Annotated in this window: 48 protein-coding genes (2 of these 48 only partly in view); 27 read left to right on the forward strand and 21 right to left on the reverse strand. The window is 72.2% G+C overall.

What is annotated here, in order from left to right; genetic code table 11:
• On the reverse strand, positions 1–695 hold the 5' portion of the coding sequence (locus tag BXA03_RS21955) for a ketopantoate reductase family protein (RefSeq protein ID WP_076511314.1). 235 nt of this gene lie to the left of the window's left edge; the window shows 695 of its 930 coding nt (coding positions 1–695); its start codon is at positions 693–695; its stop codon lies off the left edge, out of view.
• A 103-nt stretch (positions 696–798) separates the two neighbouring features.
• Between BXA03_RS21955 and BXA03_RS21960 the strand changes: the two genes are divergently transcribed.
• Positions 799–1,716 carry a LysR family transcriptional regulator gene (locus tag BXA03_RS21960; protein WP_076511315.1) on the forward strand — a complete coding sequence of 306 codons (918 nt, stop codon included), beginning with the start codon at positions 799–801 and terminating at the stop codon, positions 1,714–1,716.
• 73 nt (positions 1,717–1,789) lie between these two features.
• On the opposite strand, the gene BXA03_RS21965 is transcribed toward BXA03_RS21960, so the two are convergent.
• Entirely contained in the window at positions 1,790–3,442 is a 1,653-nt protein-coding gene (locus BXA03_RS21965) for an FAD-dependent oxidoreductase (protein ID WP_076511316.1), read from the reverse strand.
• A complete protein-coding gene (locus BXA03_RS21970; RefSeq protein WP_076511317.1) occupies positions 3,439–4,428 on the reverse strand; it encodes a tripartite tricarboxylate transporter substrate binding protein in 990 nt (329 codons plus the stop codon). The genes BXA03_RS21965 and BXA03_RS21970 overlap by 4 nt, the downstream gene beginning before the upstream one ends.
• 196 nt (positions 4,429–4,624) lie before the next feature.
• Between BXA03_RS21970 and BXA03_RS21975 the strand changes: the two genes are divergently transcribed.
• A complete protein-coding gene (locus tag BXA03_RS21975) occupies positions 4,625–5,527 on the forward strand; it encodes a LysR family transcriptional regulator (protein ID WP_076511318.1) in 903 nt (300 codons plus the stop codon).
• Positions 5,528–5,628: 101 nt separating this feature from the next.
• Positions 5,629–8,433 (forward strand): hybrid sensor histidine kinase/response regulator, encoded by a 2,805-nt coding sequence (locus BXA03_RS21980; RefSeq protein ID WP_076511319.1) that lies wholly within the window; start codon positions 5,629–5,631, stop codon positions 8,431–8,433.
• A gap of 36 nt (positions 8,434–8,469) precedes the next feature.
• Here BXA03_RS21980 and BXA03_RS21985 read toward each other — a convergent pair whose 3' ends face one another.
• Entirely contained in the window at positions 8,470–10,005 is a 1,536-nt protein-coding gene (locus BXA03_RS21985; protein ID WP_083716247.1) for an iron-containing redox enzyme family protein, read from the reverse strand.
• 261 nt (positions 10,006–10,266) lie between these two features.
• On the opposite strand from BXA03_RS21985, the gene BXA03_RS21990 reads away from it, so the two are divergent.
• The 4 genes from BXA03_RS21990 to BXA03_RS22005 all read left to right on the forward strand — a co-directional run bounded on the left by BXA03_RS21990 (position 10,267) and on the right by BXA03_RS22005 (position 15,112).
• Positions 10,267–11,496: a CynX/NimT family MFS transporter gene (locus tag BXA03_RS21990; RefSeq protein WP_076511320.1), complete on the forward strand. Its 1,230-nt coding sequence runs from the start codon at positions 10,267–10,269 to the stop codon at positions 11,494–11,496.
• A 35-nt stretch (positions 11,497–11,531) separates the two neighbouring features.
• Positions 11,532–13,778: an ATP-dependent DNA helicase gene (locus tag BXA03_RS21995; protein WP_076511321.1), complete on the forward strand. Its 2,247-nt coding sequence runs from the start codon at positions 11,532–11,534 to the stop codon at positions 13,776–13,778.
• A gap of 310 nt (positions 13,779–14,088) precedes the next feature.
• On the forward strand, positions 14,089–14,649 hold the full coding sequence (locus BXA03_RS22000; RefSeq protein ID WP_234983796.1) for a septal ring lytic transglycosylase RlpA family protein: 561 nt from the start codon (positions 14,089–14,091) through the stop codon (positions 14,647–14,649).
• Between the two features lie 22 nt (positions 14,650–14,671).
• On the forward strand, positions 14,672–15,112 hold the full coding sequence (locus BXA03_RS22005) for a hypothetical protein (protein ID WP_076511323.1): 441 nt from the start codon (positions 14,672–14,674) through the stop codon (positions 15,110–15,112).
• Between the two features lie 70 nt (positions 15,113–15,182).
• Here BXA03_RS22005 and BXA03_RS22010 read toward each other — a convergent pair whose 3' ends face one another.
• The 14 genes from BXA03_RS22010 to bchF all read right to left on the reverse strand — a co-directional run bounded on the left by BXA03_RS22010 (position 15,183) and on the right by bchF (position 31,965).
• A complete protein-coding gene (locus tag BXA03_RS22010) occupies positions 15,183–15,542 on the reverse strand; it encodes an RNA recognition motif domain-containing protein (RefSeq protein WP_076511324.1) in 360 nt (119 codons plus the stop codon).
• Positions 15,543–15,630: 88 nt separating this feature from the next.
• Entirely contained in the window at positions 15,631–17,724 is a 2,094-nt protein-coding gene (locus BXA03_RS22015) for a hybrid sensor histidine kinase/response regulator (protein WP_076511325.1), read from the reverse strand.
• Between the two features lie 103 nt (positions 17,725–17,827).
• On the reverse strand, positions 17,828–18,586 hold the full coding sequence (gene puhE, locus BXA03_RS22020; protein WP_076511326.1) for a putative photosynthetic complex assembly protein PuhE: 759 nt from the start codon (positions 18,584–18,586) through the stop codon (positions 17,828–17,830).
• A 28-nt stretch (positions 18,587–18,614) separates the two neighbouring features.
• A complete protein-coding gene (gene acsF / locus BXA03_RS22025; protein WP_076511327.1) occupies positions 18,615–19,685 on the reverse strand; it encodes a magnesium-protoporphyrin IX monomethyl ester (oxidative) cyclase in 1,071 nt (356 codons plus the stop codon).
• A 12-nt stretch (positions 19,686–19,697) separates the two neighbouring features.
• Positions 19,698–20,093 carry a photosynthetic complex assembly protein PuhC gene (gene puhC / locus BXA03_RS22030; protein WP_234983797.1) on the reverse strand — a complete coding sequence of 132 codons (396 nt, stop codon included), beginning with the start codon at positions 20,091–20,093 and terminating at the stop codon, positions 19,698–19,700.
• 32 nt (positions 20,094–20,125) lie between these two features.
• Positions 20,126–20,875 (reverse strand): photosynthetic complex putative assembly protein PuhB, encoded by a 750-nt coding sequence (puhB, locus tag BXA03_RS22035; RefSeq protein ID WP_076511329.1) that lies wholly within the window; start codon positions 20,873–20,875, stop codon positions 20,126–20,128.
• Positions 20,872–21,627, reverse strand: coding sequence for a photosynthetic reaction center subunit H (gene puhA, locus BXA03_RS22040; protein ID WP_076511330.1), 756 nt, complete (start codon positions 21,625–21,627; stop codon positions 20,872–20,874). Before puhA ends, puhB begins: the two co-directional genes overlap by 4 nt.
• Positions 21,628–21,638: 11 nt before the next feature.
• The gene (locus BXA03_RS22045; RefSeq protein ID WP_076511331.1) at positions 21,639–23,105 is read right to left on the reverse strand and encodes a BCD family MFS transporter; all 1,467 of its coding nucleotides are present in this window, start codon (positions 23,103–23,105) and stop codon (positions 21,639–21,641) included.
• An 8-nt stretch (positions 23,106–23,113) separates the two neighbouring features.
• On the reverse strand, positions 23,114–23,887 hold the full coding sequence (gene bchM, locus BXA03_RS22050) for a magnesium protoporphyrin IX methyltransferase (protein ID WP_083716248.1): 774 nt from the start codon (positions 23,885–23,887) through the stop codon (positions 23,114–23,116).
• Positions 23,888–23,889: 2 nt separating this feature from the next.
• Positions 23,890–24,801, reverse strand: a complete 912-nt coding sequence (gene bchL, locus BXA03_RS22055) for a ferredoxin:protochlorophyllide reductase (ATP-dependent) iron-sulfur ATP-binding protein (RefSeq protein WP_076511332.1) — start codon at positions 24,799–24,801, stop codon at positions 23,890–23,892.
• The gene (locus BXA03_RS22060; protein ID WP_076511333.1) at positions 24,798–28,637 is read right to left on the reverse strand and encodes a magnesium chelatase subunit H; all 3,840 of its coding nucleotides are present in this window, start codon (positions 28,635–28,637) and stop codon (positions 24,798–24,800) included. The genes bchL and BXA03_RS22060 overlap by 4 nt, the downstream gene beginning before the upstream one ends.
• On the reverse strand, positions 28,612–30,162 hold the full coding sequence (gene bchB, locus BXA03_RS22065; RefSeq protein ID WP_076511334.1) for a ferredoxin:protochlorophyllide reductase (ATP-dependent) subunit B: 1,551 nt from the start codon (positions 30,160–30,162) through the stop codon (positions 28,612–28,614). The genes BXA03_RS22060 and bchB overlap by 26 nt, the downstream gene beginning before the upstream one ends.
• Before the next feature lie 13 nt (positions 30,163–30,175).
• Positions 30,176–31,456 carry a ferredoxin:protochlorophyllide reductase (ATP-dependent) subunit N gene (locus BXA03_RS22070; protein WP_076511335.1) on the reverse strand — a complete coding sequence of 427 codons (1,281 nt, stop codon included), beginning with the start codon at positions 31,454–31,456 and terminating at the stop codon, positions 30,176–30,178.
• Positions 31,453–31,965 (reverse strand): 2-vinyl bacteriochlorophyllide hydratase, encoded by a 513-nt coding sequence (gene bchF, locus BXA03_RS22075; protein ID WP_076511336.1) that lies wholly within the window; start codon positions 31,963–31,965, stop codon positions 31,453–31,455. The genes BXA03_RS22070 and bchF overlap by 4 nt, the downstream gene beginning before the upstream one ends.
• 504 nt (positions 31,966–32,469) lie before the next feature.
• Here bchF and BXA03_RS22080 point away from each other — a divergent pair.
• The 10 genes from BXA03_RS22080 (at position 32,470) to BXA03_RS22125 (ending at position 43,009) form a co-directional block, all read left to right on the forward strand.
• Complete coding sequence (locus BXA03_RS22080) at positions 32,470–33,225, forward strand: cobalamin B12-binding domain-containing protein (protein WP_076511337.1); 756 nt, start codon at positions 32,470–32,472, stop codon at positions 33,223–33,225.
• Positions 33,226–33,291: 66 nt separating this feature from the next.
• Positions 33,292–34,743, forward strand: coding sequence for a transcriptional regulator PpsR (gene ppsR / locus BXA03_RS22085; RefSeq protein ID WP_234983798.1), 1,452 nt, complete (start codon positions 33,292–33,294; stop codon positions 34,741–34,743).
• A gap of 74 nt (positions 34,744–34,817) precedes the next feature.
• Positions 34,818–35,693 carry a chlorophyll synthase ChlG gene (chlG, locus tag BXA03_RS22090; protein ID WP_076511406.1) on the forward strand — a complete coding sequence of 292 codons (876 nt, stop codon included), beginning with the start codon at positions 34,818–34,820 and terminating at the stop codon, positions 35,691–35,693.
• Positions 35,694–37,037, forward strand: a complete 1,344-nt coding sequence (locus BXA03_RS22095) for a BCD family MFS transporter (RefSeq protein WP_076511339.1) — start codon at positions 35,694–35,696, stop codon at positions 37,035–37,037.
• Positions 37,034–38,233 (forward strand): geranylgeranyl diphosphate reductase, encoded by a 1,200-nt coding sequence (locus BXA03_RS22100; protein WP_076511340.1) that lies wholly within the window; start codon positions 37,034–37,036, stop codon positions 38,231–38,233. Before BXA03_RS22095 ends, BXA03_RS22100 begins: the two co-directional genes overlap by 4 nt.
• A 79-nt stretch (positions 38,234–38,312) precedes the next feature.
• A complete protein-coding gene (locus tag BXA03_RS22105) occupies positions 38,313–38,603 on the forward strand; it encodes a hypothetical protein (RefSeq protein ID WP_076511341.1) in 291 nt (96 codons plus the stop codon).
• Positions 38,600–38,905: a high-potential iron-sulfur protein gene (locus BXA03_RS22110; RefSeq protein WP_076511342.1), complete on the forward strand. Its 306-nt coding sequence runs from the start codon at positions 38,600–38,602 to the stop codon at positions 38,903–38,905. Before BXA03_RS22105 ends, BXA03_RS22110 begins: the two co-directional genes overlap by 4 nt.
• 18 nt (positions 38,906–38,923) lie before the next feature.
• Entirely contained in the window at positions 38,924–40,240 is a 1,317-nt protein-coding gene (locus BXA03_RS22115) for a DUF3422 family protein (protein ID WP_076511343.1), read from the forward strand.
• 19 nt (positions 40,241–40,259) lie between these two features.
• Complete coding sequence (gene bchI / locus BXA03_RS22120) at positions 40,260–41,258, forward strand: magnesium chelatase ATPase subunit I (RefSeq protein ID WP_076511407.1); 999 nt, start codon at positions 40,260–40,262, stop codon at positions 41,256–41,258.
• Positions 41,255–43,009, forward strand: a complete 1,755-nt coding sequence (locus tag BXA03_RS22125; protein ID WP_200803419.1) for a magnesium chelatase subunit D — start codon at positions 41,255–41,257, stop codon at positions 43,007–43,009. The genes bchI and BXA03_RS22125 overlap by 4 nt, the downstream gene beginning before the upstream one ends.
• Here the strand turns inward: BXA03_RS22125 and bchO are convergent.
• A complete protein-coding gene (gene bchO, locus BXA03_RS22130) occupies positions 42,993–43,844 on the reverse strand; it encodes an alpha/beta fold hydrolase BchO (RefSeq protein WP_159444740.1) in 852 nt (283 codons plus the stop codon). The genes BXA03_RS22125 and bchO overlap by 17 nt on opposite strands.
• A 66-nt stretch (positions 43,845–43,910) precedes the next feature.
• Between bchO and BXA03_RS22135 the strand changes: the two genes are divergently transcribed.
• The 5 genes from BXA03_RS22135 to BXA03_RS22150 are packed head-to-tail and all read left to right on the forward strand — an operon-like array spanning position 43,911 to position 48,941.
• Positions 43,911–45,479 carry a phytoene desaturase gene (locus tag BXA03_RS22135; RefSeq protein WP_076511345.1) on the forward strand — a complete coding sequence of 523 codons (1,569 nt, stop codon included), beginning with the start codon at positions 43,911–43,913 and terminating at the stop codon, positions 45,477–45,479.
• On the forward strand, positions 45,451–46,527 hold the full coding sequence (locus tag BXA03_RS22140) for a phytoene/squalene synthase family protein (RefSeq protein WP_076511346.1): 1,077 nt from the start codon (positions 45,451–45,453) through the stop codon (positions 46,525–46,527). Before BXA03_RS22135 ends, BXA03_RS22140 begins: the two co-directional genes overlap by 29 nt.
• Positions 46,524–47,822: a glutamyl-tRNA reductase gene (hemA, locus tag BXA03_RS22145; protein ID WP_076511347.1), complete on the forward strand. Its 1,299-nt coding sequence runs from the start codon at positions 46,524–46,526 to the stop codon at positions 47,820–47,822. The genes BXA03_RS22140 and hemA overlap by 4 nt, the downstream gene beginning before the upstream one ends.
• A gap of 8 nt (positions 47,823–47,830) precedes the next feature.
• Positions 47,831–47,965, forward strand: a complete 135-nt coding sequence (locus BXA03_RS27450; RefSeq protein ID WP_255377215.1) for a hypothetical protein — start codon at positions 47,831–47,833, stop codon at positions 47,963–47,965.
• A 1-nt stretch (position 47,966) separates the two neighbouring features.
• Entirely contained in the window at positions 47,967–48,941 is a 975-nt protein-coding gene (locus BXA03_RS22150; protein ID WP_076511348.1) for an NAD(P)H-binding protein, read from the forward strand.
• 66 nt (positions 48,942–49,007) lie between these two features.
• Here the strand turns inward: BXA03_RS22150 and BXA03_RS22155 are convergent, their stop codons facing one another.
• On the reverse strand, positions 49,008–49,925 hold the full coding sequence (locus BXA03_RS22155) for a hypothetical protein (RefSeq protein WP_076511349.1): 918 nt from the start codon (positions 49,923–49,925) through the stop codon (positions 49,008–49,010).
• A complete protein-coding gene (gene crtD, locus BXA03_RS22160) occupies positions 49,922–51,541 on the reverse strand; it encodes a 1-hydroxycarotenoid 3,4-desaturase CrtD (protein WP_083716250.1) in 1,620 nt (539 codons plus the stop codon). The genes BXA03_RS22155 and crtD overlap by 4 nt, the downstream gene beginning before the upstream one ends.
• A 106-nt stretch (positions 51,542–51,647) precedes the next feature.
• Here crtD and BXA03_RS22165 point away from each other — a divergent pair, with 106 nt between their 5' ends.
• From BXA03_RS22165 to bchY, 5 genes are all read left to right on the forward strand, one after another.
• Complete coding sequence (locus BXA03_RS22165) at positions 51,648–52,535, forward strand: polyprenyl synthetase family protein (protein WP_076511351.1); 888 nt, start codon at positions 51,648–51,650, stop codon at positions 52,533–52,535.
• Positions 52,532–53,737: a methyltransferase gene (locus tag BXA03_RS22170; protein ID WP_076511352.1), complete on the forward strand. Its 1,206-nt coding sequence runs from the start codon at positions 52,532–52,534 to the stop codon at positions 53,735–53,737. Before BXA03_RS22165 ends, BXA03_RS22170 begins: the two co-directional genes overlap by 4 nt.
• Positions 53,738–53,812: 75 nt before the next feature.
• Complete coding sequence (bchC, locus tag BXA03_RS22175) at positions 53,813–54,763, forward strand: chlorophyll synthesis pathway protein BchC (protein ID WP_076511353.1); 951 nt, start codon at positions 53,813–53,815, stop codon at positions 54,761–54,763.
• Entirely contained in the window at positions 54,763–55,779 is a 1,017-nt protein-coding gene (locus BXA03_RS22180; RefSeq protein ID WP_076511354.1) for a chlorophyllide a reductase iron protein subunit X, read from the forward strand. Before bchC ends, BXA03_RS22180 begins: the two co-directional genes overlap by 1 nt.
• Position 55,780: 1 nt before the next feature.
• Positions 55,781–56,482: the 5' end (the start) of a chlorophyllide a reductase subunit Y gene (gene bchY, locus BXA03_RS22185; protein ID WP_083716253.1), read on the forward strand. 789 nt of this gene lie beyond the right edge of the window; 702 of the gene's 1,491 nt are visible here — the first part of the coding sequence; its start codon is at positions 55,781–55,783; its stop codon lies beyond the right edge, outside the window.

Consider the following 56,482-nt stretch of genomic DNA (forward strand, 5'->3'; position numbering starts at 1 on the left):
CCGCTGGCGCGGGCCACGTCCATGGCCTCCTGCACCGCGGCGAGGGCGGTGGCCTCGATCTCGGGGATGGCGTAGAGCGGGCCGTAGCCCAGGCCGGTGATGCCGCTCACGGCGCCCGTGGCGACGTTGATGAGCAGCTTGTCCCAGATCGTTCCCATGATCGTGGTGCTCACGGTGGTGCGCAGGCCGGCGGCCTCGAAGGTGTCGGCGATGCGGCGCACGCGCGGGCTGTCGCTGCCGTCCAGTTCGCCGATCAGCGTCTCCTTGCCGGCCACGCCGGCCTGCACCTGGCCGGGCGCCAGCATGACGCCGCCCACGTAGGTCTTGCCGGCGATCACGCGCTCGCGGCCCACGGCCTCGGCCAGGATGTCTTCGTGGCCCAGGCCGTTCTGCAGCGACAGCACCAGCGTCTGCGGCCCGATGAGCGGCGTCGCGGCGGCGATGGCGGCCTGCGTGTGGAAGGACTTGACCAGCACGATCACCAGATCGACGGGGCCGAGTGCGCGGCAGTCCCTCTCGGCCTGCACGGCCACGCGGCGTTCGCCCTCCGGGCCGCGCAGCCGCAAGCCATGGGTGCGGATGGCCTCGACATGGGCCGCGTTGCGGTTGATGAGCACCACGTCGTTGCCGGCCGTGGCCAGCGTGCCGCCGATGGCGCAGCCGAGTGCGCCGGCGCCGAGAACTGCGATCTTCAAAAGAAAGTCTCCTGGAACTGACCGGCATTCTTCGGCGCCACCTCCATTCAGTAAATCGCATGGGTCAAATACACTCCATGTCGTTTTCACATGGAGGTGCCCGATGAGCGAGCTTCAACTGCTGGACGGCCGGCAGCTGCAGCTGATCGACCTGCTCTACGCCACCGGCAGCGTCACCCGGGCGGCCGACCAGCTGGGGCAGAGCCAGCCCACGGTGAGCCTGTGGCTGGCCCGTCTGCGCGAGCAACTGGGCGATCCGCTCTTCGTGCGCACGGCCCAGGGCATGCTGCCCACGCCGCGCACCGAGGCGCTGATCGGCACCGTGCGCAGCGCGCTGGCGGGCCTGCGCAGCATCGCCGAGGCGCCCGCGCCCTTCGACCCCGCCACCATGCAGCGGCGCTTTCGCATCTTCATGACCGACGCCAGCCACATCACGCTGCTGCCGCGGCTGTTCTCGCATGTGCGGGCGCTGGCGCCGGGCATCGCGCTGGAGGCAGCGGCCCTCCATGCGGGCATGGCGGCCGAGCTGGAATCGGGCGCGGCCGACCTGGCACTGGGCTTCATTCCGCAGCTGGAGGCCGGCTTCTACCAGCAGACGCTCTACGAGCAGGACTGGATCTGCCTGGCCCATGCGGACCATCCGCGCATCCGTCCCCGCTCCTTCGGCCTGACCGACTACAGCCGCGAGGCGCATGCCGGCATCGTCCAGGGCACCGGCGCAGGCCTGCTCGACGCGACGGTGCGGCGGCTGCAGATCGAGCGTCGCGTGGTGCTGAGCATTCCGGGCTTCCTGGGGCTGCCGGCCATCCTCTCGACCACCGACCTGATCGCCACCCTGCCGCGGCACATCGGCGAGACGCTGGCGGCGCAGGCCGGACTGCGCGTGCTGCCGTGTCCGGTGCCCATTCCCAGCTTTCCGGTGCGGCAGCACTGGCATTCGCGCTTTCACCAGGATGCGGGCAACCGCTGGCTGCGCGGCGTGTGCGCGGAGCTGTTCCTGAAGGCGCCGCCGCCAGGATGAGGAAGGCGTGCGCATCCGGGGCTTCCGCTGGGTGCGGTATCGAATCGGCGGGCGGAGCCAGCTGCGCCGAGGTTCAGCGCGCCGTCTGGTAGCCGGTGCGCAGCGTCGGCGTGAGGGCGCCGAAGCGCGGCCAGGCCAGCATCACGCCCTGGCGCTGCAGCAGGCGCTGGAAGTCCGCCAGCAGGCCGGGCGTGCTGCGCACGGCCCGCGGCAGGGTGCGGCGCTGGCGCGCGAAGGCGGCGAGCAGGCCGGCGGCCTCGCCGATGCTCCACTCGGTCTGGTGCTCGCGGTAGGCGCCGTTGGTCACGCGCGTGGTGCCGATGTTCTTGCAGGCCGGCAGCAGGTTGTCCACCCGCACCGGCAGCAGCGCGCCCAGCGGGATCTGGAACGGGTAGGCGTCGATGTCCACCGTGTTGCGCCCGCGTGTGCTCGGGTGCAGGTCGATGCGGTAGCCGCCCAGGCCCACGCTGTCGGCGAAGACTTCGGCACCGTCGTGGCCGGGCCGCGCCTGCACGCCGATGTGCTGCTCCAGCACGGTGAACTCGGCCACGATGCGGCGGCCTTCGCGGTAGTAGGCCTGCTTGGCCAGCCCGTCGGCCGTGCCCAGCACGTCGCCGCGCAGGCGCAGCTCCGGATAGCCTTCGCCGCCGTCGTGGCGCGGCGCCTCGGTCTGCATCCAGTAGAAGAAGGCCAGGCTCAGTTCGCGCGCGGCCTGCAGGGCCTGCTGCTGCGCCGTGCGGTCCACGCCGACCACCGGCTGCTCCCAGTAGTCCATCTGCGGCCAGTTGGCCAGCGTGATGTCGCTGGCATAGGCGCCCGGCGCGAAGTGCCCACGCCAGGCGATGCGCCGTGCATGCCACAGGTCGTACAGCCCCTCTTCATCGGTCGGGCCCACGAACAGCGGGCGCACGCGGGGCTGGTGGGTCACGAAGTCGCTCAGGGTCCAGCTCAGCTGCGGGCCGGGCCAGCAGGGCAGCTGCAGCGTGCGCAGGCGGTCGTAGTCGCGCGGGCGCTCGATGGTGTGGTCCTCGCCGGGCCGAAGCTCGGCCGCCAGGCACCAAGTGATGGCCTGCTGGTCGTACGGATCGGCCTCGTCCAGCGCATGCGGCTCGCCAGTCTGCGCGCGGGCCTCGGCGCCGAAGACGTGCTCGACGCCGGCGAGCGGCAGCAGGTCGCCGATCTCGGTGGCGTCGATGAACATCGGGGCCTGCAACACGCGCAGGCGGCCTTCGCGCAGGTCGAAGGCATGCAGGGCCCGCACGGTGTCGCGCTCCATTTCGGCCGCGTCGATGCGGTGCTCGCGCAGCACGACTAGGCGGCCCGCCGCCTCGTGCGGCGCCAGCAGCGCGTCGATCACCCACACGGCCACCCAGGGTTCGTGGCAGAGCGTGCTGACGTTGCCCTGGCCCGGATTGAGCCGCGGATGCAGCCGCGCCTCGGGCGTGAGCGGCAGGTGGTCGCGGTAGTAGGCCCGGATGCCCTGGCGCAGCTGCGCATAGCTGAGCGAGGCGCTGACATGCTCGATCCACGGATGCTCGTCGAAGGGCACGCCCTGCGCGGTGAGCTGGCCACCGAGCCAGTCGAGCTCCTCGACCAGCACCACGCGCAGCCCCTGGCGCAGCGCGGCCAGGGTGGCGGCGATGCCGCCCAGCCCGCCGCCCGCGACCACGAGATCGGCCTGCAGCTCATGGCCGAGGCTGGCCCCTGCGTGCACCGCGCTCGTCATTCGGCTTTCAGTCCCAGCCGCCGGATGGCGTCGCCGTAGCGCACCGTCTCGGTCGCGATCAACTGGCCGAAGGCCGCGCTGGTGCCGCCGCCCGGCTCCACGCCCAGTGCCTGCAGCCGCTGCTGCACGGCCGGCTGCGCCAGGGCGGCATTCACCTCGCGGTTCAGGCGGTCCACGATGGCCGGCGGCGTGGCGGCCGGCGCCAGGATGCCGAACCAGCCGGTGACCTCGAAGCCGGGCAGCGCCAGCTCGGCCACCGTGGGCACCTCGGGCAGCACGGCCGAGCGCTTGGCCGTGGTCACGGCCAGCGCGCGCAGCTTTCCGGTCTGGATGTGGGGCAGGGCGCTGGACGGGATGTCGAAGCCCAGGTCCACCTCGCCCGCCAGCAGCGCCGTGAGGGCCGGGCCGGAGCCCTTGTACGGAATCATCTGCATGTCGACCTTCGCGTCGCTCTTGAGGAATTCCGCCGCCAGGCTGGTGGTGGTGGCTCCGCCGCCGCCCGCGGCGTAATTGAGCTTGCCGGGCGACTTGCGCGCCGCGTCGAGCACGGCGCGGAAGTCCTTGAAGGGCGAGGCGGCGGGCACCACCACCACGACCGGCGAGGCGCCCACCTTGGCCACCGGCGCGAAGGTCTTGACGGTGTCGTAGTTGAGCCTGGGGTAGAGCGAGGTGCTGCCCGGGAAGCCGCTGGTCACGAACAGCAGCGTGTGGCCGTCCGCCGGGGCCGTGGCCACATAGCTGGTCGCGATGGTGGCGCCCGCGCCGGGGCGGTTGTCCACCACCACGGTCTGGCCGAGCGCCTTGCCCAGCGCGTCGCCCATGAGCCGGGCCAGGATGTCGCCCGAGCCGCCGGGCGCGAAGCCGACCACCAGGGTGATCGGCTTGGAGGGATAGCTCTGGGCCCAGGCCGTGGGCGTCAGGGCGGCGGTGCCGAGGGCGGTGGCGGCGGCCATCGCCAGCCAGCGGCGGCGAAGCATTCGTTGCATGGGTGTCTCCTGTGGAAAAAAGCGCTTCCCGGCCACGGGCGCTGGACGCGCAGGGGCGGCGGGCGTGGGGCCGATCCTAGGAAGCCGCGGCCTGCCCGCCCAATACCAAGGTGTCGGCCGGGCATGCCTGGCTGTTATGGTCGGGCCCGCTGATGACTCTTTCCTGTTCTGGCTCGCCGCGCCCGGGCCCCCTGTCATGAACCTGCGCCAGATCGAAGTCTTCCGGGCCGTGATGAGTGCCGGCTCGATCACCGGCGCCGCCCGGCTGCTGCATGTGTCGCAGCCCGGCGTGAGCCGCCTGGTCCGCCACCTGGAGCTGCAGCTGGGCGTGGCCCTGTTCGAGCGGCGAAATGGCCGGCTCTTCGCCACGCCGGAGGCGCGCGCGCTGCAGGTGGAGGTCGACAAGGTCTACCGCGGCGTGCGCCATGTGCAGGACGTGGCGCAGCACCTGCGCTTCGGCGCCCATGCCACCTTGCGCGTGCTCTCCAGCGCCAACACGGCGCTGGAGCTGGTGCCGCGCGCCACGGCGCGGCTGCTCGCGCGCTTTCCGGATGCCCAGGTCGGCTTCGAGGCGCTGCCCACGCGCGAGATCGTCAAGCTGCTGGTGGCGGAGGACGCGGACCTCGCCGTCTCGTCCGCGCCCCTGGAGCATCCCGTGCTCGACCTGCGCGAGATCGGCCAATGGCGCCTGATGTGCGCCCTCGCGCCGGGGCACCGCCTGCTGGCGGCGCCGGTCTTCGACTTCGACGCCGCATTGCGCGAGCGGCTGGTGCTCTACAGCCCCGAGGCACCGCAGAGCCAGGTCATCGACCGCTGGCTGGCCGAGCGCGACATCGTGCCGCGGCGCGCGGTGGAGGTGCGTTCGGGCCATGCCGCCTGCGCCATGGCGGCGAGCGGTGCCGGCGTGGCTTTCGTGGACGACCTGTCGGCCCGCACCTTCGCGCCGGGCCGGCTGGTGCTGGTGCCCGTGCCGCAGGCGCCGGCCTTCCCGCTCCTGGCCGCCCGCAACACGCACCGGCCGCTGTCGACGCTGGGCCAGGTCTTCCTGCAACTGCTCGACGAGGAATTCGCGGCACTGGGGCGGCCCGCGGCGGGCTGAGTCCCCCGGATGACCCCCGGGGCGCAAGCCCTGCGACCATCCTGCACAATCGCCCCCGGCCGCGCCAGCCGGCGGTCCGGCCCCACCCCCTGAGGAGACGCATGCGCATCATCACGATGCAGGGCCGGCTGATGCTGATCGCATCCATGGCCATCCTGCCGCTGGCCATCGTCTGCGGGCTGGCGCTGTACGCGCTGGCCGAAAGCCAGCGGGCGCAGGATCGCGCCACCACCCTCGGCGTCGCACGGGCCGTCGCCACGGCCGTCGACAGCGAAGTCCGCCTGACCGTCGCTGCCCTGGAGGCGCTGGCGCTGACCGAGCCGCTAGGCAACTCGTCGGGCCCCGGCCTGGCGCAGGCGATCCGCTTGGCGAGCGCGGTTCGGCGCTCGCATCCCGAATGGCTGGCCCTGGTGCTGGCGGCCCCGGACGGGCGTCTGCTGTTCAACACCGAGGGCGAGGGCGGCAGCCTGCAGCGGGTGGTCGACCAGGACAGCCTGAGCCAGGTCCTGCGCACGGGCATGCCGGCCATCGGCGCCATGGTGCCGGGCCCGGCCGGTCGCCTCGCCTTCGCCGTGCGTGTCCCCGTAGTGCGCGACGGCCAGACCCTGCAGGTGCTGACCGCCGTGGTGCAGCCCGAGGCCATCACCGCGGTGCTTAGCCGCCAACGCGTGCCCGCGGGCTGGGCCGTGTCGGTCTTCGACTCGCGCGAGCGGCGGGTGGCCCGCAACATCGACGACGCGCGGCTGCGCGGCAGCGGACCGAGCGAGACGCTGCGCCGCCTGCTGGCGGAAATGGGCACCGCGCCCGAAGGCGTCGGCACCTCCACCAACGTCGACGGCGTGCGCTCGCTGACGGCGGTGGCGCGGCTGGAATCCGCGTCCTGGTTCGTGGTGCTGGGCGCACCGGCCGATCTGGCCGAATCGCCCTGGCGCCGCACCTACATGGCCTACCTAGGCGGACTGCTGGTCTCGCTGGCCTATGGGGCGCTGGCCGCCTGGTGGATCTCGCGCGGCGTCACCCGGCCGATGGCGCGGTTGCGCCAGCAGGCCGATGCGCTCGGCCGCGGCGAGCCCGTGCAGATCGAGCCTTCGCGCGTGCCCGAAGTGGATGCCGTGGCCGACGCACTGGCCGCCGCCTCGCTGCAGCGCCGGCGCAGCGAGGCGGAGCGCCAGCAACTGCTGGAGGCCGAACGCGCGGCCAGCGTCACGGCGCAGGCCGCGCAACAGCGGCTGGCCCGGCTGGTCAGCGCGGGTGCCGTGCTGGCGCAGTCGCTGGAGGAGGACGCCACGCTGCGCGCCATCGGCGAACTCATCGTGCCCGCGGTGGGCGACCTCTGCCGCATCGACCTGCTGGACAGCCATGGCGTGCTGCAGCGCAAGCTGACGCATCACTTCGACCCGGCGCGCACCGCGGTCATCGCCGCGCTGGTCGAGACACGCGCCGCACCGGCCGATGCGCCGGGCACCTTTCCCTGGGCCGTGGCCACCGGCCGCAGCTTCCTGCACAACATCGACGACGAAGGCATGCCGGCCGTGCTCGATCCGCAGGTGCGGGACTTCGTGCAGGCCTTCGGCATCACCGCCGGCTGCGTGGTGCCGCTCATCGCGCGCGGCCGCACCATCGGCGCGATGGCCGTGCTGCAGGCCGAATCGGGCCGACGCATCACGGCCGAGGACGGCGCGCTGATCAACGACCTGGCGCAGCGTGCGGCCCTGGCGCTGGACAACGTGCGCCTGTTCGCCCAGGCCCGCGCCGCGCAGAAGCAGGCCGAGGATGCCAACCAGGCCAAGGACGAGTTCCTGGCCATGCTGGGCCATGAGCTGCGCAACCCGCTCGCGCCGATCGCGCTGGCGCTGCAGCTGGTGCAGCGCCGCGATCCGCAGGCCTTCGTGCGCGAGCGGCAGATCATCGAGCGGCAGGTGCGGCATCTGTCGCGCATGGTCGACGACCTGCTGGATGTGTCGCGCATCGTCTCGGGCAAGATCGCCCTGCGCCTGGAGACGCTGGATCTGCGCGACGTGGTAGCCCGGGCCCTGGAGCTCACCCTGCCCGCCCTGCAGCAGCGTGGAGAGATGCCGGAAGTGAAGCTGCCGGCCGACCCGGTGCCCGTCCAGGGCGACCCGCTGCGTCTGGCGCAGGTGGTGGGCAACCTGCTCAACAACGCCGCGAAGTTCACCGATGCGGACAAGCTCATCCGGCTGGTGTTGACGGTGAACATGGCGGCCCCGCACCCGCAGGCAGTGCTGCAGGTCATCGACGAAGGCATCGGCATTGCGCCAGAACTGCTGCCGCGCGTCTTCGAGCGTTTCGTGCAGGGCGAGCAGCCACTGCAGCGCGCGGCGGGGGGACTCGGCCTGGGCCTGGCGATCGCACAAAGCCTGGCGCGCCTGCACGGCGGCGGCATCACGGTGCGCAGCGAGGGCGTGGGCCTGGGAAGTACCTTCGAGCTTCGGCTGCCCATGCAGTTGCTGCCTGCAAGACCTTTCGACACGGTCCCCCAGGCGGTGCCGGAGCGCCGTTCGCTGACCCTGCTGGTGGTCGACGACAACCAGGACGCAGCGGATTCACTGGCCAGCTGGCTTGAGCTGGAGGGTCACCGTGTCCGCGTGGTGTATTCGGCCGAGGCCGCGCTCGATGCGCTGGCGCAACAACCAGCGGATGGCGCCATCGTGGACATCGGACTGCCGGGTCTGAGCGGGCACGAACTGGCCGCCCGACTGCGTGCCCAGGCGGTCACCGCACGCATGGCCCTGATCGCCCTGACCGGCTATGGCCGCGAGGCCGATCGGAACAAGGCGCTGGCCGCCGGGTTCGACGACCACTTCGCCAAGCCGGCGCAGGTGGAGATCCTGCTGTCCCGCCTGCTGGCGCTCCATTCCGAGCGTCGCGTGCCCCCGCCCACCTGAGTCGGCACCGGAGAGGTGCCCGGCCGCCCTGGAGGCTCAGGCCGCGCGCAGCATCTGGGCGACGTGGCGGGTGGCTTCCAGCCCTGCCGTGCCCCAGTGCATGGCGGGACCCAGGAGCCGGCGCAATGCGGCACCGTGCTCGGCCAAGTCATGGCTGCCCAGCACCTCGCGCAGTTCGGCAAGGTCCGGGTCCAGCGTGCTGCCGTCTTCTGCCAGCGTGGTGAGCGAGAGTGCGCTTGCGCCGCGACCGGCCCGCCGCGCATGCCGGAAGGCACGCGGAGGTGCAGGTGCGCGGGCACCTGGCCCAGACCGTACGAAGGGCGCACCATCGGACGCGGCATTGCCGCGGATCCAGTCGTAGATGACCTGGAGTTCGTAGTCGCCGAACACGCCGAACATGCTGGCGTGTTCACCCTGCAACAGCGCCCAGAAGCGACTCTGCGCGGGATCGCTGCCCGGCACCAGCCAACCCTTGCGCTCGAGCGCGGCCACGAAGTCGCCCATGCCTGCCGGATCGGCGAGCCACTGGTTGACGGTGCGGCCCTCGATCCGGCAGTAGTCGGAGTGGGCCAGGCTGCCTTCGCCCGCCCGTCCGCCGAGTACCTGCAGCAACGCCTCGTGGCGGTCGAAGGCGGCAATGGCATCGGTGGTTCCCTGACCGGCATTGCTGAGCATGTAGCCGTCGGCCACCCGCGTCCAGAAGGCCTCGCGATCCGCAAGGGCGGGAAGGTTCTCCACGGCCGCACGCAAGGCCCGCTGGGCGTGGCCGCCAGCCGCGTTGTCCACCGTGACGTGCAGGGTGAAGTAGGTGGGGTCGATGCCCAGTTCGTCCAGCTCGTAGGCCGTGATGAGCAGGTGCAGCGGCAGTTGTTCGTAGCCGAGGTTGAAGCCGATCACCTCGGGCAGGAGCGCGTCGGTGCAGGCGGCCAGCGAGAGCTGCAGTGCGCCCTGGACATAGGACTCGTCCGGCTGGTCGGCCCAGTCGACGATGCCCATCGAATCGAGCAGCCGCCGGTACAGCAGCACGTGGTTCTTGTCGGGGTCGCCGTCGCCCAGTTCCTCCACGTACGTCAGGATCAGGTCGTTCAGATGCGGGTTGGCGGCGTCGTGCAGGAGGCCATACAGCCATGCGCCGTCCACCAGCTTGGTGGGTGCGACGGCCCGCAAAAAGTTGAGCGCGTGCGAACGGCTGCTGAAGTAGCGGCGGGGCGCACCCGCCTTGCGCGACGCCAGATAGGCTTGGTACGCGGCGCCGGTCGAGGCCAGGTTGGCCTGCTGCCAAGCGGCCAGCCCATCGGGCGCCGCGGGCAGATCGCAGGGCTTCGTCCGCATCTCGGTGCGCCACCGCTCGATGAAAGCACGGGCCTGATCGCGAAGGGCCGCGTCGGGCCGATCGTTGGCCTGCAGCAGTGCGTCGTACAGCGCGCGTGCACCGGCGGCCAGCGCACGGCTGTCCTCGTTGGCGGCATCGGGGGTGGGGCGCCGGGTCAGCAACGCGAGGGGCGCGCCGGCGGCGAGGTCGGGCGTGGGGGCTTCTTGGATGGCCCTTCGGGCGAGGCGTGTGTTCTGCATGGTTTCACCATCCGTGATCGGTCCGGCCGCATCGGCAAGGGTGAAGCGCGGTCGGTTGTCGGCCTGGACCGACCCCCCGCCACAGGACTACCCCGGCACGGCCCCCAGGTGCAACAGGCCCGGGGCGCCGTCCTACGGCTTCGCCGGGGGGCTGCGCCGCGCGCATGGGCATTGCCATGTGCGCCAGCCCTCTGCGCCATGCTGTGGCAGCATCCGCCCTCCCGCGGCCGGTCTCCCTGCCACCGCCGGCCCTTCTCCCGCATGCCCGCCATCCCCTCTGCCTCCTCATCCTCCCGGCCACGATCCGGCGCCGCTGCGCAAAGCCTGGGGCTGCTTGCCCTGTCGCTCGTGCTGATCGCCTTCAACCTGCGGCCGGTGTTCTCCAGCCTGTCGGTGGTGCTGCCGGACATCGTGCTGGCTACCGGCATGTCGGCGGCAGCAGCCAGTGCGCTGACCACGCTGCCGGTCATCTGCCTGGGCGCCTTCGCGATGGTGGCGCCCTGGCTGGGGCGGCGGCTGGGCATCGAGCGCACGCTGCTGGCCTGCATGCTGCTCATCACGGTGGGCACATTGCTGCGCGGCTCTGCACTGCTGCCGCTGCTCTTCCTCGCCTCGGCGATGGCGGGTGTGGGCATCGCAGTGGCCAATGTGCTGCTTTCGGCCCTGGTCAAACGCGACTTCGAGCGCCGCACGGCCCTCATGATGGGCCTCTACACCATGGCGGTCTGTGCCGGTGCCGCCAGCGGCGCGGGCGTGACGGTGCCGCTGCAGCAGGCCCTGGGTCTGGGCTGGCAGGGCGCGCTGGCCATGTGGACCGTGCCGGCCGCCGTGGCCCTGCTGCTGTGGGCACCGCGCGCGCTGCCGGCGCGGCGCGAGGCGGGCGAGTCGGCCTTCAGGGTCCGCGGGCTGTGGCGCGATCCGCTGGCCTGGCAGGTCACGCTGTTCATGGGCCTGCAGTCCTCGCTGGCCTATTCGGTCATGGGCTGGCTGGCGCCCGTGCTGCGCGAACGCGGCCTGCCTGCGGCACTGGCGGGCTTCGTGGTGTCGCTGTCGGTGCTGGTGCAGGTGCCCACCTGCCTGGTGCTGCCCACGCTGGCGCAGCGCCAGCGCAACCAGGTGGCGCTGGCGGTCGGCCTGGCGGTGCTCACCGTGGGCGCGCTGTGGGGCTGCATGTTCGCGCCGGTGGGTGGCATCTGGGCATGGGCGGTGCTGCTGGGCATCGCGCAGGGCGGCACCTTCTCGCTGGCGCTCACCATGATCGTGATGCGCTCGCCCGATGCGCGCGTCGCCGCGCAGCTCTCGGGCATGGCGCAGGGCGTGGGCTACCTGGTGGCCGCGACGGGTCCGATGCTGGTCGGCCTGCTGCGTGCCTGGACGGGCAGCTTCCGCGCCTCGGCGGTGTTGTTCGGGCTGATCGGCGTGGCGCTCGCCCTGGCCGGCGCGGGGGCCGGGCGTGCCCGTGTGGTGCGAGCCGCTGCCGTGCCGCGCTGAACGTCGAGCAAGCGCCCGCGCGAGGGAAAGCCCACATGCCCCGCGTCTCCGTCAAGTCGTTGTGCGCCTTCGCGGCCAAGGCAGGCGATCTGGACATCCGCTTCGTGCCGTCGCCCACCGCACATGAAGGGCAGGCCGGCCATTCGCTGGTGCAGTCGCGGCGGGGGCCAGGCTATGAGCGCGAGGTGACGTTGGAGACCGTCGTCCATGGCCTGCAGGTGCGCGGCCGGGCCGACGGGTACGACGCCGGCCAGCGCCGCGTGGAGGAGATCAAGACCTTCCGCGGCGACTTCGAGCGCATCAAGGGCAACCACCGCGCCCTGCACTGGGCGCAGGCCCGGACCTATGCCGCCATGCTGTGCGAGCGCGACGCGCTGGCCTCGATCACCGTCGCGCTGGTCTATCTCGACCTGGCCAGCGGCGAGGAGACAGTGCTCCAGGAGCACTGCGAGGCCGCGGCGCTGCAGGCTGCGATGCAGACCCTGTGCGAGGCCTACATGCGCTGGGCGCTGCAGGAGGAGGAGCACCGCGCGCAGCGCGACGCGCAGATGGCACAGCTGGCCTTCCCGCACGGCGACTTCCGGGCGGGGCAGCACAAGCTGTCGCGCGACGTGTACCGCGCCGCGGCGCGCCGACGCTGCCTGATCGCGCAGGCGCCCACGGGCATCGGCAAGACCCTGGCCACCACCTATCCGCTGCTGCGCGGCCTGGCTGTGCACGGCACCGACAAGGTGTTCTTCCTCACGGCCAAGACGCCCGGGCGGCAGGTGGCACTCGACGCGCTGCGCCAGCTCGGCGAGGGCCGTGCGTTGCGCGTGCTGGAGCTGAGCGCGCGCGAGTCGGCCTGCGAGCGCCCGGGCGCCGCCTGTCATGGCGACAGCTGCCCGCTGGCCAGGGGCTTCTATGACCGCCTGCCGCCCGCGCGGGCCGAAGCGGCCGAGGCCCGCTGGCTGGACCGCGAGGCGCTGCGCCGCATCGCCGCCGGCCATGGCGTGTGCCCCTACTTCCTGGGGCAGGAGATGGTGCGCTGGAGCGACGTGGTGGTGGGCGACTACAACTACTACTTCGACGGCAGCGCCATGCTCCATGCCCTGGCGCGTGAGGAGGAATGGCAGGTGGCCGTGCTGGTGGACGAGGCCCACAACCTGGTCGACCGGGCCCGCGCCATGTACTCGACCACGCTGGCCCACGCGCTGCTCGACAGCGGCGAGGCCGTGGCGCCCGCCTTCGTGCAGGCCGCCCTGCGGCGGGTGCGGCGCGAATGGCGGCAGGTGTCGCAGGCCCAGACCACGGCCTATGCCGCCGCCACCGTGCTGCCCGAGCCGCTGGTGCGCAGCCTGGCCGACGCGGTCGCGGCCCTGTCCGAGCATGCGGCGCAGGCGTCGCCCGAGCTGCCCGGGCCGCTGCAGGAGCTGTTCTTCGGCCTGCTGGCGCTGGTGCGGCTGGCCGATGCCTTCGGGCCCCATTCGGTCTTCGAGGTGACCAACACGCCGGACGGCGCGCCGCTCGCCCTGGCCATCCGCAACCTGGTGCCGGCCGGCTTCCTGCGGCCGCGCTTCGCGGGGGCGGCAGCCTCGGTGCTCTTCTCCGGCACCATCGCGCCATTCGGCTACTACCGCGACCTGCTCGGCCTGCCCGACGACACCGTGGAGCTGGAGGTGGAGTCGCCCTTCCGCGCCGAGCAGTTGCGCGTGGAGGTGGCGCGCGATGTCTCCACGCGGCTGCGCGACCGCCCGCGCTCGCTGCCGCGGATCACGGCGTTGATGGCGCAGCAGTTCGGGCAGCGCCCGGGCAACTACATCGCCTTCTTCAGCAGCTTCGCCTACCTGGACATGGCCATCGAGGCCTTCGCGCGCCAGCATGCGCAGGTGCCGGTCTGGCGGCAGTCGCCCGGCATGTCCGAGCGCGACCGCGCCGACTTCGTCGCCCGCTTCGCGCCGGGCGGGCAGGGCATCGCCTTTGCCGTGCTGGGCGGCGCCTTCGCCGAGGGTGTGGACCTGCCCGGCGACCGGCTCGTGGGCGCCTTCGTCGCCAGCCTGGGCCTGCCGCAGCACGACGAGGCCAACGAGGTGCTGCGCGAGCGCATGGAAGCGATGTTCGGCCAGGGCTACGCCTACACCTACCTCTACCCGGGCCTGCGCAAGGTGGTGCAGGCGGCGGGTCGGGTGGTGCGCACCGAGCAGGACACCGGCGTCGTCCACCTGCTGGACGACCGCTTTGCACAGCCCGAGGTGCTGGCGCTGCTGCCGCGCTGGTGGCAGGTGAATCCTGAGGGCGCCTGACGGCGATCTGCACATCAGGGCGCGACCTGTGCCGTGCCCGTCCAGCGCGAGGCGTTTTCTGCAGCCGACTGCACCGTCATAGGGACTTAAGTTTTATAAGTGCAACGTCTCGTTGCTCTCTGTTTCTCGACGTTTCTACTCAGTCGGTTTTTTGTGAATCCATCAGAAATATCCTACGTACTCGGAGACACGCATGTGGTTCCGACCGCTCTGAGCAATTGATCCTTGCGCAGACTTGAGGCCCCGGCAACGGGGCCTCTTTTTTTTGGAGATGTTGAAAATGGTTTGTCGCCCAATGTTTCTTCGCTGGATGCTGATGCTGTCCGTAGGCACGATGCTGGGCTGTTCCACGGTCGCGCCGCAGCCCGAAATGCCGGCTGAGATGATTCCCGCGGCCAAGATTACCCGCCGTCCGCCGCCACCCGCTACGCCTGAGCCCACTGTCGAACAAGAAGAAATTCTGGCGAGAGCGGTGTGGATTTCAGCGGGGCTCAAAGGAAGAAAAACGGCCAGCGGACAGATCTATGTGCCTGACGCGCTCACGGCCTGGAGCCAGGACATTCCATTTGGCCAAAAGGTATGCGTGCGCAATCTCCGCACGGACGCGGAGGTCCTGGTCTACATCAACGACCGCGGGCGCGGCGGCAAGGGCGTGTATCTCGGCCTGAGCGAATCCGCGGCCCGCAAGATCTCCATGCTCAAGGAGGGCGTGGCAGACGTGGCCTTGGTGCTTGTCGCCGACAAGCCGGTCCAGTGCGACGGTCGGCAGGTCGAACCCGGGCTGGTCGCCACGCCGAAGACGGCGCGGGTGAAGGTTTCGCTCGATCCCGTCAAGCTGGCGCAGTCTGCCGCCGACGGCGGCCGACCCTGATCTTCATGGGATGGGTCGAGTCATGTTCCATTCCGCGAAACAATCGGGGCCGTTGCTGGCTCAGCTGTCGCCTAGCGAATCCTCCGGTGAATTGCGGCAGCGCGCTTCCCGCGTATTGCAGCAACGCCGTTATTTTGCAAAAGATCGCTCGGCATTCCTGCTCGAGATCGAATTTGTCCTGGTGGCCGAAGACATTGACTACCTCAACGATGCCGTATTGCTCGGCGGGGAAACGGTCGATTTCCTGCTACGGACGAATGCGCTATTGATTGTTCCCCGTTCCGACGTGATGCTGGCGGTCGGCACGGCAATCCGCCTCATCCGGCAACGGGATGCGGACAACGCACTCGTGATCAATTGGGCCGCGCCCTTTGCCGGCGCTAAACAGGTGCATCCGTGGGTCGGGGCGGAAAATGCGGTCGAAATAGTGGATCTGTATCCAAAAATTTACCGGGGCATGTAGTTTTTTTTGATGTTTGCGTCGTGCTCCTTTTGGACTGCCCCCGGGCAGTCCTTTTTTTATGCGCGATCCATCATGGCGCAATCCACGACGGGCCCTGAATTCGGTCAATGCGTGCTTCGGCCGTCGCGGGCGTGTCGCTTCGGTCCTGCCGTCCGGCGCGGCGCCGGGTCCGATACACGTCCCATCGTCGCTCGGCAGGCAGGTGCACCGTGAGCAATCTGCCGCTGCATTCGCGGCCGTTCAGGGCGCGGCACGCGGCCTCGGCCTGGGCGCGGTCGCCGACCACCACTTCTGCGGAACCCGTGCAGGGCCCATCTTTCGCAGCGCGCGCCACCTGCACCGCCTGCGCGCCGAATGGCCTGAACATTTCCAGCAGGCGCTCGTCCGTCGTGTCGGGTCCCAGCCCTCCGACGTAGATCCTTTCACCCATGTGACGCTCCTCGTCCTTCTTGCGACCTCTCTCCAGGTGGGACGGGTACGCGAGGCGTCAGCGACTGGATTCGGCAGGCCCTAGTGCGTCAGCGCGGGGGCGGGGCGGCTGCCGCCACCATGGCCTGCACCCGGGCGGTGAAGGTCTCCAGGTCGAAGGGCTTGGTCAGCACCTGCATTCCCCGGGGCAACTCGCCCCGGTCGAGCAGAGAGCCCTCGGCATAGCCGGTGACGAAGAGCACGCCGAGTGCCGGGAACACTACCCGCGCGGCGTCGGCGAGGTGCCGACCGTTCATGCCTCCGGGCAGGCCGACGTCGGTCACCAGCAGGGCCGGCCGGGTCATGTTCTTGAGCAGCGTCAGCGCGGGGGCACCCTCGGCCGCCTCATGCACGACGAAGCCCACCCCACGCAGCGCCTCGGCCATGATCTCGCGCACCGCGGGCTCGTCGTCCACCACCACCACCGTGCCGACGCCCGCCGGCTGGGCGGCGTGCCGCTCCTGTTGGGCGTCGCCGCTCGCCGATCCGGCATGCCGCGGCAGCAGCAGGCACACCGACGTGCCTTCTCCGGGGCGCGACTCGATGTGCGCCACGCCGCCCGACTGCTGCGCGAAGCCGTAGACCATGGACAGGCCCAGCCCCGTGCCCATGCCCAGCGGCTTGGTGGTGAAGAAGGGATCGAAGGCGCGGGCCAGGGTCTCGGGCGTCATGCCGCAGCCGTCGTCCTCGACGCAGATCGACACGGCCGGCCCGTCCGGGCCGTTGACGCCCGCGCCTGGGCGCCCCGTCTCGGCCGGCCTGTTCGTCGCCAGGATGCGCAGCACGCCGCCCTCGGGCATGGCGTCCCGGGCGTTGATGCACAGGTTGAGGAGCGCGCTTTCGAGCTGCGTCGGATCGACATGGATCGCCCACAGGTCGGGCGCGGTATGGACTTCCAGCGTGATCTCGGGCCCGATGGTGCGGCGGATCAGGTCCTGGAAGTTGTGGATGAGCGCTCCGAAGTCCACCGCCCGCGGCTCCAGCGTCTGCTGCCGCGAGAAGGCCAGCAGTCGATGGGTGAGGGCGGCGGCGCGGCGGGTGGCGTTCTGGCCGGTGTCCACATAGCGCAGCAGGGTCGGCTCATCGGCGAGGCGCCGCTTGAGCAGATCCAGGCTGCCGGAGACGGCGGCGAGCAGATTGTTGAAGTCGTGCGCGAGCCCCGCGGTGAGCTGGCCCACGGCCTCCATCTTCTGGGCCTGCCGCAGCGCGGATTCCGAGCGCATGAGCTTCTCGGTGCGTTGCTGCACCTGCGCCTCGAGCGAGTGGGCCAGCTCGCGCAGTTCCTGCTCCGCGCGCCGGCGCTCCACCACCTGCCGCGTTCGGTGGGCCACCTCGCGCACCAGCGACATCTCTTCATCGGTCCAGATGCGCGCCGTCGCATGGTTGAGGTAGAGCAGCGCAACCAGGTCGCCGTCCTCGCTCACCGGCATGTTGATGACAGCCTGGGCGCTGATGGCGATCAGCGCGTCGGCCGTGTCGCAGGTGCGCGGGTCCAGGCAGGCGTCGGCGAACACCACGGTTTCACCGCGCTTGAGGTCCTCGATATAGCTGCCGTAGTCGCGGAAGTGGAGGGTGCCGGCCAGCGATGCGATGCCGGGCGCGTTCCAGTCGCGCTCGATGGTGATGGTCTCGCGCTGCTTGTCGACGGTGCCATAGCCGGCGCGGCTGACGCCGAGCGTGCGCCCCAGCGCCTCGGCGGCGCGGAAGGCCACCTCTGCCGCATCGAAGGCGCCGCCATAGAGGTCGCGGGCCAGGAAGTCCAGCAGCGCCAGCCGGCGCCCGGCGAGCTGCAGATCGGTGATGTCCTGGGATGTCGCGAAAACCTCGCGGGCGCCGGCCGCATCTGTCTCGACGCGGCACAGGGTCATCCGCAGCCAGCCTTGCCGCCGGTCGCTGCGCTGGATGCGGTGCTCCAGCGAAGCGCCCGGCGTGCCGTGCATCACCAGCGCCTCGACCTGCGCGCGGTCATCGGGATGCACCGCGGCGAGCCAACCGGCCTTGTCGAGCACGTCGCCGGGCAGCAGCCCGAACTGGGCCTTGCAAACGCCGGACAGCGCCAGCACGTCGGTGCCGGTGCGCCAGCAGAAGAGTCCGACGTCGGCCGAATCCAGGGCGGCGAGGAGGTCCGGTCGATCGGCGTGCATGGGCTGATCGTAGCGGCGGAGCGGGCCCGGTGCCGCTTGGGTGCCCGGGACAAGGGGGCGCACCGGTGCGATACGGCTGCAGTGGCGCGCGCCGTGCGAGCCGCTAGCGCCGAGAACGCATCCCCCAGTTCCAGAGCTTCTCGCTCGGCAGCGGCAGCACCATGAACCAGTGCTCCACCACCGCCAGGCTCAGCAGTGTGGCCACCAGCGTCGCTCCGGTGGCGGCGAAGGGGCTGGCGTCCGGGTGTGTGGCGGCCTGCCACACGGCCCCTGCGCACAGGGTGCCGACCAGCACCGAAGTGGCGAAGAGCGAATTGCGGGGCCGCCGACGGAAGTAGCTCTGCAGGTAGCGCAGATGCTCCGGCAGGAACTGCTCGCTGAGATTGCGCACGCCGAGGAAGACATTGAGCTTGGCCGACAGCCGCATCACCCACAGCACGGCGAAGGTCCAGACGGCGACCGGGTTGGGCCGGCCCCAGCACAGCCACAGGATCGCCGTGGCCAGCACCACCAGCGTGAGCTCATGCCACAGGATGGCCATGATCGCGTGGCCCGCGCGCGGCCAGCCGGTGGCCTGCGAGGGGCAGGGATGGCGGCGCGGACCGGTGAGGTAGCCCAGCAGGAAGGCCAGTTCCTGCCAGCCCCACACCGCGATGGCGGCCGTGAAGGCCAGGTAGGCGCCGGTCACCCGGGTGTCGTCGGCCGACACGGCCACGCCGCACAGGGCGACGGCCAGCAGCACCGTCGCCGCGCCCATCAGTGGCGGATGCCAGCGCCGCGGCAGACCGTTGAGGTAGAGGATCACGCCCGTGCTCGCCCACCAGACCAGCAGGGTGTAGAGCATGGGGCCGAGCACGCGCATGGGCAGGGCGTCGATGACCGACCGACGGCTACCAGACGGGTGCCACGCGCATCTGCGCCGGCAGCGCATGCCGGCGCACCGGCTGCAGGTACAGCCGCGCGAAACAGCCGGCCGCGCCCATCGCGGCCCAGCCCCGGGCGATGCCGCCCACCAGGCCACCACGCGCCTTGGCGGCGTCGATGCGCCGCGACCAGTGCAGCAGCCGGTCCAGTCCGGCGCGGAAGGCCGGCGCGTCGGTGTCCAGGCTGATCGGGAAGACCTGCCGGCTGATGGCGGTGGTGATGTCGAACACCTCGTGGTCGTAGCGCGTCGGGTCCATGCCCAGCGCCTCGGCCAGCCAGGGGCGGGTGTGGTCGCGCACGTACATCGTGGCGTAGACGGCCAGCAGGAAGAAGCGAACCCACAGCAGGTTGGCACCCCGCAGCAGATGCGGCTGCGCCCGCATCAGCAGCGCGAAGGATTCGCCGTGCCGGAATTCGTCGTTGCACCAGCGCTCGAACCAGCGAAAGATCGGATGGAAGCGGTGCTCCGGATGGCGCTCCAGCTGGCGGTAGATGCTGATGTAGCGGGCGTAGCCGATCTTCTCGCTGAGGTAGGTGGCGTAGAAGATGTACTTGGGCTTGAAGAAGGTGTAGCGCTTGGTCTGCCGCAGGTTGACCAGGTCGATGCCCAGGCCGAAGTCCTTGAGCGACTGGTTGAGGAAGTTGGCATGCCGCGACTCGTCGCGCGTCATGTAGCGCATCAGCTGCCGGATGTCGGGGTTCTCGACATGCCTGGCGATCTCGGCATAGAGCACGCAGCCGCTGTACTCGCTGGTGAGCGAGCTGACCAGGAACTCCTGGAAGTCGCGCCGCAGCTGCGGCGACCATTTGGCCGAGGCGCTCGCCACCTCGGCCGCGAAGGTCGCATCGCGCTGGAAGTGGTCGTGATTGTTGTCGCCCTCGTACTCGGCCATCATCGCGTCCCATTCGGCGCGCACCGGCGTCACGTCCAGGCGGTCCATGGCGGCGTAGTCGGTGGTGTAGAAGCGCGGCGTGAGCACCGTCTCCTGCTTGGCGAGCCCGGCGGCGTCCTGTGGGCTGTGCAGATCGGCTTGCATGGGAGCGTCCTTTCAGAGAAGGCGTGCGAAGGTGGCGGCGTTGGCCGAGCCGAAGGCCTCGAGGTCGATGCGCCGCTGCGTGGCCGGATCGACGAGGGTGAGCCGGCCGTCGGCGCGGCCGATCAGCTCGAAGGGCAGCTGGTCGCCCAGGCTCTGGCGCTTGCGCTCGCGCACCAGGCCGCGCAGCGTGCTGCGGATGAAGCCGCCGTGGCCCGGCTCCACCGTCTCGAGCACCCGGCCGCTGCGGTCGTCGATGACCTGCAGGCTGCCGTCGGCCGTGTCGGCGAAGCGCAGGGTGCGAAGCGCCACGGCCGGTGCGTCGGCCTGCTGGCGGATGTCCATGCCGCTCAGCCGCACCCACGCCACGGCCGCCAGCGCGCAGAGCAGGAGCGCGACCAGGGCGCGCAACGGGGTGGGGGACAGGTGGCCGGCCGACATGTTCAGGCCCCGGCGTGTGCGGCCTCGGGCGCCGCCTCATGGGTGTGCACCGGGGGCACGGTCTGCGTCGCCCGCACTGCGCGTTGCGGCAGGGGATGCGCCGATCCGGCGGCCGGCTTCACGGCCGCGTCGGCGCCCGGCGTCGCGTGCGCCTGCTGGAGCGCCGGGGCCAGCAGTGCGCTCAAGGCGGCCGCCTCGGCCGCCGGCAGCGCCCGAAGCATGGGCTGCGGACTGCGCAGCTGCCAGGGCCGCGCATGCGGCCACAGGTGCGGATAGGCGATGCGCTCGTCCCCGGCCAGCGTGAGCGCGATGTCCGCGCTGTGCCGGCGCTGCCGCAGGTCGGCCGAAGCGATGCGCGCGAGCGGCAGGTTGAAGGTGATGGACAGCACCACGCCGATGCGCATCACCACGCGCCGGTCGGTCAGCGTGTAGACGCTGGTGCGGGCGACCAGCCACGCCATGGCGCCGATCAGGCCCAGCGCGAGGACGATGGGCGCCAGCATGCCGGCGCAGCCCGCCAGGGCCGCGGCCCAGCCGGCGCCGTCGTGCAGGTCGCTGGCCAGCCGCCAGCCCAGCAGCAGCGCGAAATAGGCCGCCACCTTGCGGATGTGCAGCGCCTGCACCGCCACCAGCGCGGCCGAGGGGCTGCCCTGCCACAGCAGCCGCTCCCCCTGCGGCAGGGCTTCGGGCAGGCCGTGCCGAGCCTCGAACTCATGCTCGTGCGCAGGCGCGAGCAGGTTGATCGCCTTCACAGCCAAGGCTCCTGGCGGGCGGCGGTGGCGTACAGCGTGCCGGCGCCGTAGTAGGCCATGACCTTCTCCTCTTCCAGCATCGTGACCTGATCGGCATCGCGCAGGCCGGGCACGTCCTCGAACTGCCGGCCCAGGATGGCGCGCACCTTCACGCCGCGCTGCTGCACCCGGGCGAAGTTGATCGGCAGCAGCACATGCCGGCCGCCCTCGGTGCGCACTTCCAGGTAGCGGAACATCATCTCGGCGCGGTCCACCCACAGGTCCACGGCAGTACCGCCGGCCACCATGTCGGCGCCATACACGGGCAGGCCGCGCGGGTCCACGTCCTCGTGCGCCACGCCGAAGCCGGGGGCGGCGCGCAGCGGCGCGATGCGGGCTTCGCCCTCCAGCGTGCGGTCGGGACGGTCGGCACGGTCGGCCCAGGCGCCGGGGCCCACGCCGGCCAGCAGCGGATTGCCGGTGGGCTCCAGCGGCAGGCCGCGCCAGACGCCTTCGTGCAGTGGGGGCTGGTTGTCGCGCCGCGCATTGGGCACCTGCACCGTGCTGCCATCGGCCATGCGGTAGGTCTTGGGCGACGGCACGGCCGGGAAGCCCTGGTGCACGATGCGGCCCGAGCGGTCCGATTCGAGCGGGTAGCCCTCGCGCTTGTTCTCGCGGTGCAGGTAGTAGATGAGGCCGGCAAAGAATGCCCAGAACGCATAGAGCACGAGTTGCGCGACGTCGATGTATGCGGTGATGGCACCAGTGGGCATGACCTTCTCCTTCAGCCGGGAAGCCCTGCGAGCCCGAAGGGGCCCGGCGGGGATGTGGGGGAATCGCGCCATGCCGCACGGCAGCTGCGCACCAGGGGACCGATCGCCACCAGCGCCGCGAACAGCAGGGCGATCTCGATGTGATAGACGGTGCTGTAGGGCACCGAGGGGTCGGTCATGGCCGGGCCCAGCAGGCCCTGGCCCGACAGCCAGCCGAACAGGTCGCGAAGCAGGCCGCCGGCGGCGGTGGCCAGCCCGGCACTGCCGGCCTGCACCGCGCCCCAGGCGCCCAGTGCCAGGCCGGCCTGCCCGTCGACCTTCAGGCCCATGGCCACCACCAGCATGCTGACGGCGTACAGCCCGCCGCCCAGGCCGATGCCGAAGGTGCCGGCGCGAAAGAGCAGGGTGGACTGCAGCGGCGCCGAGAAGATCACGGCCGCAAACGCGACGATGCCTGCCAGCACACCCAGGGCGGCCAGCCGGTACGGGTCCGCGCCGCGCTGCAGCTGGCGGGCAGCGAAGCCGAAGGCCAGCAGCGAGCCCAGCGCCAGGCCGGCGGTCAGCAGGCTGGTGGCCGACACCGACAGGCCCAGCACGCTGCCGCCGTAGGGCTCCAGCACCACGTCCTGCATGGCGAAGCCGGCGGTGCCCAAGCCCAGCGCGACGAGATAGCGACGCGCCTGGTGCTGCGCCAGGAACGCGGCCCACGCACGGCCGAAGGGCGGCTCCGCAGCGGCCCGTGTGGCCACCGAACCTCGCGCTTCCTGCTTCCACAGCGCCACGCCGTTGAGCAGCATGGTGAGCACCGCCGAGCCCTGCACGACCGCGACCAGCCGCGTGGGCGAGAAGTCGACCAGCGCCAAGCTGAAGCCGATGCTGCCCAGCAGGATGCCCAGCAGCAGCATCAGGTACATCAGCGCCACCACGCGCGGACGCTTGTCCGCGGGCGACAGGTCGGTGGCCAGCGCGAGGCCGGCGGTCTGGGTGGTCTGCATGCCCAGGCCCACCATCAGGAAGGCCAGGGCCACGGCCGCCTGGGGCACCATGGGCAGGCGGATGGCCGCCTCGCCGCCTTCGCCGCTGGCCGCCATCAGCAGCAGCGCGAAAGGCAGGATCGACAGGCCGCCGAACTGCAGCAGGGTGCCGAACCACAGGTAGGGCACCCGCCGCCAGCCCAGGGCCGAGCGGTGCGTGTCGGAGCGGTAGCCGACGAAGGCCCGCCATGGCGCCACGAGCAGCGGCAGCGCCACCATCAGCGCCACCAGGCCCGAGGCCATGTGCATCTCCACGATCATCACCCGGTTCAGGGTGCCGATCAGCAGGGCCGCCGCCATGCCCACCGACACCTGGAACAGCGCCAGCCGCAGCAGGCGCGGCAGCGGCACCTCGGCGCTGGCGGCATCCGCGAAGGGCAGCAGCGCGGGCGACAGCCGCGTCCACAGGCGGATCAGGCGGGGTGGTGTGATGGGGCGGGCCATGGCGCGTGTCAGGGCCGCTGGCGGGTCATCTCGCAGGCCTGCGAGGTGTAGAAGCCGCTGGCGATGCGTTCGGTGCGTGCCTGCTGCCAATCGGGCAGGCGCCGCGCCAGGTTGCGGCGCAGGCCCTCCACGCCGATGGGCACGATGGCCGGCGCGCGGTCTCCGCGCGGAAAGAACCGGCCCACCGCATGCATGCCGGCCAGCAGCGGTGTGCGCGGCGCCACCGTGAAGAGGATGCCGTGCCGCACGCGGCCGGCCCAGCCGTCGAGCAGGGCGGCGGCATCGTGCGGCGTGTAGTGGATCAGCGAGTCCATCGCCACCACGTGGTCGAAGGCGCCGTCGTCGGGCGCGCGCATGTCGCCGCTGCGCCAGACGATGCGCTCGCCCAGCAGCTCGGCATCGGCCTCCTGGCGGCAGCGCTGCCGGCCCAGGTCCACCAGCGTGGGCGACAGGTCGATGGCCAGCACCTGGGCGCCGCGGCGCGCGGCCTCCATGGCCAGGGCGCCGGTGCCGCAGCCGGCGTCCAGCAGCCGCAGGCCGTTCAGGTCATGGGGCAACCACGACAGCAGCGTGGCGCGCATGCGGTCGCGCCCCGCGCGCACCGTCTCGCGGATGCGGCTGACCGGCGCGTCGGACGTGAGGCGTGCCCAGGTGGCGGCGGCCGTGCGGTCGAAGTAGGTCTGGATCTCGCCGCGGCGGCGCAGGTAGGCGTCGCGCGGCGCATCGGCGTCGGGCCGGTGCGCCTGCAGCGGGGCGGATGGGGCATGGGGGCGGATCGTCATGGTCAATCGAATCCCAGGAGGTCGAACAGGTCGCGGTCCTTCAGCGGGATCGCCTCCATGGGCTCGCTGCCCAGGTAGAGCGCGGCGGCCAGGCGCATGTACTCGGCCTGCACCTTCGCCAGCTCGGGCGAGGGCTCCATCTCGAACAGCGTGCTCTTCTTGAGGCGGCTGCGGCGGATCACGTCCAGGTCGGGGAAGTGGGCCGCCAGCGTGAGGCCGGTGCGGGCGTTGAAGCGGTCGATCTGGTCGGTCTCGGCGCTGCGGTTGGCGATCACGCCGCCCAGCCGCACCTTGTAGTTGCGCGCCTTGGCGCCGATGGCCTGCACGATGCGGTTCATCGCGAAGATCGAGTCGAAGTCGTTGGCTGTGACGATGAGCGCCCGCTCCGCATGCTGCAGCGGCGCCGCGAAGCCGCCGCAGACCACGTCGCCCAGCACGTCGAAGATCACGACGTCGGTGTCCTCCAGCAGGTGGTGCTCCTTGAGCAGCTTGACGGTCTGCCCGACCACGTAGCCGCCGCAGCCGGTGCCCGCGGGCGGGCCGCCGGCCTCGACGCAGCGCACGCCGTTGTAGCCCTCGAAAACGAAGTCCTCGGGCCGCAGCTCCTCGGCATGGAAGTCCACCGTCTCCAGCACGTCGATCACGGTGGGCAGCATCTTCTTGGTGAGGGTGAAGGTGCTGTCGTGCTTGGGGTCGCATCCGATCTGCAGCACCCGCTTGCCCAGGCGCGAGAAGGCGGCCGACAGGTTGGACGAGGTGGTGCTCTTGCCGATGCCGCCCTTGCCGTAGATGGCGAACACCTTGGCGCTGCCGATCTGCACGTTCGGGTCGAGCTGCACCTGCAGGCTGCCCTCGCCATCGAGCCGTCGTCGGCTCACGGTGCGGATCGGGACGGATTCGAGGGTGGTCGTCATGCCACGATCCTTTCGACGAAGACGCCTTCTAGGCGGTCCTCGAGTTCATCGCCGGCCTGGCGCAGGGCTTCGAGCGTGTCGGCGTCGGGCTGCCAGTACCGGCGGTCGCAGGCTTCCAGCAACCGGTTGGCCAGCCGCGCCGAAGCGGTGGGATTGAGGCGTGCCAGACGGTCGCGCATGGCGGCGTCCAGCACGAAGGTTTCCGAAAGGCGCTGGTAGACCCAGGGCTGCACCTGCCCGGTGGTGGCCGACCAGCCCAGGGTGTTGGTCAGGTGCACCTCGATCTGGCGCACGCCCTCGTAGCCATGCTCCAGCATGCCCTCGTACCACTTCGGGTTGAGCATGCGGGTGTGCGTCTCCAGCGACACCTGCTCGGACAGCGTGCGCACCACGCCGGCCTCGCCGGTGGTCTGGTCGCCGATGTAGACCGGCAGCGGCCCGGCCTCGCCCGCAGGCGTGCGGCGGGCACGCTGCACGGCGCGGCTGATGCCGCCCAGGGTGTCGAAGTAGGTGTCGACGGTGGTCACGCCCAGCTCCACCGAGTCGAGGTTCTGGTAGGCGAGTTCCACGCTCTGGAGCACGCTCGCCAGCAGCGCGGCCTGCTGCACCGGGCGTCCGTTGCGGCCGTAGGCGAAGCCCTTGCGGCGGGTGTAGGTCTCGGCCAGTTCATCTTCCTCGGCCCAGGCGCCGTTGTCGATCAGGCTGCCCACGTTGGCGCCATACGCCCCCTCGGCATTGCCGAAGACGCGCAGCGCCGCGGTCTCCAGGTCGCAACCCTGGGCCTGCTGGCAGGCCAGCGCATGCTTGCGCACGAAGTTCAGGTGTTCGGGTTCGTCGGCCGATGCGGCCAGGAAGGCGGCCTCGGCCAGCAGGCGGATCTGCGCCGGCAGCAGGTCGCGGAAGATGCCCGACAGCGTGACCATCACGTCCACCCGCGGCCGGCCCAGTTCGGCCAGCGGCACCAGCTCGGCGCCGGCCAGCCGGCCGTAGCTGTCGAAGCGCGGCGTGGCGCCGATCAGCGCCAGGGCCTGGGCCAGCGGTGCGCCCTCGCTCTTGAGGTTGTCGGTGCCCCAGAGCACCAGGGCGATGGTCTCCGGCAGGCCGTGGCCCTGTTCGGCATGGCGGGCCAGCAGGCGGGCCGCCTGCCGTGCACCGTCGAGCACGGCGAAGCGGCTGGGCAGCCGGGTCGGGTCGAAGCCGTGCAGGTTGCGGCCGGTGGGCAGCACCGCGGGGTTGCGCAGCAGGTCGCCGCCCGGGGCGGGATGAAGGTAGCCACCGTCCAGGGCATGCACCACCGCGGCGAGTTCATGGTCGGTGGCCAGCAGGCGGGCCGTGGTGGCGAGGGCCTCCATCTGCGTGCGGCGCGCTGGGTCGGCGGACCGGCCTTCCTCCAGCAGCAGTTCGGCAGCGCCCGTGCCGGCGACCAGGCGCGCGATCTGGCCTGCGCTGGGTGCGTCGCCCGCCGGAAAGCCGGCATCGGCGCAGGCGCGCAGCATCTCGGCGCGTTCGACAGGCGAGGGCACCTCGCCCAGCACATGCAGGCCATGCGGGATCAGCGTCTGCTCGAGCGTGGCGAGTGCCGTACCCAGCGCGTGGACGGCCGCCTCGCTGCCCTCGTCCCAGGCTTCGCCCTGCTCCGGCAGCAGATGCAGTGCACGGCCCTGCGCCTGCAGCAACGGGGCCAGCCCCGCGCGCTCGGCCTGCGCCTCGGGCGGCAGGCTGCGCCAGCGCTGCAGCGAGGCCTGCAGCTCCACCAGCCCCTGGTAGAGCCCGGCCTGGGCCACCGGCGGCGTGAGGTAGCTGATCAGCGTGGCCGCGCTGCGGCGCTTGGCCAGCATGCCTTCGGACGGGTTGTTGGCCGCGTAGAGGTAGAAGTTGGGCAGGTCGCCGATCAGGCGGTCGGGCCAGCAGTCGCCCGACAGCCCCGCCTGTTTGCCCGGCATGAATTCGAGCGCGCCGTGGGTGCCGAAGTGCAGCACCGCATGCGCACCGAAGTCCTCGCGCAGCCAGCGGTAGAAGGCCGAGAAGGCATGCGTGGGCGCGAAGCCGCGCTCGAACAGCAGCCGCATCGGATCGCCCTCGTGCCCGAAGGCCGGCTGGATGCCGACGAAGACATTGCCGAAGCGCTCGCCCAGCACCTGGATGCCGTGGCCGTCGGCCTGCTGGCGGCCGGGCGCGGGGCCCCAGGTGCGCTCGATCTCGGCCAGCCAGCGCTCGCGGCGCACATGCTCGTTGGCCGGGATGCGCACATGCACATTGGCCAGCGCGCCGTGGCGCGCCGCATTGCCCGCGAGCAGCCGCTCGCGCAGCGCGTCCACGCTGGGCGGAAGGTCGACGGTGTAGCCGGCCTGCTGCAGTGACCGCAGGGTGTTGTAGAGCGAGGCGAACACGGCCAGGTGCGCGGCCGTGCCGGTGTTGCCGGCGTTGGGCGGAAAGTTGAAGAGCACGGTGGCGATGCGCCGCTGGGCCCGCTCGCTGCGCCGCAGCGCGATCAGCTTCGCCACGCGGGCCGCCAGCATGTCGGCGCGGTCGGGGCAGGCCTGCATGTCGTGCCGGCCCTGGTCCGGCGCGAAGGTGCAGTGCCGGCTGCAGCCGCTGCAGGCGTGGCCCGCGGCATCGCTGCGGCCGCCGTAGACCATGGCGCCGGTCGAGCCGTCGAGCTCGGGGATGGCCACCATCATGGTGGACTCCAGCGGCAGCAGCCCGCGCTCGGAGCCGGCCCAGGCCTCCAGCGTCTGGAACTCCACCGGCAGCACCGACAGGTAGGGCACGTCGAGCTGGCCGAGCACCGCCTCGGCGGCCTGCGCGTCGTTGTAGGCCGGTCCGCCCACGAGCGAGAAGCCGGTGAGCGACACCAGCGCGTCGATCCGCGGCACCCCGTCCTGCATGAAGAAGCGCTCCACCACGGGCCGGGCATCGAGGCCGGTGGCAAAGGCCGGCAGCACCTGCAGCCCGCGCGCCTCCAGGGCCGCGATCACGCCGTCGTAATGCGCCGTGTTGCCGGCCAGCAGGTAGGAGCGCAGCATGACCAGGCCCACGGTGCCGGCCACCGGCTTGCCGGCCAGGGCGATGGGCCGGGGCAGCTTCGTCGCGCAGTCGCCGATGCGCCCGGCCATTCGCGGGTGGTAGACGCCCAGCTCGGGGTAGTCGGTCGGCTCGGCCGGGCGGGCGCGCCCGCGGAGGGCGGCGCGCGGCCCGTCGGCATAGCGGTCGATCAGCAGATGGGCGAGGGCGGCGATGTTCTCCTGCGAGCCCGCGAGCCAGTACTGCAGCACCAGGAAGTAGATGCGCACGTCCTGCGCCGTGCCGGGGATGAAGCGCAGGATCTTGGGCAGCCGGCGCAGCATCTTGAGCTGCTGGGCGCCCGCGCTGGCCTTGCTGCGGTCGTCGCCGCCGGCCGGCTTGCCGCGCAGCCGCCGCAGCATGGCCATGGGCCCGCCGGTGGCGCCGTCCATGCTGAAGCGGCCCATGCGGGTGAGCTTCATCACCTCACCGGCGGACATGGCGCAGACCATGGCGTCGCAACCGGCGCGGCGGGCGCGCAGCGCCTCGATGATGGGCAGGTAGTGCTCCTCCATGAAGAGCATCGTGACCACGACGATGTGGGCCTGCGCGATGTCGTCGCGGCAGCGCTGCAGTGCGTCGGCGCTGGTGGCCCAGTCGGCCGCCGCGTGCACCGACAGCGTGGCACCGGGCAGCGCCCGCGCGAGCACCTGGTGCGCGCGCTCGGCGGCGCTGCGCAGGTGGCTGTCCATGGTGACCAGCACCACGCGCATGGCGACGGGCGGCTGGCGTGCCGCGGCCCGCGTCTCAACGACTGAAATGGGCTTTGGCATCGTAGAGGGTCTCGATCGTGATCCGGGACAGGCCGCGGTCGAGCGCGAAGCGCTCGGTGTTGCGCCGGGCCTTGCCGCGCACGAAGAAGGGCACCTTGTCCAGCTCGCGCTGGGCCTCGGGCGCCCACTGCGCGGCATCGGCCGGCGCCGCCCCGGCGGGCGCCACCCGCACGGGCTCGGGCCGCGATGCGGCATGACCCAGGTGCGAGGGGGCGGCGTCCTCGTTGAATTCGAAGTCGCCCTTGAACATGGCCAGCAGGTGCTCTTCCAGCCCCATCATCAGCGGCTGGACCCAGGTGTCGAACAGCACGTTGGCGCCTTCGAAGCCCATCTGCGGCGCATGCCGGGCCGGAAAGTCCTGCACATGCATCGGCGCCGAAATCACCGCGCAGGGCAGGCCCAGGCGCTTGGCGATGTGGCGCTCCATCTGTGTGCCGAGCACCAGCTCGGGCGTGGCCGCGGCGATGGCGGCCTCCACCTCCAGGTAGTCGTCGCAGACCAGCGCCTCGATGCCGTGCAGGGCGGCCTCGGCCCGCAACTCGCGCGCGAACTCGCGGCTGTAGCTGCCCAGCCCGACGACCTGGAAGCCGAACTCTCGGCTGGCGACGCGGGCCGCCGCGATGGCATGGGTGGCGTCGCCGAAGACGAACACGCGCTTGCCGGTGAGGTAGTTGGAATCGACCGAGGCGGCATACCAGCCGCTGCGCGACTGCTCGACGTCCACGCGGGCGGCCGCCTCCTGCGGGTCCAGGCCGGCCAGCGTCGCCACCTCGGCGATGAAGGCGCGGGTGGCCTGCACGCCTATGGGCACGGTGCGCGTGTGCGGCTGGTCCAGCGTGCGCTGCAGCCAGGCCGCGGCGGTGTGGGCCGTCTCGGGGTAGAGCAGCACGTTGAAGTCGGCCTCGCCCAGGCGGGTCAGGTCCTGCGGGCTGGCGCCAAGCGGGGCGACCACGTTCACGGCCACGCCCATCTGCTCGAGCAGGCCACGGATCTCGCGCAGGTCGTCGCGGTGCCGGAAGCCCAGGGCGGTCGGGCCCAGGATGTTGCAGCGCGGTGGCGCGCCGGCCACGCGCGGTGTGCGCGTGCGCGGGGCCAGGCGTCGTACCAGCTGGTAGAAGGTCTCGGCGGCGCCCCAGTTCTCCTTCTTCTGGTAGGCCGGCAGCTCCAGCGGCACGACGGGAATCGGCAGCGCCAGCGCCTCGGCCAGGCCGCCGGGGTCGTCCTGGATCAGCTCGGCCGTGCAGGAGGCACCGACCAGCATCGCCTGCGGGTGGAAGCGGTCGTAGGCGCTCTGCACCGCGCTCTTGAACAGCTGGGCCGTGTCGCCGCCGAGGTCCCGCGCCTGGAAGGTGGTGTAGGTGACCGGCGGGCGCTGGCTGCGCCGCTCGATCATGGTGAACAGCAGGTCGGCGTAGGTGTCGCCCTGCGGCGCATGCAGCACGTAGTGCAGGCCGTGCATGCCGGTGGCCACCCGCATCGCGCCCACGTGCGGCGGGCCTTCGTAGGTCCAGAGCGTGAGCTGCATGGCGGGTGCTTTCTCAGGCGGCCAGCAATTGCCGGCGCCGCAAAGGTCGGCTGAAGAGCGCGGCCAGGTCGCCTGCCTGCTCGAAGCCCTGGATCGGGCTGAACACCAGCTCGATGGACCACTTGGTGGCAAAGCCTTCCGCTTCCAGCGGATTGGCCAGGCCCAGGCCGCACACCACGAGGTCGGGCGCGGCGGCGCGGCAGCGGTCGAGTTGCCGTTCCACGTCCTGGCCCTCGCTGAGCACGGTGCCGGCGGGCAGCCAGTCCAGCTCCTGCGCCATGTGCTGGCGGTGGAGGTAGGGCGTGCCCACCTCCGTCAGCTGCATGCCCAGCTCGCGCGCCAGGAAGCGGGCCAGCGGCAGTTCGAGCTGCGAGTCGGGGAAGAAGAACACGCGCCGGCCTTCGAGCTGGCGACGGTGCGGCGCCAGTGCGGCCTCGGCGCGCTGGCGTGCCGGCGCGATGGCCGCCAGGGCGCGGGCGTGGGGGACGTGCATGGCCTCGGCCGCGGCCATCAGCCAGGCGGCGCTGCCTTCGGCGCCGAGCGGGAAAGGGGCCGCGACGCGGCGGGCGCCGCGCGCCTCCAGCAGCCGGGCGGTCTCGGCCAGGAAGGGCTGGGCCAGCAGCATCTGCGTGCGCGGGCCGACGGCGGGCAGCTGGTCGGCATGGCGGGCCGGCAGGAAATCGACCCGCTCGATGCCCATGGCCGAGAACAGGCGGCGCAGTTGGCCCTCGATCACGTCGGCCAGGGTGCCGACCACGAGCAGCGCAGGGGCCTGGGCGGGGTCGGCGTCGGGCAATTCCGGCACCAGGGCCGCCAGGCAGGCATCCTCGCCCTGCGTGAAGGTGGTCTCGATGCCGCTGCCGGAATAGTTGAGTACCCGCACGCCCGCATGCCGGCCCGACAGCCGCTGCGCTGCGCGCGACAGGTCGAGCTTGATCACCTCGGAGGGGCAGGAGCCCACGAGGAAAAGCATGCGGATGTCGGGCCGCCGCTGCAGCAGCCGCGCCACGGCCCGGTCCAGTTCCTCGTTGGCATCGGCCAAGCCGGCCAGGTCGCGCTCGTCGATGATGGCGGTGGCGAAGCGCGGCTCGGCAAAGATCATCACGCCCGCAGCCGATTGCACCAGATGGGCGCAGGTGCGTGAGCCCACCACGAGGAAGAAGGCGTCCTGCATCTTGCGGTGCAGCCAGACGATGCCGGTGAGGCCGCAGAACACCTCGCGCTGGCCGCGCTCGCGCAGCACGGGCGCATCGGCGCAGCCGCTGTCCACCTGGATGGGGATGACGGCGCTCATCGCGCCACCCCCGCCGCCTGGCGCCGGGCGGCCCGCAGCTTGAGCACGAACTGGCCGGCGTTGATGGCGTAGCTGGCATAGGCCGCGAGTGCGATGGCCAGTTGCTGCGCGGGCGTCCCCCAGCCTTCCCACCAGGCCAGCAGGTAGGCCGTGTGCAGGCCCAGCACCAGCACGCCCAGCATGTCTTCCCAGTAGAAGGCCGGCGCGAACAGCCAGCGGCCGAAGACCACCTTCTCCCAGAAGCAGCCCGTCACCATGATCAGGTAGAGCAGGCTGGTCTTTACCAGCACGCTCAGCACGGCGGCCTGCAGGCCCTGGCCGGTCCACAGGAAGCGCAACACCAGCGCCAGGCTGAGCAGGAAGGCCAGGAACTGCACGGGCGCCAGCACGGCCTGCACCAGGGTCCAGCGCGTGGCGTCGCGCCGCAGGCGCTGTTCTGCCGTGTACAGCGGAGCGCGCTGACGGGAGGACCGGCCGGGGCGCCAGCGGGGCAGGGGGTACGAAGCCATGAGGCCAAATCTAGGCTCGCTGGCTCGATGTGTCAATTGAACTTGACATCCATCGTGCATGACAGTTGCTAGGTGTTTGCCCGCCCCGGCTGCAAAGTTCTTGACGCAGAGCTGACAGTGCGCGGACAGTTGGCCCCGGGGACGACCGCCTACAGAAGATGAGGCATCCGCCTACACAAGACGCGCGGCTCCCTGCCGGCCATCGAGCGAGGGCTTCGATGGGGCAATCGACACGATCCGATTGGCATCGCTGCTTCCCTGCACGCTTCGGCGTGGGCCCGCCCGGTCCAGTGAACGGGGCAGGCTTGGGAAGCATCGCTGTGAGTCCACCCGAGGAGCGACGCGGTGGCAACAACAAGTTCAGATGAGTCCGATGGGGCTCGGCCGGCCTCCGACTTAGGAGGTCAGTCATCCCATCCGGGCGGGCCGCCTGCTGCCTCCCGTCCGTGGGGTACGCCGCGGCTGGTCTCCGACAACAGTGGCCATGCCCAGCAGCTGTCCCGCGTGGTCGAGCACGAGATCATTCCGCGCCTGCTGTTGATGCATGCCCACACCACGGCGCCGGCCCGGCGCGATGGCATCGTCCTGACGCACCAGCATGTGCGCGCATTGGCGGAGCTGGCGGTCTCGGACGATCCCATGTGCGCCATCCGCTATGTGCAGTCGCTTCAGGACGCGGGCGCGACCGCGCACCAGGTGCTGCTCGAACTCCTGTCGCCCTGCGCGGCCCTCATGGGCCAGTGGTGGTGCGACGACAGCTTCGACTTCGCGCAGGTCACGACGGGCCTGTGCAGGTTGCAGCAGGCGCTGGACCGGCAGGTCCATGCGCAGCGCCCCGCCATCGCCGCCGACGCCCCGCGGATCGTGTTCGCCGCGCCGCCGCGGGCCCAGCACACCTTCGGGGCGGCCGTGGCGGCGGAATGCTTCGCGCTGGCCGGCTGGGATGCGCGTCTGGCGACCACCCAGGACTGGGCGGGACTGCGTGGCATCCTCGCCAGCGAATCCATCGACATCCTGGCGCTGTCCCTGTCCTGCGACAGCGATGTCGAGCAGGTGGCATCTGTTATCGTCGAACTGCGCACCGCGTCCCTGCACAAGCGGCTCGGCGTCCTGGTCGGCGGACCGCTTGCCCTCGATCAACCCGATCTCGCGCAACGCTGCTGCGCAGACGGCATTGCCCTGACAGCGGGCGCGGCGGTGGACCTCGCCAAGCGGTGGTTGCAGGGCGTGCAGCGATCCGGGCCGACCGATCTGCGCTGACGGTCCTTCCTTTGATTTGTCGACGCAGCCTCGCGCTGCCGCGAAGTGGAGTTGCGAAAGCCGTTGATGCCAAACCCAAGTTCCTCCCTGGCGCCCGCGCCCGCTGGGCAGGCCTACCTCCAGATGCTCGATGCCGAGTCGGGCATGCTGGCGACGGTGGTGCAGGCGGCATCCGACGTGGGACTGCTGATCGACGCCCAGGGCGTCGTGCGCGAGGTGGTTGTCGGCGCCGACGCGGCCCATGACCTCGCAGAGGCGCCGGGCTGGGTGGGTCGCCGCTGGGTGGACACCGTCACGGTCGAAAGCCGGCCGAAGATCCAGGCGCTGACGGCCGCGCTGCGCGGCGAGACGCCCGAATCCTCCCCGCCCGGTGGCGCCCGCCAGGTCAACCACCCCATCGCAGGCGGCCTCGACCTACCCATTGCCTACCGCGTCGTGCCCGTCGGCACCAGCGGCCACCTGCTGGCCCTGGGCCGCAACCTGCGCACGCTGGCAGCCGCCCAGCAGCGGCTGGTCGACGCACAGCAGTCGATGGAGCGCGACTACCAGCGCCTTCGTCAGGCCGAGGCGCGCTACCGTCTTCTGTTCGAGGCGGTCGAGGACCCTCTCGTGGTGGTGGATGCCGGCTCGCTCAACATCGTGGAGCTCAACGGCTCGGCCGCGCGGCTCCTGGGCACCTCCGCGCGGCGGCTGGCCCTGCGTCCGGCGCCTGAACTGTTCGGCAGCCAGTCGCAGCCGGATGTGCTGCTGCTGTTCGCGCAGACCCGCAGCGCGGGCCGTGCCGAAGCGGCCGGTGTCACCCTGGCCAGCGGTGCGAAGGTGCGCCTGGTCGGCTCGCTGTTCAAGCAGGACGGCGTCAATTTCCTGCTCATCCGCATGGTGCCAGCGCTGCAGGCAGAGGCGGGTTCCACCACGTCGGGCTCGCTGCTGGATGTGATCAATGCCATGCCCGATGCCTTCGTGCTGTCAGACATGCAGGGCCGTGTTCTGGCGGCGAACGAGGCCTTCGTCGACATGCTGCAACTGCCCGCGGGCGAGGCGGCGGTCGGCCAGATGCTCGACCGCTGGCTCGGTCGCTCGACCGTCGACCTCAACGTGCTCATCGGCAACCTGCGTCAGCACGGCGTGCTGCGGCTTTTCCCGACCACGCTGCGTGCCGGGGACGGGCAGGCCACGGCCATCGAGATCTCGGCCGTGGCGGTGGCCGACGGTCCGCAGCCCTGCCTGGGCTTCGCGATCCGCGACGTCACGCGTCGCCTGCCCGCCGAAGGGCGCAGCCAGCGGCAGCTGCCCCGTTCGACCGACCAACTCACCGGCCTGGTCGGCCGCCTGCCGTTGCGCGACATCGTGGGCGAGACCACCGACCTGATCGAGCGGCTGTGCATCGAGGCGGCGCTCGAGATCACCCGCGACAACCGCGCCTCGGCGGCCGAGATGCTCGGCCTGTCGCGCCAGAGCCTGTACGTCAAGCTGCGCCGGTACGGCATCCACGAACCTTCCGCCGACGCCACCGATTGAGCAGCGCGCGGCACCGACAGGCTTCGGTGTAAATCTAGATTGACATTTGCATGTGTCAGCCCAGAATGGGCTGCATGCCACTGCCGCGCCTGTCCGCGATCGCCGAGCTGCTCAAGCCCATCACCTGGTTTCCGCCGATGTGGGCCTTCGGATGCGGCGTAGTGGCGTCGGGTGCGTCGACCGAGGGGCGCTGGCTGCTGATCGTCGCGGGCGTGCTGCTCGCAGGGCCCCTGGTGTGCGCCAGCAGCCAGGCCGTCAACGACTGGTTCGACCGGCATGTCGACGCCATCAACGAGCCGCAGCGGCCCATTCCTTCCGGGCGCCTTCCCGGGCGGTGGGGCCTGTACATCGCCATCGCCTGGACGCTGCTGTCGCTGGCGCTCGGCAGCGTGCTGGGGCCGGTGGCCCTGCTGGCCGCCTGCGTGGGGCTGCTGCTGGCCTGGGCCTACAGCGCACCGCCCGTGCGGCTCAAGCGCAATGGCTGGTGGGGCAACAGCGCCTGCGCCCTGTGCTACGAGGGCCTGGCGTGGATCACCGGCGCGGCCGTGATGGCGGCCGGCACCTGGCCCGGGTCGCGGTCGCTGGGGCTGGCGCTGCTCTACAGCCTGGGTGCGCACGGGATCATGACGCTCAACGACTTCAAGTCCATCGATGGCGATCGCCGCATGGGCATCGCGTCGCTGCCCGTGCAGTTGGGCGTCGATGGCGCCGCCCGCGTCGCCTGCCTGGCCATGGCGCTGCCGCAGCTCGTGGTGGTCGGCCTGCTGTGGCATTGGGACGCGCAGGTGCATGCGGCGGCGGTCGGCGCGCTGCTGGCGGTGCAGCTGCTGCTGATGCGCCGCTTCCTGGCGGCGCCGCTGGCGCGGGCCACTTGGTACAGCGCGCTGGGCATCAACTTCTTCGTCATCGGCATGCTGGTCAGCGCCTTCGCGCTGCGCTCGGGAGGATGAATGAACGTCCCTGAACTCCGCTGGCGCGGCGTGATGCGCCTGGGCCTGGTGCAGATGGCGCTGGGCGCCGTCGTCGTGCTGGCCACCTCGACCCTGAACCGGGTCATGGTGGTGGAACTGGCCCTGCCGGCCCTGCTGCCCGGCTGCCTGCTGGCGCTGCACTATGCAGTGCAGGTCAGCCGGCCCCGCATGGGCCACGGCTCGGATGGCAGTCGACGCCGCTCGCCGTGGATCCTGGGCGGCATGGCGGTGCTGGCCGGAGGCGGCGTGCTGGCCGCCGTGGCTACCGCCTGGATGGGGTCCGCGCCGCTTGCGGGCATGCTGCTGGCGGCCGTGGCCTTCGTGCTGATCGGCCTGGGCGTGGCGGCCGCAGGCACGTCGCTGCTGGCGCTGCTGGCCAGCCGTGTGTCGCCGCAGCGGCGGGCGGGCGCGGCCACCACGGTGTGGACCATGATGATCGCGGGCTTCGTGGTCACGGCCGGCGGGGCGGGCGCCTTCCTCGATCCGTATTCGCCGCAGCGGCTGGTGATGGTGTCGCTGGTTGTGTCGGCCCTCGCACTCCTGCTGGCCTTCGTGGCCCTGTGGGGGCTGGAGGACGCGGTGCCGGCCGCGTCCCAGGTGCCGGCCACGCCCCAGCCGCCGTTCCGTGCGGCCCTGCGCGAGGTATGGCGGGAGCCGCAAGCGCGCCGCTTCACCTTCTTCGTGTTCGTGTCGATGGTGGCCTTCAGCGCCCAGGACCTGATCCTGGAGCCCTTTGCCGGGGCCGTCTTCGGCTACACGCCGGGCGCATCCACGCAACTGGCCGGGGTCCAGCATGGCGGCACGCTGGCCGGCATGCTGCTGGCAGCCCTGGCCGGGCGCCATGGCTTCGGCAGCCTGCGGCAGTGGGTCATCGGCGGCTGCATCGCTTCGGGCGCCGCATTGATCGGCCTGGCGGCGGCAGGGCGCATCGGCATGGGTTGGCCGCTGGCGGCCAACGTTTTCCTGCTGGGAACGGCGACGGGCGCCTTCTCCATCGCCGCCATCGGCTCGATGATGCGGCTGGCCGGCGAGGGCCGCAGCGGCACCGAAGGCCTGCGGCTGGGCGTGTGGGGCGCGGCGCAGGCGGTGGCCTTCGCGGCCGGCGGGCTGGTCGGCACCGGCGCCAGCGACCTCGCGCGCTGGCTGCTGGCCGACGTGGGCCATGCCTACGCGCTCGTGTTCCTGTTCGAGGCGGTGTTGTTCCTGGGCGCGGCGCAGCTGGCCGCCGGGGTCGAGCCGGCCACGCGCGCGGCCGCGACGCCGTTGCGCCGCCGGGTGGCCTTGTCGGGTGTGGCCAACGGCCGACCAGGGGCCCCATCATGAGCGGCGCCGGGTTCGACGTCGACACCTGCGACGCCGTGGTGGTCGGCGGTGGCCCGGCCGGCGCCACGGCCGCCGACGATCTGGCGCGCGCCGGTTGGCGCGTGCTTCTGATCGACCGCGAGGGCCGCATCAAGCCCTGCGGCGGCGCCGTGCCGCCGCGCCTGCTGGAGGAATTCGCCATCCCGGCTTCGCTGCTGGTGGCCCGGGCCGAATCGGCGCGGATGGTTGCGCCCAGCCGCCGCACGGTCGACATCCCCATCGACGGCGGCTGCGTCGGGATGGTCGACCGCGCGCAGTTCGACCCGTGGCTGCGCCGCCGGGCGGCCGCCCACGGTGCCGTGCGGGTCGATGCGGTCGTCGAGCGCATCGACCGCGACCCGGATGGCACGGCGGTGGTGGTGCACCACCTGCCGGATGGCGGCGTGCGGCGCCAGCGCACCCGGGTCGTCGTCGCCGCCGACGGTGCGCGCTCGCGCATCGCGCAGCAGACGGTGCCGGGCGCGCAGCAGGGGCGGTGTGTCTTCGCCTACCACGAGATCGTGGCGACGCCCGTGGCACAGCCCGCCGCCGTCGCGCCGAGCCGCTGCGAGGTGCACTACGACGCGACGCTCTCGCCCGACTTCTATGGCTGGGTGTTCCCGCACGGCGCGACCATCAGCATCGGCACGGGCAGTGCCGACCGGGGCTTCTCGCTGCGTCGGGGCGTCACCCAGCTGCGCGAGCGCGTCGGGCTGGGCGCCGCCGCCACGCTGCGGCGCGAGGGTGCGCCGATCCCGATGAAGCCGCTGCCCCGTTGGGACAACGGCCGCGACGTGGTGCTGGCCGGCGATGCGGCGGGCGTGGTGGCGCCGGCGTCGGGCGAAGGCATCTACTACGCCATGCTCAGTGGCCGGCTCGCGGCCCAGGCATGTGCGGCGCTGCTGCAGGGTGCCGACGCGGCGGTGCTGGCGCAGCCGCGTCGGCAGTTCATGCGCCTGCATGGCCGTGTGTTCTGGGTGCTCGAGCTGATGCAGCGCTTCTGGTACGGCAGCGATGGCCGTCGCGAGCGCTTCGTCAGCATCTGCCGCGACCGCGACGTCCAGCACCTGACGTTCGAGGCCTACCTGCACAAGCGGCTGGTGCGGGCGCGACCGCTGGCGCACCTGCGCATCTTCCTCAAGGACCTGGCGCATCTCCTGGGGGTGGTCCGTGCCTGAGGCCGTTCCCGGTGGACGCGTGCGGGCCTGTGGTCCGGGCTGGCGCACATCGCGGCGCTGCAGGGTGCAGGGCTGAGCCGTGGCCGGCACGACTGCGCTCCTCGTCGACGCGGCGCTGGCCATTGCGGCGCTGGAACTCGTGATGCTGCTGGCCCTGCGACGGCCCGCGCTGGTCTGGACCCTGCTGGCCGGACTGGCCCTGATGGTCGCGCTGCGCCTGGCCGTCGCCGGCGCGCAGCCGGCCAGCGTTGCGCTGGCGCTCGCCGCTGGCGGTCTTGTGCATGTCATCGACCTGAAGCGCCGTTGGGCCGCGCAGACCGAAGACCGTGCGTCGTTGTCAGTCTCTCCCCCCCACGAAGGAAAACCATGAACAACCGTCGTCGTTTCATTCGCATCGTGCCGCTGGCCGGCGCGGCCATGCTGTCATCGCGCGTCGCCTGGTCGCAGGCCATGGTCGACGAGAAGGATGCCCAGGCCATGTCGCTGGGCTATGTGTCCGACGCGGCCCGCGTCGACAAGGCCAAGTACAAGAACTACGTGGCCGGCAGCCATTGCGGTGCCTGCGCCCTGTTCCAGGGCAAGCCCGACGCCGCGAGCGGACCCTGCGCGCTGTTCCCCGGCAAGCAGGTGTCCACCAAGGGCTGGTGCAGCGCCTTCGCCAAGAAGGCCTGAGGCTGCGGAGCGGGTCGCATGCAGCTGCAGCGCCTGCTTCCGCCCGATCTGCCCGAGCGTGCGGCGCTGGCGCTGGAGGTGCATGCGAGACCGTCCGAGACGCTCGCCGCCCCGGCCCGTGCCAGCCACGTGGCCGTGCTGATCGACGCCGACGCGCGTGACGAGGAGCTCGAACACCTTCGCCGCCTGTGCCGGCAGTGCCACGTCTCCCCACCGCTGGCTGGCGACCAGCAGTGGAGCGGCAATCTTGGCGCGCTTCGCATGGTGTGGGAACGGCACGGCGAGTTCTCCACCTACACCGTGCTGGTCGCCGGACACGCCGATGCACCCTTCGCGCAGGTGGCCGCTGCGAGGTTGCCGTCGGGCTGGCTGGCCGGGCTGCCGGGCAGCACCGTGCATGCCTGCCATGCCGAGATCCTGCCGGCCCCCACCGGCCAGGACATCGACTGGGCCCATCTTCAACAGTCCGCCTTCGGCGGCAACCTGCTGGTCGCGTCGGAGATCGGCGGCGGCGTGGCGCTGGCCTGCTCCGACTTCCGCCTGCATGTCGATGGCTTCGGCCGTTGCCTCCTCTTCGACTGCGGCATGGACCCGATGCTGGCCGGGCGCATGCTGCAGCGGCTGCTGGAGATCGAGGTCTACCGCATGATGGCCCTGTTGGCCTTTCCGATGGCGCGGCGGCTGTCGCCGCGCATCCAGGCCATCGAGCAGTCACTGGCCGCCCTGACCGACGACATCGCCCGCGCCGGCAGCGACACCGACGACGATGGCGACGCGACCCTGCTCGCGCCCCTGACGCGCCTGGCCGCCGAGGTCGAGAGCGGCCTGTCGGCCAGCCAGTTCCGCTTCGGCGCCTGCCGGGCCTATGCCGAGCTGGTGCGCACCCGCATCGAGGAACTGCGCGAGCGCAGGCTGCCGGGGCACCAGTCCATCGGCGAGTTCATGGCCCGTCGCTTCACGCCGGCGGTCGCCACCGTGGCCACCGTGTCGCAGCGCCTGCACGACCTGTCGGAGCGCGTGTCGCAGGCGAGCCATCTGCTGAGCACCCGCGTGGGCATCGCTAGCGAGCGGCAGAACAACGCTCTGCTGGCCAGCATGGACCGGCGGGCGCGCCTCCAGCTGCGACTGCAGCAGACGGTGGAGGGCCTGTCGGTGGCTGCCATCGTCTACTACCTCGCCGGCGTGGTCGGCTACCTGGTCAAGGGCGGCGAGGCGTTGGGCCTGCCGCTGAACACGCCAATGGTGGTCGGCCTGAGCGTGCCGCTGTTCGCGCTCTTCGCCCTGTTCGCCGTCCGGCGTGCCCGTCGGCATGCGCATGACAGCGGCGCCGACTGAGCGCCTATCGAAAGACCCGATGCCCGCACCCTTTCCCTTCAGCGCGATCGTCGGCCAGGACGAGATGAAGCTGGCCGTGCTGATGGCCGCCGTCGAGCCGGCCCTGGGCGGTGTGCTGGTGCTGGGCGACCGCGGCACCGGCAAGAGCACGGCGGTTCGCGCGCTGGCGGCCCTGCTCCCGCCCATGCGCGCGGTCGAGGGCTGCCCCTACCACTGCGATCCGGCGAAGCGCTGCGGCCACTGCACGCCGGGTGCGAAGCCGGTGACGCGGCCGGTGCCCGTGGTCGACCTGCCTTTGGGGGCGAGCGAAGACCGCATCGTCGGCGCGCTGGACCTGGAGCGTGCCCTGGCCAGCGGCCAGAAGGTCTTCGAGCCCGGCCTGCTGGCGCGGGCCCATCGCGGCTTCCTCTACATCGACGAGGTCAACCTGCTGGAGGACCACCTGGTCGACCTGCTGATCGACGTGGCCGCGTCGGGCGAGAACGTGGTCGAGCGCGACGGCCTGTCCGTGCGGCATCCGGCCCGCTTCGTGCTCATCGGCAGCGGCAACCCGGAAGAGGGCGAGCTGCGGCCCCAGCTGCTCGACCGCTTCGGCCTGTCGGTGGAGGTGCGCACGCCGACGGCGCTGCCCGAGCGGGTGGCGGTGATCAAGCGGCGCGATGCCTACGAGCGTGACCCGGCGGCCTTCGAGGCCCAGTGGGCCAAGGAGGATGCCAAGGTGCGCCGCCGCATCGTGCGGGCCCGCGCGCAGATCAAGGACGTGGCGGTGGACGACGCGATGCTGATGCACTGCGCCGCGCTCTGCCAGCACCTGGGCAGCGACGGCCTGCGCGGAGAGCTGACGCTGATGCGCGCCGCGCGCGCGCTGGCGGCGCTCGATGGCGACACGGCCGTGCAGCTCACGCACCTGCGCCGGATCGCCGCACCGGCCCTGCGGCACCGCATGCGCCGGGATCCGCTGGACGACACCGGCTCCACGGAGCGCATCGAGAAGGCGGTGGCGGAGCTCTGGCCGTGACCGGCCCTGCCGACCGGGCGGCACGCTGGGCGGCGCGGCTGCTGGCGCTGGACCCGCGCGGCCTGGGCGGCGTGGTGCTTCGGGGTGCGCCGGGCCCGTTGCGCGACGCGCTGTTCGATGCACTGCGCGCACTGCTGCCGCCCACGGCCCCGTGGCTGCGCTGCCCGCTGCAGGTCGACGACGGCAGCCTGCTCGGTGGCGCCGACCTGGCCCTGAGCCTGGCGGCCGGCCGCACCGTGGTGCAGCCGGGCCTGCTCGCGCGCGCGCAGGGTGGCGTGATGGTGCTGCCGATGGCCGAGCGCGCCGGTGCCGCCCTGGCCGGGCGGCTCGCCCAGGCCCTGGACGAGGGCGGCTTCCTGCTGGTCGCGCTGGACGAGGGCCAGGGACCGGAAGAAGCACTGCCCGTCTGCCTGGCCGAGCGGCTGGGCCTGTGCTTGGAGACCTGTGCGCCGGAGGCGGCATGGCCCGAGCCACCGCCCGGCGACCGCCTGCCCGAGGTACGCGAGCGCTGGCGGCAGATGCGCTTCGATGATCCGACGGCGCAGGCGCTGGACGCCTGCGCCATGGCGCTCGGCATCGGCGGCCTGCGCGCCCCCTGGCAGGCCTGGTGCGCCGCCTGTGCCGTCGCCGCCTGGCAAGGCCACGCCCAGGTGACGCACGAGGACGCGGAGCTGGCGGCCCGCCTGGTGCTCGCGCCGCGTGCACGCGCGCTGCCGCCATCGGGCGACTCCGCCGACGCGGCGCAGAGGCCGGCGGACGCAGGCCGCGAATCCCCGTCCACGCCGCCCGAGGCGGACCCTGCCGGAACGCGCGACGCCCACCCGCCCGACACCGCCGCGGAACCCGATGAACGCCCCGCACAGCCCCTGGACGAGCGCCTGATCGCCGCCGCCCAGGCCGCCATGCCGGCCGACCTGCTGGCCCTGCTCGCGAGCGGCGCCGGTCCGCGGCGCGGCGCTTCCGGTGGCCGCCAGGGCCAGGCCACGCGTGCGGCCACCGCCGGCCGGCCACTGCCATCGCGCCGCGGCCCGCCGCGCGGCGCCCAGCGCCTGGACCTGATCGCCACCCTGCGCGCGGCCCTGCCCTGGCAGGGCGCCCGCGCGCAGGAGCGCATGCGTCAATCCCTGCCCCCTGCCGCGTCGCGGTGGCAGATCCGCCGCGACGACCTGCATGTGCGCCGTCACCAGCGGCCTGCGCAGACCACGACCATCTTCGTGGTCGACGCCTCGGGCTCGCAGGCGCTGCACCGGCTGGCCGAAGCAAAGGGCGCTGTCGAGCTGCTGCTGGCCGACTGCTATGTGCGGCGCGACCAGGTGGCGCTGGTCGCCTTCCGTGGCGCAGGGGCCGAGGTGCTGCTGCCGCCCACCCGTTCGCTGGTGCGCGCGCGGCGCGCCCTGACGGACCTGCCCGGTGGCGGCGGCACGCCCCTGGCCGCCGGCATCGAGGCGGGCTGGCGCCTGGCGGCCGGGCTGCAGTCGCGCGAGGGCGCGCGGGCGCAACTGGTCTTCCTCACGGACGGGCGTGCCAACGTCGACCGGCAGGGGCAGGGCGGCCGGGCGCAGGCGATGGCCGACGCGCGGCAGATGGCGCGGCAGTTTGGCGGCAGCGGCATGCCGAGTCTGCTGATCGACACCTCGGTGCGGCCGCAGCCCGAGTCGGCAGAGCTCGCCCGCCTGATGCGCGCGCGTTACCTGGCCCTGCCGCAGGGGCGGCCGCAGGCGCTGCACCAGGCCGTCACCGCGATGCTCTGAGCATCAGCTCGCCGAGCAGCTCGGCCACCAGCGCCGGCGCCTCCTCGTGCGCCAAATGCCCCAGTCCCTCCAGCGGTCGCCAGAGCGCGCCTGGGAGCGCGTGCGCCACCTGCTCGGACTGGGCGGAGGGCACAGTGGTGTCGCGCCGGCCGGCCGCCAGCATCAGCGGAATGGGTTCGCGCGCCAGCCGCTGGCGCAGCGCCGGCACCAGCGGCGTCACGTCCCAGTGGGCCATCATCTGGAGCGCGCCGGCCAGGTGCGAAGGCTGCCGCAGCAGCCCCTGGTAATGGGCGACTTCGCCCGCGCCCAGGCGGGAGCCGGTGGAATCCACCAGCCGTTGCACCGCGCGCGGTTGCGAGGCCGCCTGCGCGGCCAGCCAGGGCAGCATCGGCACCCGCGTGAGCGCCCGCGCGAGCACCGGGAAGACGCTGCCCGCCACGCCGGGCAGCGGCAGCAGCGCGCCGTTCAGGCTCAGCAGCGCGCGGGCGTCGGGCAGGGCGCCATCCAGCCACAGGCGCAGCATCAGCGCCGCCCCGGCCGAATGGCCCACCACCGCCACAGGCGACACCTGCTGGGCCTGCAGCAGCGCGGCGACGGCCCGGGCCATGCGCGGCAGGCTGGCCACGCCATCGGCGAAGCCGTCGGTGCCGCCATGGCCGGGCAGGTCCGGCACCAGCAGGGAATATGTCGGCGCCAGGTGCGCGGCACTGCCCGCCCAGGACAGGCCCGAAGAACCCGTGCCGTGCAGCAGGAGCAGGCAGGGCCGCGCGTCGGGCGGCGGTGTGCGGCGGACGCACCACCGCAGCCCGCCTGCGGCAGCGGCGTCGGCTTGCAAGGGCTCAGGGTTCAGGAGCATACCGGTCCATTGTCAATCAAACATGACACTAATAGGATCGGATTCATGTTGACACCTGCTTGGCAAGGTGACGACCGGCCTCACGCGGTGGTCATCGGCAGCGGCTTCGGCGGCCTCGCGGCCGCCGTCCGGCTGGGTGCGCGCGGCTACCGGGTCACCGTGCTCGAGCGGCTGGACGCGCCGGGCGGGCGCGCCTATGTGTACCGGCAGGACGGCTTCACCTTCGACGCCGGCCCGACGGTGATCACCGCGCCCTTCCTGTTCGAGGAACTGTGGCAGCTGTGCGGCCGACGGCTGGCCGACGACGTGGCGCTGCGGCCCGTCAGCCCCTTCTACCGCGTGCGTTTCGACGACGGCACCGTGTTCGACTACAGCGGCGATGCCGCCGCCATGCGGGCCGAGGTCGCGCGCATCGCCCCGGACGACGTGGCGGGCTACGAGCGCTTCCTCGAGGCCAGCCGCGAGATCTATGCGGTGGGCTTCGAGCAGCTGGGCGACCAGCCCTTCGACCGCTTCGCGGACATGGCGGCGGCGCTGCCGCAGCTGCTGCGGCTGCAGGGCTACCGCTCCGTCTACGGCCTGGCCTGCCGCCATGTGCGCCACGAGAAGCTGCGCGTGCTGCTGACCTTCCAGTCGCTGCTGGTGGGCGGCAACCCCTTCCAGACCACCTCGGTCTACTGCCTGATCGCGCACCTGGAGCGGCGCTTCGGCGTGCATTTCGCCATGGGCGGCACCGGTCGGCTGGTGCAGGGCCTGGTCGGCCTGCTCGAAGGGCAGGGCGCCCGCGTGCGATGCAACAGCACCGTCGAGGAGATCCTGACCGAGGGCGGCGCGGCCTGCGGCGTGCGCCTGGCGAGCGGCGAGCGCATCGCGGCCGACGTGGTGGTCTCCAACGCCGATGCCGCCTTCACCTATGGCCGCCTGCTCGGCCGCGTGCCGCGGCGGCGCTGGACGGATGCACGGCTGCGCCGCGCGCGCTATTCGATGAGCCTGTTCGTCTGGTACTTCGGCACGCGGCGGCAATATCCGGACGTGGCGCACCACAGCATCCTGCTCGGGCCGCGCTACCGCGGGCTGCTCGACGACATCTTCGTGAAGCAGCACCTGGCCGACGACTTCAGCCTGTACCTGCACCGGCCCACCGCCACCGACCCGGCCCTGGCCCCGCCGGGCTGCGATGCCTTCTACGTGCTGGCGCCGGTGCCGCACCTGGACAGCGGCACCGACTGGCGCGAGCGCGCCGAGCCCTACCGCCGCGCCATCGCCGACCGGCTCGCCGCCACGGTGCTGCCGGGGCTGCACGCGCAGATCGCCACCTCGCGCATGCTCACGCCGCAGGATTTCCAGGACCGGCTGCTGTCGGTCAAGGGGGCGGCCTTCTCCTTCGCGCCGCACCTCACGCAGAGCGCCTGGTTCCGCCCCCACAACCGCAGCGAAGAAGTGCGCAACCTCTACCTGGTGGGTGCGGGCACGCACCCCGGCGCCGGCCTGCCCGGCGTGCTGACCTCGGCCAAGGTGCTCGACCGCCTGGTGCCGCATGCCGAAGCGCTGCGCCGCGGCCAGACCGATCCGCAGGACATGCCCCATGGCCATCGCGCCCATCGTCCGGCTTGAGCCGCATCTGGCCCGCCACTGGGCCGCCGACGTGGCCGCCTGCCGCGCGAGCCTGCGCCACAACAGCCGCACCTTCCACGCCGCGTCGCTGCTGCTGCCGCGGCGCGTGCGCGAGCCGGCCACCGTGCTCTACGGCTTCTGCCGGCTGGCCGATGACGCGGTGGACGAGCCGCTGGCGCCACGCGATGCGGTGGACCGGCTGCGCGAGCGGCTGGACCGCGTCTACGCCGGCACGCCCACCACCGTGCCCAGCGACCGGGCGCTGGCGGCCGTGGTGGCCATGTACGGCGTGCCGCGGGCCTTGCCCGATTTCCTGATCGACGGCCTGGCCTGGGACGTCGAAGGCCGCCAGTACGACACGCTGGCCCAACTGCAGGCCTACGCCGCCCGCGTGGCCGGCGCGGTCGGCGCCATGATGAGCCTGCTGATGGAGACCCGCGCGCCGCAGGCCCTGGCCCGCGCCTGCGATCTGGGCGTGGCCATGCAGCTGTCGAACATCGCGCGCGACGTCGGTGAAGACGCGGCCAACGGCCGGCTCTACCTGCCGCGCGATTGGCTGCGCGAGGCGGGCGTCGATCCCGCGGCGTGGCTTGCGAAGCCGCAGCCCGATCCACGCATCGACGCCGTCGTGCTGCGCCTGCTGGCCGAGGCCGACCGGCTCTACGCGCAGGCCGCCGCGGGCGTCGGCTGCCTGCCGCTGGACTGCCGGCCCGGCATCAATGCCGCCCGGCTGCTCTACGCCGGCATCGGCCACGCGGTGCGCCGTGCCGGCGGCGATGGCGTGCGGCACCGGGCGCGCGTGCCGGGCTGGCGCAAGGCGGCGCTGATGGCCCGCGCCGGCCTGCAGCTGTGGCCTTCCGACACCGCGCTGCAGGCACCCGGCCTGCCGGCCAACCAGCCGCTGCTCGATGCGGTGGCGGCCTCGGCCATGCCGCAGCGGCCGGGTCGCGCGGAATTCGTGATCGATCTGTTCGAGCGCCTGGCCCGCGACGAGCGCGCGGCGCGCCGGTGGCCCGGGCAGGGGCTCGTGCGAGGAGAGCTGGAATGAGCCTGATGGCGCTGGGCCTGAACCATGCGAGTGCGCCGCTGGACCTGCGGGGCCGCTTCGCCATTCCGGCCGACCGGCTGGGTGGGCGGCTGCAGGCGTTGCGCGCGCACCTGGCCGCGGTCGATTCGCCGGCCAGCGGCCTGGCCATCTTGTCGACCTGCAACCGCACCGAGCTCTACCTGGGGCTGGCGCCCCAGGCCGAGCCGCAGCCGGCCCTGCTCGAACCCGTGGTGGCCTGGCTGGCCGAAGAGGGCGCCAGCAGCCCCGAGGCCGTGCGGGCCCACAGCTACCAGCTGCAGGGCGAGGGCGTGGCCCGCCATGCCTTCCGCGTGGCGGCGGGGCTGGATTCGATGGTGCTGGGCGAGCCGCAGATCCTGGGCCAGCTCAAGCAGGCCGTGCGCGAGGCCGAGGGCGTGGGTGTGCTCGGGCCCACGCTGCAGCAGCTCTTCCAGCGCAGCTTCTCGGTGGCCAAGGCGGTGCGCAGCGGCACCGAGATCGGCGCCCATGCGGTGAGCATGGCCGCCGCGGCGCTGCGCATCGCGCAGCAGCTCTATGGCGACATCGGCCAGCGCCGGGTGCTGTTCATCGGGGCGGGCGAGATGATCGAGCTGGTGGCCACCCATTTCGCGGCGCAGGCGCCGCAGCAGATCGCGGTGGCCAACCGCAGCGCCGAGCGCGGCGCGGAGCTGGCCGCGCGCCTGGGGGCGCAGTTGCTGCCGCTGCGCGGGCTCGACCTGCGCCTGGGCGAGTTCGACATCGTGGTCAGCTGCACCGCCAGCAGCCTGCCGCTGATCGGCCTGGGCGCGGTCAAGCGGGCGCTGGCCGCACGCCGGCGCGAGCCGATGCTGATGATCGACCTGGCCGTGCCGCGCGACATCGAGGCCGATGTCGCCGGCCTGGAGGACGTGTACCTCTACACCGTCGACGACCTGGCGCGCCATGTGCAGCAGGGCGGCGCGCGCCGGCAGGCGGCGGTGCAGCAGGCCGAGGCCCTGGTCGATGCCGGCGTGCACCGCTTCAGCCAGTGGCTGGAGCAGCGCTGCAGCGTGCCGCTGATCCTGGCGCTGCGGGAGCGCAGCGAGCAGTGGCGCCAGCTGGAGCTGGAGCGCGCCCGCCGCGCCCTGGCCCGCGGCGAGGACGTGGAGCAGGTGCTGGAACAGCTCTCCGGCAGCCTGAGCGCCAAGATGATGCATGGCGCGCTGGCCGGCCTGCATGCCAGCCGCGGCGCCGATCACCGCGACTGGGCGGCGGCCGCGCGGCGCTGCTTCCTGGGCGAGGGCAGTGCGCCGCACTGAATGCGCCCATGCAGTCGTGGTTCGGCCTGATCGAGCTGCTGCTGGTCTTCGGCGGGGTCATCGGCTGGGCGGTGTGGCAATGGTGGGACTGGCGGCGCTGGAAGGCCCGTCAGCCGCAGCGGCCCGATCAGGAGGCGGACTGACATGACCCGGTTGCGCGTGCTCCTGCTCGGTGCCAGCGGCACCATCGGCGGCGCGACCGCGGCGGCCTTGCGGGCGCGTGGTCACGAGGTGGTGTGCGTGCTGCGTCCGCAGGCGCAGGTGCCGGCCGCCGCGCGATCGTCGCCGGCGAGCCTGCGCTTCGGCGACGTCGCCGATCCGGCCTGGCTGGCGGCCTCGGTCTTCAGGCGTGGCGAGCGCTTCGACGCGGTGCTCTCGTGCATGGCCTCGCGCAGCGGCGAGCCGGCCGACGCCTGGGCGGTGGACTTCATGGCCCACCACCAGGTGATGCGTGCCGCGCGACACGTCGGCGTGCCGCTCTTCGTGCTGCTGTCGGCGCTGTGCGTGCAGAAGCCGCGGCTGGCCTTCCAGCAGGCCAAGCTGGCTTTCGAGCGGGAACTGGCGGCCTCGGGCATGGACCGTGTCATCGTGCGGCCCACGGCCTTCTTCAAGTCGCTGTCGGGCCAGGTCGAGCGCGTGCGGCAGGGCCGGCCCTACCTGCTGCTCGGCGATGGCAGGCGCACGGCCTGCCAGCCGATCAGCGACGCCGACCTAGCCCATTACCTGGTCGACTGCCTGCAGGACCGCAGCCGCTGGAACCGCGTGCTGCCCATCGGCGGCCCGGGCCCGGCCATCACGCCGCGGGAGCAGGGCGAGGCGCTGTTCGCCCTGCTGGGCCGTCCGCCGCGCTTCCGCCAGGTGCCGCCCGTGCTGCTGGACGGCATCGCGGGCGGGCTGGGCCTGGCGGCACGGTGGGTGCCCGCGCTGGCGGCCAAGGCCGAGCTGGCCCGCATCGGGTGCTACTACGCCAACGAGTCGATGCTGGTGTGGGACGCCCAGCGGGCGTGCTACGACGCCGGGGCCACGCCTTCGACCGGCCGCGACACGCTGTTTGCGCATTACGCCGCTCTGCTCAAGGGCGAGGCGACCGATGCGCGCGGGGTGCATGCGGTGTTCTGAAGCAGTCAGTCAACCCCAGCCCGAACGGGTGAGCCGACCGGCATGGCCCGTCCCGGGCCGATGGCCTCAACCCGCGTGGCGGCCCCGCCGTGGCATGCGGAAGGGCAGCATCGCCTGCACCAGCGGATGCTGGAAGCGCAGCAGGTCCAGCGTCTCGTGCATCCACGGCGCGCCGCCCTGGGCGTCGTCCAGCAGGCTGCGGCAGTAGAAGGGGCCGGACTCGAGCGTGGCCGCCAGCACGGGCCGGTGACGCGGGTCGGCGCAGGTCTGCCGGTCCAGGCCCCAGCCGCTCGTGGGCAGGTCGCAGCGCGGTGGCGCCGTCTGCGCAGTGACGTTGCCCCGCCCGTCGATCTGCAGGTCCAGCGTCGACGCGTCGCCGGTCAGCGGCTCCAGCGCATAGACCACGCGGCAGCCGGCGCCAGGGTCGCAGCGGCGGGCCCAGTGCCAGCGGGCGAAGTCGCGGGCCAGCGGGCGGCGACCCCAGTTGCTGTCCATGTACGCCTCGCCCTCCCAGCGCGTAGCGGGCGCCTGCAGGTCGACCTCGATGCGGGCCGACGGCGCGATGGGCTGCCAGTGGTGCAGGCCGCCCTGCTGCAGGCGGAAGGCCCGCGCCGGCTGCGCATGCGGCCGCAACGTCAGGCGCCCGCGCACCGGCCGTGGCCAGGGTGCGGTCCGTTCGTCGAGCAGCACCTGCAGCGCGCCGTCGTCCATCCAGGCCAGGCGGCTGGGGCCGATGCGCAGGGCGTCGCGATCACGCGCCAGGGCATGGTGGCCGCGTTCGGTCATGGTCCACCACTTGCCGAAATGGCGGGCGCCCGGCGCGCGGCGGTAGAGCGACACGTTCACCGCCACATGGTCCTCGGCCAGCGCCTGGTCGTCGCCCCAGCGGCGGCGTTGCCAGGCGTAGTAGGGCGAGAACACGCTGCCGATGAAGGCGATCAGGCTCAGGGCCCAGGTGCTGCCGTCCGGCAGCGGGTCGCTCATCGCGTCGACGTACCACCACGCGTAGCCCCCCGGCGGGACCGCGAGGTCGAAGCCAGGTCCTCGAGGATCTGCTGCGCCGCCAGCTGGCCCGACAGCGAGGCCATCGGCACTCCCGGTCCGGGATGCACGCTCCCACCCGCGAGGTACAGGCCCGGTACCGCGCTGCGCTGGGCCGGCCGCTGGAAGGTCGCCTGCCAGCCCTGGCTCGCCCGGCCATAGAGCGCGCCCGCCGACCCGGGGTAGGCGGCCGCGAACTGGGTCGGTGTCGTGCGCTCGGCCGTCCACGGGCCAGGCTGGAGCGTCAGGCCGGCCTGCGCCAACCGATGTCGGATCTGCTGTTCGCATGACGTCAACTCCTTCTCGTCGAGGGGATGCGTGTCGGCGCGGGCCGGTGCATTGACCAGCAGCATCAGGCGCTCGGGGCCGGTCGGCGCCTGCCCGTCCGGCGTGGCGAGCCGGTCCTGGGCGCACAGGTAGACGGTGGGCGATGCGGGCAGGCGGCCGGCCTGCAGCGCGTCGAATTCGCGCCGGTAGCCGTCGTGGGCGGGGTCGCTGAAGAAGACGTTGTGGTGCGACAGCGCAAAGCCTTCGGCCCGGGCCACCTGGTGCCAGGTGACGGCCGACAGCGAGCGCTGTTGCGGGCGCAGCGGCGCGGCACCCGTGGCCGTGCGCACGCCGCCGCCGAGCAGTCCCTGCGCCAGCGCGTCGGCATCGCCGTTGAAGACGACGATGTCGGCCGGCAGCACTTCGCCATCGGCCAGGCGCACGCCGCTCGCCCGTCCGCCGCGCACGGTGATCTCGCGCACCTCGTGGCCGAAGCGCAGCTGCGCGCCCTGCTCGCGTGCGGCGTCGGCCAGCACCTCGGCCACGCGGTGCATGCCGCCTTCGACCTGCCACACGGCCTCGCGCTCCACATGGGCCACCAGCATCAGCGTGGCCGGCGCGTCGAATGGCGACGAGCCGCAATAGGTGGCGTAGCGGCCGAAGAGCTGGCGCAGCCGCGGATCGTGGAAATGGCCGCCCAGTGCCTGCCACAGCGTCTGGAAGGGTTGGATGCGCGACAGCGCCCGCGCGCCCGACAGGCCGCGGCGCAGCATGCGGGTGGTCAGGCCCAGCGGCGTGGGCCGGCTTGCGGCGATGAAGGTCGATTCCAGCGCCTCGTACATGGCCTGCGCCTGGGCGCAGAAGGCGAGGTAGCGCCGCGCTTCGGCCGCACCGCTGAAGGTGCCGATGGCGTCGGTGCTGGCCTGCAGATCGGCCAGGAGGTCCAGCCGGTCGCTGGCCGCGGGTCCCCAGGCATGGCGGGCCAGCACGCGGCAGGGCGTGAGGGCGAGGCCCGGGGCGAGCGACTGGCCGAGGGTGTCGAACAGTTGCTCGAACACCCAGCGCATGGTCAGCACCGTCGGCCCGGCATCCAGGCGATGCGGGCCCACCTGGCGGAGGCAGGCCTTGCCGCCCGGCCCTGCGGCACGGTCGAGCACCGTCACGTCCAGGCCCGCGTGAGCCAGCACGGCGGCGGCGCTGAGCCCGCCGGCGCCCGCGCCCACCACCACGGCGCGGGCAGTGCCGGGCGCATGGGACGCGGCGCTGCGTCGGGAGGACGGGTCGTGGTGCATTGACGCTGGATTCCGATGTGTCTAATCTAATTGACATCAAAGAATGTATTGCATAAGTGACGACTGTGGTGATGTCCGCAGCCATCGCGCCACCAGGAGTCCACGCATGCCTTCCGACCGCATCGAATCCGCGCTGCGCGCCAGCCTCGACGCCTGCATGGCGCCCGGCCATCCGCCGCGCCTGGCTGCCGCCATGCGCCATGCCGTGTTTCCGGGTGGCGCGCGCGTGCGGCCCCAGTTGGTGCTGGCCGTGGCGCAGGCCTGCGGCGACGACGCGCCGGCGCTGGCCGATGCGGCCGCCTCGGCCATCGAGCTGCTGCATTGCGCCTCGCTCGTGCATGACGACCTGCCCTGTTTCGACGATGCGGCGGTGCGCCGCGGCCAGCCGTCCACCCATGCCGTCTATGGCGAGCGGCTCGCGGTGCTGGCCGGCGACGGCCTGATCGTGCTGGCCTTCCAGTGCCTGGCGCGCGGCGCGGCCCAGCAGCCGCTGCGGCTGTCGGGGCTGCTGCAGACCATCGCCCAGGGTGTGGGCATGCCGCACGGCATCTGCGCCGGCCAGAGCTGGGAATGCGAACCCCAGGTGGTGCTGGACGACTACCTGCAGGCCAAGACGGGGGCTCTCTTCGCGGCCGCCACCATGGCTGGCGCGCAGGCCGCCGGCGCCAACCCCGAGCCCTGGCGGGCCATGGGCCAGCAACTGGGCCAGGCCTACCAGGTGGCCGACGACATCCGCGACATGCTGGGCGACGCGCAGGCGCTGGGCAAGCCGGCCGGGCAGGACGTGCGGCTCGACCGGCCCAGCATCGCGCGTGCCCTGGGCCTGGAAGGCGCGCTGGCCGAGTTCGAGCGGCTGGTCGCGGTCACGCAGGCCCGGGTGCCGCCATGCAACGGCGCGCAGGGGCTGCGTCGGCTCATCGCGCTGCAGGGCGAGCGCCTGCTGCCCGCGGCGGTGCGCAGCCTGGCGAGCCGACCGCTGCCGGTGGGGGCATGACGGCGCTCGGGCGCGTGCCGGACCGCACCGCGGAGGGCGGGCCGGCCCACTGGCAGGACGCATGGCTGCGCCTGCGCGACCGGCTGCTGGCCAGCCCCGCCTTCCGGCAGTGGGCGGAACGCTTCGCGCCGACGCGCTGGGTGGCCCGGCGGCGCGCCGCGCGGCTGTTCGACCTCGTCTCGGGTTTCGTCTACAGCCAGGTGCTGCTGGCCTGCGTGCGGCTGGACCTGTTCGAGCGGCTGGCGCAGCACGGCCCCCAGTCGGCCGATGACCTGGCTGCCGCCACCGCGCTGCCGCTGCCGGCGATGCAGCGGCTGCTGGAGGCCGCCTGCGCCCTCGACCTGATCGAGCATCGCAGGAACGAGCGCTACGGCTTGGGCGCCCTCGGCGCACCGATGGTCGGCAATGCCGGTCTGGCGGCCATGGTGGAACACCACGAGGCGCTGTACCGGGACATGGTCGATCCGGTCGCGCTGCTGCGGCAGACGCCGGGCGCCCGCACGGCCGGCGGCGCGCTGTCGGCGATGTGGCCCTACGCCCGCGCCGCGGACCCGTCGCAGCTGGCCGATGCGCAGGTGGCTGCCTATTCGCGGCTCATGGCCAGCTCGGTGCCCTTCGTCGCGGCGCAGTTGCTGCAGGCCTATCGCGTGCGCGGCCACCGGCGCTGGCTGGACGTGGGCGGCGGCGAAGGCGCGCTGGCCAGCTGCCTGGCGCTGGCGTCGCCCTCGCTGCGGGTGCAGGTCTTCGACCTGCCGGCGGTGGCGCGGCGGGCCGAGGCGCGCTTCGCGCGCGAAGGCCTGGCCGTCCGGTGCACGGCCACCGGCGGCGACTTCCTGCGCGACGCGCTGCCCACCGGCTGCGACGTGGTGAGCCTGGTGCGGGTGCTGCACGACCACGACGACGAGGCCGCGCTGCGCCTGCTGAAGGCCGTCCGCGCGGCCCTGCCTGTGGGCGGGCGGCTGCTGATCGCCGAGCCGATGGCCGAGGCCCCCGGCGCGCGCAACGTCGGCGCCGCCTATTTCGGCATGTACCTGTGGGCCATGGGCAGCGGCCACGCCCGCACGCCCGCGCAACTGCGGGCCTTGCTGAGCGACAGCGGGTTCACCGGCATCGCCGTGCGACCCACGCCCATGCCGCTGCAGAGCGGGCTGATCGTCGCCACGGCGCACGATTCCAGCACCTTGGGTGTAAATCAGAGTTGACATAGAACGATGTCTACTTACTATGACTCACATGACCTCGCCGTCGCTTTCCCGCCCACGCGCTGGAGTCCGCCCATGAATACGCTGGCGGTCGTGCTCGACGCGCCGGAGCGGCTCAGCCTGCGCGACCTGCCGCTGCCCCAGCCGCAGGACGACGAGGTGGTCGTCGGCGTGGAATGGAGCGGCATCAGCACCGGCACCGAGCGGCTGCTGTGGCGCGGCGAGATGCCCATGTTCCCGGGCATGGGCTATCCGCTCGTGCCGGGCTACGAGGCCGTGGGCCGCGTGCTGGCCGCGGGCCCTGCGGGCGCAAGCCGGGTGGGCGAGCGCGTCTTCGTGCCGGGTGCACGCTGCTATGGCGAGGTGCGCGGCCTGTTCGGCGCCTCCGCCTCGCACCTGGTGGTGCCGGCGGCCAAGGCCGTGCCGGTACCGGGCGGCCTGGGCGCCGAAGCGGTGCTGATGGCGCTGGCCGCCACCGCCTACCACGCCGTGGCCGACGGTGGCCGCGGTGCGCCCCACCGGCCGCCCGACCTCATCGTGGGCCATGGCGTGCTGGGTCGCCTCCTGGCGCGCCTGAGCGTCGCTGCCGGCAACCCGGACGTGCGGGTGTGGGAGACCGACCCGCAACGCCGCGAAGGCGCCCAGGGCTACCAGGTGCTGCATCCCGACGAGGACACGCGGCGCGACTACGGCGCCATCTACGACGTGTCGGGCGACGCCGACCTGCTCGACACGCTGATCGGCCGCCTGGCCCCGGGGGGCGAGGTGGTGCTGGCCGGCTTCTATGCGCGGCCGCTGTCGCTGAACTTCGTACCCGCCTTCATGCGCGAGGCCCGCGTGCGCGTGGCCGCCGAATGGAAGCCTGCCGACCTGGCGGCCGTGGTGATGCTGCTGGCGGACGGGCGCCTGACGCTCGACGGCCTGCTCACCCATGTGCTGCCCGCGGCCGATGCCGGCATGGCCTACGGCCAGGCCTTCGGCGATGCCGCCTGCCTGAAGATGGTCCTGGACTGGAGGAGCCACTGATGAATGCGATCCTGAACGGCGAAGCCACGCTGCGCTTCCAGTCCCACGCGGAGATCCTGCGCGGCGAGGCGGCCATCGAGCCCGACCCCGTCGCCACCGGCCCGGCTGTCAAGACCACGCAGATCATCGCGATCTACGGCAAGGGCGGCATCGGCAAGAGCTTCACGCTCGCCAACCTGAGCTACATGCTGGCCCAGCAGGGCAAGAAGGTGCTGCTGATCGGCTGCGACCCCAAGAGCGACACCACCAGCCTGCTGTTCGGCGGCAAGGCCTGCCCGACCATCATCGAGACCAGCTCGAAGAAGAAGCTGGCCGGCGAGACCGTGGCCATCGGCGACGTGTGCTTCAAGCGTGACGGCGTCTATGCGATGGAGCTGGGCGGCCCCGAGGTGGGCCGGGGCTGCGGGGGGCGCGGGATCATCCATGGCTTCGAGACGCTGGAGAAGCTGGGCTTCCACGACTGGGGCTTCGACTTCGTGCTGCTGGACTTCCTGGGCGACGTGGTGTGCGGCGGCTTCGGCCTGCCGATTGCGCGCGACATGTGCCAGAAGGTGATCGTGGTGGGCAGCAACGACCTGCAGTCGCTGTACGTGGCCAACAACGTCTGCTCGGCGGTGGAGTACTTCCGCAAGCTGGGCGGCAACGTGGGTGTGGCCGGCATCGTCATCAACAAGGACGACGGCACCGGCGAGGCCGCGGCCTTCGCGGCGCAGGCCGGCGTGCCGGTGCTGGCGGCCATCCCGGCGCACGACGACATCCGCCGCAAGAGCGCCAGCTACGAGATCATCGGCCGCCCCGGCACCGCCTGGGCAAGCCTGTTCGAAGGCCTGGCGACGCAGGTCGCCGAGGCGCCACCGGTGCGCCCGCGCCCGCTCACGCAGGACCAGCTGCTGGGCCTGTTCAGTGCCGAGACCACGGGCCGCGACTTCGTCATGGAACCGGCCACGCTGGCCGACATGGTGGGGCCGAGCGCCATCGCGCGCCCTTCGCTCGAAGTCGTCTACGACGCCGCCTGACATGTCCGACTGCCACGCCACTGCTGAACAACTGCAGGCCCGCACCGCCGCCATGCCGGAGCCGGTGCGGCAGACGCTGGCAGGCTATGCGCAGGATTACCCGAAGGGCCCGCACGACCAGCCGCAGAGCATGTGCCCGGCCTTCGGCGCGCTGCGCGTGGGGCTGCGCATGCGGCGCACCGCCACCATCCTGAGCGGCTCGGCCTGCTGCGTGTATGGGCTGACCTTCACCTCCCATTTCTATGGCGCGCGGCGCAGCGTGGGCTATGTGCCCTTCGACAGCGAATCGCTGGTGACCGGCAAACTCTTCGAGGACATCCGCGAGGCGGTGCATGCGCAGGCCGATCCGACGCTGCTCGATGCACTGGTCGTCATCAACCTGTGCGTGCCCTCGGCGAGCGGCGTGCCGCTGCAGCTGCTGCCCAAGGCCATCGACGGCGTGCGCATCATCGGGGTGGACGTACCGGGCTTCGGTGTGCCCACCCATGCCGAGGCCAAGGACGTGCTGGCCGGCGCCATGCTGCGCTACGCCCGCGCCGAGGCCGAGGCCGGCTCGGTGGCCGCGCCGCGCGGCTGGCGCGAGCAGGGGCTGGACCGGGCCCGCACTGTCACGCTGCTGGGCGAGCTGTTTCCGGCCGACCCGATGGTGGTCGGCATGCTGCTGGCGCCGCTGGGCCTCAAGGCGGGGCCCACGGTCCCCACC

Source organism: Pseudacidovorax sp. RU35E (assembly GCF_900156165.1).
Lineage (GTDB): Bacteria > Pseudomonadota > Gammaproteobacteria > Burkholderiales > Burkholderiaceae_C > Xenophilus.

Excerpts from the sequence above, each read along its gene's own strand:
- BXA03_RS21960 (WP_076511315.1), top strand. The coding sequence starts at position 799 with ATGAGCGAGCTTCAACTGCTGGACGGCCGGCAGCTGCAGCTGATCGAC.
- BXA03_RS21965 (WP_076511316.1), bottom strand. The coding sequence starts at position 3,442 with ATGACGAGCGCGGTGCACGCAGGGGCCAGCCTCGGCCATGAGCTGCAG.
- BXA03_RS21970 (WP_076511317.1), bottom strand. The coding sequence starts at position 4,428 with ATGCAACGAATGCTTCGCCGCCGCTGGCTGGCGATGGCCGCCGCCACC.
- BXA03_RS21975 (WP_076511318.1), top strand. The coding sequence starts at position 4,625 with ATGAACCTGCGCCAGATCGAAGTCTTCCGGGCCGTGATGAGTGCCGGC.
- BXA03_RS21980 (WP_076511319.1), top strand. The coding sequence starts at position 5,629 with ATGCGCATCATCACGATGCAGGGCCGGCTGATGCTGATCGCATCCATG.
- BXA03_RS21985 (WP_083716247.1), bottom strand. The coding sequence starts at position 10,005 with ATGCAGAACACACGCCTCGCCCGAAGGGCCATCCAAGAAGCCCCCACG.
- BXA03_RS21990 (WP_076511320.1), top strand. The coding sequence starts at position 10,267 with ATGCCCGCCATCCCCTCTGCCTCCTCATCCTCCCGGCCACGATCCGGC.
- BXA03_RS21995 (WP_076511321.1), top strand. The coding sequence starts at position 11,532 with ATGCCCCGCGTCTCCGTCAAGTCGTTGTGCGCCTTCGCGGCCAAGGCA.
- BXA03_RS22000 (WP_234983796.1), top strand. The coding sequence starts at position 14,089 with ATGCTGATGCTGTCCGTAGGCACGATGCTGGGCTGTTCCACGGTCGCG.
- BXA03_RS22005 (WP_076511323.1), top strand. The coding sequence starts at position 14,672 with ATGTTCCATTCCGCGAAACAATCGGGGCCGTTGCTGGCTCAGCTGTCG.
- BXA03_RS22010 (WP_076511324.1), bottom strand. The coding sequence starts at position 15,542 with ATGGGTGAAAGGATCTACGTCGGAGGGCTGGGACCCGACACGACGGAC.
- BXA03_RS22015 (WP_076511325.1), bottom strand. The coding sequence starts at position 17,724 with ATGCACGCCGATCGACCGGACCTCCTCGCCGCCCTGGATTCGGCCGAC.
- puhE (WP_076511326.1), bottom strand. The coding sequence starts at position 18,586 with ATGCGCGTGCTCGGCCCCATGCTCTACACCCTGCTGGTCTGGTGGGCG.
- acsF (WP_076511327.1), bottom strand. The coding sequence starts at position 19,685 with ATGCAAGCCGATCTGCACAGCCCACAGGACGCCGCCGGGCTCGCCAAG.
- puhA (WP_076511330.1), bottom strand. The coding sequence starts at position 21,627 with ATGCCCACTGGTGCCATCACCGCATACATCGACGTCGCGCAACTCGTG.
- BXA03_RS22045 (WP_076511331.1), bottom strand. The coding sequence starts at position 23,105 with ATGGCCCGCCCCATCACACCACCCCGCCTGATCCGCCTGTGGACGCGG.
- bchM (WP_083716248.1), bottom strand. The coding sequence starts at position 23,887 with ATGACGATCCGCCCCCATGCCCCATCCGCCCCGCTGCAGGCGCACCGG.
- bchL (WP_076511332.1), bottom strand. The coding sequence starts at position 24,801 with ATGACGACCACCCTCGAATCCGTCCCGATCCGCACCGTGAGCCGACGA.
- BXA03_RS22060 (WP_076511333.1), bottom strand. The coding sequence starts at position 28,637 with ATGCCAAAGCCCATTTCAGTCGTTGAGACGCGGGCCGCGGCACGCCAG.
- bchB (WP_076511334.1), bottom strand. The coding sequence starts at position 30,162 with ATGCAGCTCACGCTCTGGACCTACGAAGGCCCGCCGCACGTGGGCGCG.
- BXA03_RS22070 (WP_076511335.1), bottom strand. The coding sequence starts at position 31,456 with ATGAGCGCCGTCATCCCCATCCAGGTGGACAGCGGCTGCGCCGATGCG.
- bchF (WP_076511336.1), bottom strand. The coding sequence starts at position 31,965 with ATGGCTTCGTACCCCCTGCCCCGCTGGCGCCCCGGCCGGTCCTCCCGT.
- ppsR (WP_234983798.1), top strand. The coding sequence starts at position 33,292 with ATGCCAAACCCAAGTTCCTCCCTGGCGCCCGCGCCCGCTGGGCAGGCC.
- chlG (WP_076511406.1), top strand. The coding sequence starts at position 34,818 with ATGCCACTGCCGCGCCTGTCCGCGATCGCCGAGCTGCTCAAGCCCATC.
- BXA03_RS22095 (WP_076511339.1), top strand. The coding sequence starts at position 35,694 with ATGAACGTCCCTGAACTCCGCTGGCGCGGCGTGATGCGCCTGGGCCTG.
- BXA03_RS22100 (WP_076511340.1), top strand. The coding sequence starts at position 37,034 with ATGAGCGGCGCCGGGTTCGACGTCGACACCTGCGACGCCGTGGTGGTC.
- BXA03_RS22110 (WP_076511342.1), top strand. The coding sequence starts at position 38,600 with ATGAACAACCGTCGTCGTTTCATTCGCATCGTGCCGCTGGCCGGCGCG.
- BXA03_RS22115 (WP_076511343.1), top strand. The coding sequence starts at position 38,924 with ATGCAGCTGCAGCGCCTGCTTCCGCCCGATCTGCCCGAGCGTGCGGCG.
- bchI (WP_076511407.1), top strand. The coding sequence starts at position 40,260 with ATGCCCGCACCCTTTCCCTTCAGCGCGATCGTCGGCCAGGACGAGATG.
- BXA03_RS22135 (WP_076511345.1), top strand. The coding sequence starts at position 43,911 with ATGTTGACACCTGCTTGGCAAGGTGACGACCGGCCTCACGCGGTGGTC.
- BXA03_RS22140 (WP_076511346.1), top strand. The coding sequence starts at position 45,451 with ATGGCCATCGCGCCCATCGTCCGGCTTGAGCCGCATCTGGCCCGCCAC.
- hemA (WP_076511347.1), top strand. The coding sequence starts at position 46,524 with ATGAGCCTGATGGCGCTGGGCCTGAACCATGCGAGTGCGCCGCTGGAC.
- BXA03_RS27450 (WP_255377215.1), top strand. The coding sequence starts at position 47,831 with ATGCAGTCGTGGTTCGGCCTGATCGAGCTGCTGCTGGTCTTCGGCGGG.
- BXA03_RS22150 (WP_076511348.1), top strand. The coding sequence starts at position 47,967 with ATGACCCGGTTGCGCGTGCTCCTGCTCGGTGCCAGCGGCACCATCGGC.
- BXA03_RS22155 (WP_076511349.1), bottom strand. The coding sequence starts at position 49,925 with ATGAGCGACCCGCTGCCGGACGGCAGCACCTGGGCCCTGAGCCTGATC.
- crtD (WP_083716250.1), bottom strand. The coding sequence starts at position 51,541 with ATGCACCACGACCCGTCCTCCCGACGCAGCGCCGCGTCCCATGCGCCC.
- BXA03_RS22165 (WP_076511351.1), top strand. The coding sequence starts at position 51,648 with ATGCCTTCCGACCGCATCGAATCCGCGCTGCGCGCCAGCCTCGACGCC.
- BXA03_RS22170 (WP_076511352.1), top strand. The coding sequence starts at position 52,532 with ATGACGGCGCTCGGGCGCGTGCCGGACCGCACCGCGGAGGGCGGGCCG.
- bchC (WP_076511353.1), top strand. The coding sequence starts at position 53,813 with ATGAATACGCTGGCGGTCGTGCTCGACGCGCCGGAGCGGCTCAGCCTG.
- BXA03_RS22180 (WP_076511354.1), top strand. The coding sequence starts at position 54,763 with ATGAATGCGATCCTGAACGGCGAAGCCACGCTGCGCTTCCAGTCCCAC.